At 74.0% G+C, this 55,011-nt stretch carries 54 protein-coding genes (2 of these 54 cut by a window edge); 25 read left to right on the top strand and 29 right to left on the bottom strand.

Going from position 1 to position 55,011, the window contains the following annotated elements; all coding sequences use genetic code 11:
* Positions 1 to 469, top strand: the final stretch of a protein-coding gene (locus tag ACSNOA_RS10215) for an ATP-binding protein (protein ID WP_436657708.1). 995 nt of this gene lie to the left of the window's left edge; 469 of the gene's 1,464 nt are visible here — the last part of the coding sequence; the start codon falls outside the window, past its left edge; its stop codon occupies positions 467 to 469.
* Entirely contained in the window at positions 466 to 957 is a 492-nt protein-coding gene (locus tag ACSNOA_RS10220; RefSeq protein WP_436657709.1) for a GerMN domain-containing protein, read from the top strand. The genes ACSNOA_RS10215 and ACSNOA_RS10220 overlap by 4 nt, the downstream gene beginning before the upstream one ends.
* Here ACSNOA_RS10220 and ACSNOA_RS10225 read toward each other — a convergent pair.
* Together ACSNOA_RS10225 and ACSNOA_RS10230 are read right to left on the bottom strand one after the other, a co-directional pair.
* The gene (locus ACSNOA_RS10225; protein WP_436657710.1) at positions 951 to 1,385 is read right to left on the bottom strand and encodes a nucleoside deaminase; all 435 of its coding nucleotides are present in this window, start codon (positions 1,383 to 1,385) and stop codon (positions 951 to 953) included. The genes ACSNOA_RS10220 and ACSNOA_RS10225 overlap by 7 nt on opposite strands.
* Positions 1,382 to 2,173, bottom strand: coding sequence for an LLM class flavin-dependent oxidoreductase (locus ACSNOA_RS10230; RefSeq protein ID WP_436657711.1), 792 nt, complete (start codon positions 2,171 to 2,173; stop codon positions 1,382 to 1,384). Before ACSNOA_RS10230 ends, ACSNOA_RS10225 begins: the two co-directional genes overlap by 4 nt.
* Before the next feature lie 93 nt (positions 2,174 to 2,266).
* Here ACSNOA_RS10230 and ACSNOA_RS10235 point away from each other — a divergent pair, with 93 nt between their 5' ends.
* On the top strand, positions 2,267 to 2,713 hold the full coding sequence (locus ACSNOA_RS10235) for an Lrp/AsnC family transcriptional regulator (RefSeq protein ID WP_436657712.1): 447 nt from the start codon (positions 2,267 to 2,269) through the stop codon (positions 2,711 to 2,713).
* A gap of 29 nt (positions 2,714 to 2,742) precedes the next feature.
* On the opposite strand, the gene ACSNOA_RS10240 is transcribed toward ACSNOA_RS10235, so the two are convergent.
* Genes ACSNOA_RS10240 through ACSNOA_RS10255 form a run of 4 tightly spaced genes read right to left on the bottom strand, consistent with a single transcriptional unit; the run spans position 2,743 to position 7,643 of the window.
* Positions 2,743 to 3,387 carry a M15 family metallopeptidase gene (locus ACSNOA_RS10240; RefSeq protein WP_436657713.1) on the bottom strand — a complete coding sequence of 215 codons (645 nt, stop codon included), beginning with the start codon at positions 3,385 to 3,387 and terminating at the stop codon, positions 2,743 to 2,745.
* Positions 3,384 to 4,421 (bottom strand): D-alanine--D-alanine ligase family protein, encoded by a 1,038-nt coding sequence (locus ACSNOA_RS10245; protein WP_436657714.1) that lies wholly within the window; start codon positions 4,419 to 4,421, stop codon positions 3,384 to 3,386. The genes ACSNOA_RS10240 and ACSNOA_RS10245 overlap by 4 nt, the downstream gene beginning before the upstream one ends.
* A complete protein-coding gene (alr, locus tag ACSNOA_RS10250) occupies positions 4,418 to 6,664 on the bottom strand; it encodes an alanine racemase (RefSeq protein WP_436657715.1) in 2,247 nt (748 codons plus the stop codon). The genes ACSNOA_RS10245 and alr overlap by 4 nt, the downstream gene beginning before the upstream one ends.
* A gap of 46 nt (positions 6,665 to 6,710) precedes the next feature.
* A complete protein-coding gene (locus ACSNOA_RS10255) occupies positions 6,711 to 7,643 on the bottom strand; it encodes a cupin domain-containing protein (RefSeq protein ID WP_436657716.1) in 933 nt (310 codons plus the stop codon).
* 98 nt (positions 7,644 to 7,741) lie between these two features.
* Here ACSNOA_RS10255 and ACSNOA_RS10260 point away from each other — a divergent pair, with 98 nt between their 5' ends.
* Positions 7,742 to 8,704, top strand: coding sequence for an SDR family NAD(P)-dependent oxidoreductase (locus tag ACSNOA_RS10260; RefSeq protein ID WP_436657717.1), 963 nt, complete (start codon positions 7,742 to 7,744; stop codon positions 8,702 to 8,704).
* Positions 8,705 to 8,749: 45 nt separating this feature from the next.
* Here ACSNOA_RS10260 and ACSNOA_RS10265 read toward each other — a convergent pair whose 3' ends face one another.
* From ACSNOA_RS10265 to ACSNOA_RS10280, 4 genes are all read right to left on the bottom strand, one after another.
* Entirely contained in the window at positions 8,750 to 9,604 is an 855-nt protein-coding gene (locus tag ACSNOA_RS10265; protein ID WP_436657718.1) for a nitroreductase, read from the bottom strand.
* Between the two features lie 120 nt (positions 9,605 to 9,724).
* Positions 9,725 to 10,636, bottom strand: a complete 912-nt coding sequence (locus tag ACSNOA_RS10270; RefSeq protein WP_436657719.1) for a universal stress protein — start codon at positions 10,634 to 10,636, stop codon at positions 9,725 to 9,727.
* The gene (locus ACSNOA_RS10275) at positions 10,588 to 12,990 is read right to left on the bottom strand and encodes a phosphoketolase family protein (RefSeq protein WP_436657720.1); all 2,403 of its coding nucleotides are present in this window, start codon (positions 12,988 to 12,990) and stop codon (positions 10,588 to 10,590) included. Before ACSNOA_RS10275 ends, ACSNOA_RS10270 begins: the two co-directional genes overlap by 49 nt.
* Before the next feature lie 85 nt (positions 12,991 to 13,075).
* Complete coding sequence (locus ACSNOA_RS10280) at positions 13,076 to 13,936, bottom strand: universal stress protein (RefSeq protein WP_436657721.1); 861 nt, start codon at positions 13,934 to 13,936, stop codon at positions 13,076 to 13,078.
* Between the two features lie 148 nt (positions 13,937 to 14,084).
* On the opposite strand from ACSNOA_RS10280, the gene ACSNOA_RS10285 reads away from it, so the two are divergent.
* The 8 genes from ACSNOA_RS10285 (at position 14,085) to ACSNOA_RS10320 (ending at position 20,551) form a co-directional block, all read left to right on the top strand.
* Positions 14,085 to 14,855: an ArsR/SmtB family transcription factor gene (locus ACSNOA_RS10285; RefSeq protein WP_436658372.1), complete on the top strand. Its 771-nt coding sequence runs from the start codon at positions 14,085 to 14,087 to the stop codon at positions 14,853 to 14,855.
* 14 nt (positions 14,856 to 14,869) lie between these two features.
* Positions 14,870 to 15,052: a hypothetical protein gene (locus tag ACSNOA_RS10290; protein WP_436657722.1), complete on the top strand. Its 183-nt coding sequence runs from the start codon at positions 14,870 to 14,872 to the stop codon at positions 15,050 to 15,052.
* A 79-nt stretch (positions 15,053 to 15,131) separates the two neighbouring features.
* Positions 15,132 to 15,368, top strand: a complete 237-nt coding sequence (locus ACSNOA_RS10295) for an HTH domain-containing protein (RefSeq protein ID WP_091590425.1) — start codon at positions 15,132 to 15,134, stop codon at positions 15,366 to 15,368.
* A complete protein-coding gene (locus ACSNOA_RS10300) occupies positions 15,368 to 15,946 on the top strand; it encodes a Clp protease N-terminal domain-containing protein (protein ID WP_436657723.1) in 579 nt (192 codons plus the stop codon). Before ACSNOA_RS10295 ends, ACSNOA_RS10300 begins: the two co-directional genes overlap by 1 nt.
* Before the next feature lie 150 nt (positions 15,947 to 16,096).
* A complete protein-coding gene (locus ACSNOA_RS10305) occupies positions 16,097 to 17,101 on the top strand; it encodes a diacylglycerol/lipid kinase family protein (RefSeq protein ID WP_436657724.1) in 1,005 nt (334 codons plus the stop codon).
* Entirely contained in the window at positions 17,094 to 18,095 is a 1,002-nt protein-coding gene (locus ACSNOA_RS10310; RefSeq protein ID WP_436657725.1) for a YihY/virulence factor BrkB family protein, read from the top strand. Before ACSNOA_RS10305 ends, ACSNOA_RS10310 begins: the two co-directional genes overlap by 8 nt.
* Positions 18,096 to 18,198: 103 nt before the next feature.
* Positions 18,199 to 19,746, top strand: coding sequence for a phosphatase PAP2 family protein (locus tag ACSNOA_RS10315; RefSeq protein WP_436657726.1), 1,548 nt, complete (start codon positions 18,199 to 18,201; stop codon positions 19,744 to 19,746).
* A gap of 7 nt (positions 19,747 to 19,753) precedes the next feature.
* On the top strand, positions 19,754 to 20,551 hold the full coding sequence (locus tag ACSNOA_RS10320; protein WP_436657727.1) for an endonuclease/exonuclease/phosphatase family protein: 798 nt from the start codon (positions 19,754 to 19,756) through the stop codon (positions 20,549 to 20,551).
* A 265-nt stretch (positions 20,552 to 20,816) separates the two neighbouring features.
* Here the strand turns inward: ACSNOA_RS10320 and ACSNOA_RS10325 are convergent, their stop codons facing one another.
* The 9 genes from ACSNOA_RS10325 to ACSNOA_RS10365 form a co-directional block, all read right to left on the bottom strand.
* The gene (locus tag ACSNOA_RS10325) at positions 20,817 to 21,695 is read right to left on the bottom strand and encodes an alpha/beta fold hydrolase (protein WP_436657728.1); all 879 of its coding nucleotides are present in this window, start codon (positions 21,693 to 21,695) and stop codon (positions 20,817 to 20,819) included.
* A complete protein-coding gene (locus ACSNOA_RS10330) occupies positions 21,692 to 22,654 on the bottom strand; it encodes a TIGR03557 family F420-dependent LLM class oxidoreductase (protein WP_436657729.1) in 963 nt (320 codons plus the stop codon). Before ACSNOA_RS10330 ends, ACSNOA_RS10325 begins: the two co-directional genes overlap by 4 nt.
* Before the next feature lie 103 nt (positions 22,655 to 22,757).
* On the bottom strand, positions 22,758 to 23,078 hold the full coding sequence (locus ACSNOA_RS10335; protein WP_436657730.1) for a DMT family transporter: 321 nt from the start codon (positions 23,076 to 23,078) through the stop codon (positions 22,758 to 22,760).
* Positions 23,079 to 23,089: 11 nt separating this feature from the next.
* Positions 23,090 to 24,361, bottom strand: a complete 1,272-nt coding sequence (locus tag ACSNOA_RS10340; RefSeq protein WP_436658373.1) for an RNA polymerase sigma factor — start codon at positions 24,359 to 24,361, stop codon at positions 23,090 to 23,092.
* Between the two features lie 3 nt (positions 24,362 to 24,364).
* Positions 24,365 to 24,757: a YciI family protein gene (locus ACSNOA_RS10345; protein WP_436658374.1), complete on the bottom strand. Its 393-nt coding sequence runs from the start codon at positions 24,755 to 24,757 to the stop codon at positions 24,365 to 24,367.
* Positions 24,758 to 24,872: 115 nt separating this feature from the next.
* Positions 24,873 to 27,011, bottom strand: a complete 2,139-nt coding sequence (locus ACSNOA_RS10350; protein WP_436657731.1) for an alpha-galactosidase — start codon at positions 27,009 to 27,011, stop codon at positions 24,873 to 24,875.
* Positions 27,008 to 27,919 (bottom strand): carbohydrate ABC transporter permease, encoded by a 912-nt coding sequence (locus ACSNOA_RS10355; RefSeq protein WP_436657732.1) that lies wholly within the window; start codon positions 27,917 to 27,919, stop codon positions 27,008 to 27,010. The genes ACSNOA_RS10350 and ACSNOA_RS10355 overlap by 4 nt, the downstream gene beginning before the upstream one ends.
* Complete coding sequence (locus tag ACSNOA_RS10360) at positions 27,916 to 28,872, bottom strand: carbohydrate ABC transporter permease (protein WP_436657733.1); 957 nt, start codon at positions 28,870 to 28,872, stop codon at positions 27,916 to 27,918. Before ACSNOA_RS10360 ends, ACSNOA_RS10355 begins: the two co-directional genes overlap by 4 nt.
* 21 nt (positions 28,873 to 28,893) lie before the next feature.
* On the bottom strand, positions 28,894 to 30,222 hold the full coding sequence (locus ACSNOA_RS10365; RefSeq protein WP_436657734.1) for an ABC transporter substrate-binding protein: 1,329 nt from the start codon (positions 30,220 to 30,222) through the stop codon (positions 28,894 to 28,896).
* 278 nt (positions 30,223 to 30,500) lie between these two features.
* Here ACSNOA_RS10365 and ACSNOA_RS10370 point away from each other — a divergent pair, with 278 nt between their 5' ends.
* From ACSNOA_RS10370 to ACSNOA_RS10380, 3 genes are all read left to right on the top strand, one after another.
* Positions 30,501 to 32,504 carry a beta-galactosidase gene (locus ACSNOA_RS10370; protein WP_436657735.1) on the top strand — a complete coding sequence of 668 codons (2,004 nt, stop codon included), beginning with the start codon at positions 30,501 to 30,503 and terminating at the stop codon, positions 32,502 to 32,504.
* 35 nt (positions 32,505 to 32,539) lie between these two features.
* Positions 32,540 to 33,316: a DeoR/GlpR family DNA-binding transcription regulator gene (locus tag ACSNOA_RS10375; RefSeq protein WP_436657736.1), complete on the top strand. Its 777-nt coding sequence runs from the start codon at positions 32,540 to 32,542 to the stop codon at positions 33,314 to 33,316.
* Between the two features lie 106 nt (positions 33,317 to 33,422).
* Entirely contained in the window at positions 33,423 to 34,379 is a 957-nt protein-coding gene (locus ACSNOA_RS10380) for a sporulation protein (protein WP_436657737.1), read from the top strand.
* Positions 34,380 to 34,451: 72 nt separating this feature from the next.
* Here the strand turns inward: ACSNOA_RS10380 and ACSNOA_RS10385 are convergent, their stop codons facing one another.
* Positions 34,452 to 34,829 (bottom strand): hypothetical protein, encoded by a 378-nt coding sequence (locus ACSNOA_RS10385; protein ID WP_436657738.1) that lies wholly within the window; start codon positions 34,827 to 34,829, stop codon positions 34,452 to 34,454.
* A 214-nt stretch (positions 34,830 to 35,043) separates the two neighbouring features.
* On the bottom strand, positions 35,044 to 37,086 hold the full coding sequence (locus tag ACSNOA_RS10390; protein ID WP_436657739.1) for a glycerophosphodiester phosphodiesterase family protein: 2,043 nt from the start codon (positions 37,084 to 37,086) through the stop codon (positions 35,044 to 35,046).
* A gap of 183 nt (positions 37,087 to 37,269) precedes the next feature.
* Between ACSNOA_RS10390 and ACSNOA_RS10395 the strand changes: the two genes are divergently transcribed.
* A complete protein-coding gene (locus tag ACSNOA_RS10395) occupies positions 37,270 to 37,677 on the top strand; it encodes a hypothetical protein (protein WP_436657740.1) in 408 nt (135 codons plus the stop codon).
* A gap of 128 nt (positions 37,678 to 37,805) precedes the next feature.
* On the opposite strand, the gene ACSNOA_RS10400 is transcribed toward ACSNOA_RS10395, so the two are convergent.
* A complete protein-coding gene (locus ACSNOA_RS10400) occupies positions 37,806 to 40,028 on the bottom strand; it encodes a HelD family protein (protein WP_436658375.1) in 2,223 nt (740 codons plus the stop codon).
* A 221-nt stretch (positions 40,029 to 40,249) separates the two neighbouring features.
* On the opposite strand from ACSNOA_RS10400, the gene ACSNOA_RS10405 reads away from it, so the two are divergent.
* The gene (locus ACSNOA_RS10405) at positions 40,250 to 40,951 is read left to right on the top strand and encodes an SGNH/GDSL hydrolase family protein (RefSeq protein ID WP_436657741.1); all 702 of its coding nucleotides are present in this window, start codon (positions 40,250 to 40,252) and stop codon (positions 40,949 to 40,951) included.
* Between the two features lie 3 nt (positions 40,952 to 40,954).
* Here ACSNOA_RS10405 and ACSNOA_RS10410 read toward each other — a convergent pair whose 3' ends face one another.
* Positions 40,955 to 41,836, bottom strand: a complete 882-nt coding sequence (locus tag ACSNOA_RS10410; RefSeq protein WP_436657742.1) for an EamA family transporter — start codon at positions 41,834 to 41,836, stop codon at positions 40,955 to 40,957.
* A gap of 83 nt (positions 41,837 to 41,919) precedes the next feature.
* Here ACSNOA_RS10410 and ACSNOA_RS10415 point away from each other — a divergent pair, with 83 nt between their 5' ends.
* The gene (locus ACSNOA_RS10415; protein ID WP_436657743.1) at positions 41,920 to 42,813 is read left to right on the top strand and encodes a LysR family transcriptional regulator; all 894 of its coding nucleotides are present in this window, start codon (positions 41,920 to 41,922) and stop codon (positions 42,811 to 42,813) included.
* A 74-nt stretch (positions 42,814 to 42,887) separates the two neighbouring features.
* Here ACSNOA_RS10415 and ACSNOA_RS10420 read toward each other — a convergent pair whose 3' ends face one another.
* Positions 42,888 to 43,994 carry a LolA family protein gene (locus ACSNOA_RS10420; RefSeq protein ID WP_436657744.1) on the bottom strand — a complete coding sequence of 369 codons (1,107 nt, stop codon included), beginning with the start codon at positions 43,992 to 43,994 and terminating at the stop codon, positions 42,888 to 42,890.
* 93 nt (positions 43,995 to 44,087) lie between these two features.
* Here ACSNOA_RS10420 and ACSNOA_RS10425 point away from each other — a divergent pair, with 93 nt between their 5' ends.
* Complete coding sequence (locus tag ACSNOA_RS10425) at positions 44,088 to 44,744, top strand: response regulator transcription factor (protein WP_436657745.1); 657 nt, start codon at positions 44,088 to 44,090, stop codon at positions 44,742 to 44,744.
* Entirely contained in the window at positions 44,741 to 46,324 is a 1,584-nt protein-coding gene (locus tag ACSNOA_RS10430; protein ID WP_436657746.1) for an ATP-binding protein, read from the top strand. Before ACSNOA_RS10425 ends, ACSNOA_RS10430 begins: the two co-directional genes overlap by 4 nt.
* Positions 46,325 to 46,330: 6 nt before the next feature.
* On the opposite strand, the gene ACSNOA_RS10435 is transcribed toward ACSNOA_RS10430, so the two are convergent.
* The 3 genes from ACSNOA_RS10435 to ACSNOA_RS10445 form a co-directional block, all read right to left on the bottom strand.
* Positions 46,331 to 46,489 (bottom strand): hypothetical protein, encoded by a 159-nt coding sequence (locus ACSNOA_RS10435; RefSeq protein WP_436657747.1) that lies wholly within the window; start codon positions 46,487 to 46,489, stop codon positions 46,331 to 46,333.
* A gap of 441 nt (positions 46,490 to 46,930) precedes the next feature.
* Positions 46,931 to 48,952, bottom strand: a complete 2,022-nt coding sequence (locus ACSNOA_RS10440) for a tetratricopeptide repeat protein (RefSeq protein WP_436657748.1) — start codon at positions 48,950 to 48,952, stop codon at positions 46,931 to 46,933.
* A gap of 57 nt (positions 48,953 to 49,009) precedes the next feature.
* Positions 49,010 to 49,471 (bottom strand): MarR family winged helix-turn-helix transcriptional regulator, encoded by a 462-nt coding sequence (locus ACSNOA_RS10445; RefSeq protein ID WP_436657749.1) that lies wholly within the window; start codon positions 49,469 to 49,471, stop codon positions 49,010 to 49,012.
* A 49-nt stretch (positions 49,472 to 49,520) separates the two neighbouring features.
* Here ACSNOA_RS10445 and ACSNOA_RS10450 point away from each other — a divergent pair, with 49 nt between their 5' ends.
* Positions 49,521 to 50,042: a VOC family protein gene (locus tag ACSNOA_RS10450; RefSeq protein ID WP_436657750.1), complete on the top strand. Its 522-nt coding sequence runs from the start codon at positions 49,521 to 49,523 to the stop codon at positions 50,040 to 50,042.
* Between the two features lie 24 nt (positions 50,043 to 50,066).
* Entirely contained in the window at positions 50,067 to 50,990 is a 924-nt protein-coding gene (locus ACSNOA_RS10455; RefSeq protein ID WP_436657751.1) for a hypothetical protein, read from the top strand.
* 69 nt (positions 50,991 to 51,059) lie between these two features.
* Here ACSNOA_RS10455 and ACSNOA_RS10460 read toward each other — a convergent pair whose 3' ends face one another.
* A complete protein-coding gene (locus tag ACSNOA_RS10460; RefSeq protein ID WP_120777867.1) occupies positions 51,060 to 51,239 on the bottom strand; it encodes a DUF4236 domain-containing protein in 180 nt (59 codons plus the stop codon).
* Between the two features lie 203 nt (positions 51,240 to 51,442).
* Here ACSNOA_RS10460 and ACSNOA_RS10465 point away from each other — a divergent pair, with 203 nt between their 5' ends.
* Positions 51,443 to 52,060 carry an RNA polymerase sigma factor gene (locus ACSNOA_RS10465; RefSeq protein WP_436657752.1) on the top strand — a complete coding sequence of 206 codons (618 nt, stop codon included), beginning with the start codon at positions 51,443 to 51,445 and terminating at the stop codon, positions 52,058 to 52,060.
* Positions 52,057 to 53,073 (top strand): CU044_5270 family protein, encoded by a 1,017-nt coding sequence (locus ACSNOA_RS10470; protein WP_436657753.1) that lies wholly within the window; start codon positions 52,057 to 52,059, stop codon positions 53,071 to 53,073. The genes ACSNOA_RS10465 and ACSNOA_RS10470 overlap by 4 nt, the downstream gene beginning before the upstream one ends.
* A gap of 88 nt (positions 53,074 to 53,161) precedes the next feature.
* Here ACSNOA_RS10470 and ACSNOA_RS10475 read toward each other — a convergent pair whose 3' ends face one another.
* Complete coding sequence (locus ACSNOA_RS10475; protein ID WP_436657754.1) at positions 53,162 to 54,094, bottom strand: helix-turn-helix transcriptional regulator; 933 nt, start codon at positions 54,092 to 54,094, stop codon at positions 53,162 to 53,164.
* A gap of 251 nt (positions 54,095 to 54,345) precedes the next feature.
* On the opposite strand from ACSNOA_RS10475, the gene ACSNOA_RS10480 reads away from it, so the two are divergent.
* On the top strand, positions 54,346 to 55,011 hold the 5' portion of the coding sequence (locus tag ACSNOA_RS10480; RefSeq protein ID WP_436657755.1) for a glucose 1-dehydrogenase. Its footprint extends 111 nt past the window's final position; only the first 666 of its 777 coding nucleotides appear in the window; it begins with the start codon at positions 54,346 to 54,348; the stop codon falls past the right edge of the window.

Here is a 55,011-nt window from a genome sequence, read left to right on the forward strand (position 1 = left end):
CGTCGACGTGGCCGCGGCGGTCACCGCGACGCTCCGGGTACGGGGCTGGGCCGACCGGGTGCGCGCGGACCTGCCGCCGGGGGTGATGGCGCGGGTCGATCCCCGCCGGCTGGACGTCATCGTCGCCAACCTGGTCGGCAACGCCTTCCGCCACGGCACGCCGCCGGTGTGGGTGCGCCTGCACACCGAACCGCACTGGTTCACCATCGAGGTCGGCGACCACGGCCCCGGCCTGGATCCGGAGGTGCTGCCGCACGTGTTCGACCGGTTCTACAAGGCGGACACCGCGCGCACCCGGTCCGAGGGCAGCGGCCTCGGTCTCGCCATCGCGTGGGAGAACGCCCGCCTGCACCGGTACGCCGGCCAGCCGGGTCGTCTCCTCGCCGGCAACGCGCCGGGCGGCGGCGCCGTGTTCACGCTCCGCCTGCCGTGCCTCGCCGACCCGGTGGGCACGGGAGGCGTACGGTGACCCGCCGCCCGGCCGTCCGGCCGCTGTTCGCCGGCGTGCTGGTGCTGCTGGCCCTGCTCGCGGCGGGCTGCGGGGTCCGGCCCAGCGACGTGATCGAGGGACGGCCGGCCCTGGGCGGACCGGCGGCCGGCATCAGCCTGTACCTGGTCCGGGACGGTGAGCTCGCGCTGGTCCTGCGCCCGAACCGGCAGAACCGCACGCCCACCGATGTGATCGGGCTGCTGGTCGCCGGTCCCGACGACAACGAGCGAAGCCAGGGGTTCACGACCGAGGTGCCGGCCAGCCTGGGCCGGACCGCGGCCCTGGGCCCGGTGACCGCGGGATCCGGGATCGGGGTGACGCTGTCGGGCCCGGTGGCCCCGTTGTCGGCGACCGCGGTCGACCAGATCGTCTGCACACTGCGCGACGCCGTCGGGAACGCGTCCGTCCGGATCACCGTCCGGGGATCCGACGGTGAGCGGCAAGCCGAGGTCTGCCCGCTCTACTGACGCCGGTAGTAGGCGTCGATGGGCACCCGCGCCTCGTCGAACAGGGCCGGGCCGTCCTGCGGCACGGTCGGCCAGGCGCCCGAGGGGTTGAGGTCGACGAACTGTTCCGTGGACAGCGCGTAGACGACCCGGCCGAGGCCGGACCGGACGATGCCGCCCGCACACATGCCGCACGGCTGGCAGCTCGTGTACATGGTGGTGCGCGCGGCGGTGTCCGGGTCGAGTTCGCGGGCCGCCCAGCGGGCGAGCTTCAGCTCCGGGTGGGCGCTGATGTCGTTGTCGCGCTGCACCGTGTTGTGCGCCTCGACGAGGATCGTGCCGTCCGGTCCGGCCAGCAGGGAGCCGTAGGGCGCGTCGCCCAGGGTGATGGCGTGCGCCGCGATGGCGATGGCCCGCCGCAGGAGTTCCTCGTCGGCGTGGGTGATCACGATGGTGTCCTCCGGTGGGTGGCCAGTGCGGTCAGCGCCTGCCAGGCCGTGTCCGGCCGGCGGGTCTCGTCCGGGTCTCCGTGGTAGGGGTCGAGCACGACGGCTTCGGCGCCGAGCTGACGAAGCTGGTCGAGGTCGTCGAGGACCTGCTCGACGGTGCCGACGCCCGCGAGCCGCGCGGGATCGTCGACCGGTGTGCTGGTCAGCCGCAGGGCGATGCGGGGCGTGAGTGCGGGCAGCGCGTGCTTCGCCACGGCGGCGCGCAGCCAGGGGAGGGTGACCCGCAGCGGGTGCCAGGCGTCGCCGAAGCGGACCGCGCGCCGGATCGCCACGTCGCTGTTGCCGCCGACCCAGATGGGCGCCGGGACGGCGTCGCGCAGTGCGGCCAGGTGATCGTCGGTCAGCTTGCCGCGCTCGGCGAACGGCACGCCCAGCGCCTCGAACTCCTGCCGTGCCCAGCCCACGCCGACCCCGAGCACGAACCGACCGTCGCTGAGCTGGGAGAGGTTCGTGGCCATGCGCGCCACCAGCAGGGGGTGTCGGTAGGGCAGCACGAGCACGGTCGTGCCCAGCCGCAGCCGGGTGGTGACTCCGGCCAGCCAGGACAGCGTGGTGAACGGCTCGTAGAACGGCTCCGGGTACTGCTGCGCCACGTCCGGGGTGACGGCCACGTGGTCCGACATCATGAGCAGGTCGAAGCCGAGCCCTTCCACGATCCGCGCCCACTCACGCAGCACCCCCGGATCGGTGCCGGGCCCGAAGTTCGGCACGTTGACGCCCAGTTGCATGACGTCAGGCTATCCGGGTGATCGACCACCGTGGAACAAGCTTCTCGCGGCAGAGCCGGCATTGCGCCGGGAAAGGCCCGGTAGATTGGCGCGATGACCGGGAATCTCGACGACGTCGATTGGGCCATCGTCGACCAGTTGCAGCAGGACGCGCGCATCTCCCTCAGCGAGTTGGGGCGGCGCGTGAGCCTCAGCCCGTCGGCCACCACCGAGCGGGTGCGGCACCTGGAGGCGCGGGGTGTCATCTCCGGCTACCGGGCGGTGGTCGACCTCGCCAAGGTCGGCTATCCGGTGCTCGCCGTCGTCCGGTTGAAGTACCCGGGCAACCGCCACCAGCCGTTGCACCGCCTGCTCGCCGAGCGCCGGGAGATCCTGGAGTGTCTCCGCACCACCGGCGACGACTGCTACACGCTGAAGGTGGCGGCGACGTCCATGGGCCACCTCGAGACGCTCGTGGACGAGCTGGCGGCCTTCGGCAGCACGACCACCAGCGTCGTCTACAACCAGACCCTGCCCTACCGCGGGCCCGCCCGGCCCTGACCGCGAGCCCCGTCGGGATCCGTGCCTCGTCACGCCAGGTCGACCGGGCCGTAGCGGGTCCGGTCGGCCCCCGTGGTGACTGCCCAGTAGCGGTCGCCGTACGACCAGTGCCACCACTCGGTCGGGTAGTTCACGAATCCGGCCGCCAGCAGGGCCGCGCCGAGGACGGTCCGGTTGCGCCGCGCCTCTGCCGGGACGAGGGGAGACCACGTGAAGCAGGCGTCGGCGCTCGCCACCGGGCTGGCGTTGACGGCCGTGCCCATGTCGAGTTCGCGCCCGTCCCCGGTGCACAGCGTGAGGTCGACGGTGCCGCCCGTGCTGTGCGGAGCGACCTCGGGCGGCGAGATGTACTTGCTGGCCTCGACGTGCAGACGCTCCGCGTTCCAGTCGGGGTGCCGCCGGCGCAGCTCCTCCCGGTACTCCTCGAAGTAGGCGGTCTGGAGCGCGAGCGGCCGGTACCCCTCCACGATCAGCAGGCGCAGCCCGTCGGGCAGGGACCGCTGGGCGGCCAGCAGGCGTTCGGCGGTCCCCTCCCGCAGGCGCGCGTACGCGCCGGCCGGGTCGGCCAGCCGGTCGTCGACGCGGAGTTCGGGGATCTCGCGCAGGTCGACCAGGGTCTCCCCGCTGTGGCCCAGCGGAACGGCGGCGATCCGCGGGTCGGAGAGCAGGATCACGACGCGGCTCCCACGGGGTCGGTGCCGGGCCGCGCCGGTCGGGCGGACACGCCGGGGCGGGCGCGGCCGTGGTCGGACAGTGCCCCGGCGACCAGGATGTCGAGCAGGTCGGGGAACTCGATGCCGGCCGCGCGCCAGATCTGGGGATACTGCGACGCGCTCGTGAAGCCGGGGAACGTGTTGACCTCGTTGACGATGGGCTCCGTGTCGCCCGTCGCCGGGAGGAACAGGTCGACCCGGAGCAGCCCGCGGCAGCCGAGGGCCGCGAAGGCGCGTACCGCCCGGTCCTGGAGCAGGGCGGTGGTGGCGGGATCGAGCGGGGCGGGGATCTGGAAGACGGCCCCGCCGTCGTACTTGGCGTCGTAGTCGAAGAAGCCGGCCCCCGTGACGCTGATCTCCAGGGGCGGGCCGGCCTCCACCCGGCCGTCGGGGTGCTGGAGGACGGCCACGTCGATCTCCCGCCCGTGTGCCGCCTCCTCGACGAGCACCTTCGGATCGAACTCCCGCGCCCGGTCCAGCGCGGCGGGCAACTCCGCCCAGTCGTCCACCCTCGCGACGCCCAGGCTGGAGCCGGCCCGCGCGGGCTTGACGAAGACGGGCAGGCCCCACCGCCGCCGCTCGGCCGCGGAGGGTTCCTCGCCGGGGCGCAGGGTCACGCCGCGGCTGACCCGCAGCCCCTCCGCGGCGAGGAGCTTCTTGGTGACCGCCTTGTCCATCCCGGCCGCGCTGGCGAGGACGCCGTTGCCCACGTACGGCACGCCGAGCCATTCCAGCATCGACGCGACCGTGCCGTCCTCGCCGTAGGGGCCGTGCAGGGCCGGGAACACCACGTCCTGCGCCGCGAGCACGCGCAGGGCCGAGGCCAGTGGCACGGCGCGGCCGTCCACGTGCCACCCGCCGTCCCGGCCGATGAGCACCTCGGTGACCCGGTACCGGTCGCGGTCCAGCGCTGCGAGGATGCTCTCCGCCGAGTGCCGCGACACGTCGTGTTCGCCGCTCTGCCCGCCGTACAGCACCGCCACTCGCCAACTCATCCGTTCTCCGCCTCTCCGTGCAGGTATGCGCGGACCACCCGTGGCCCGACGCCCGTCAAGATCTCATTCGGGATGGTGCCCGCCCACCGCGCCCACTCGGCGACCGTCGGGGGAGCGCCGTCGCCGCCGTCGGGGCCGAACACCACGGCCGGGTCGCCGACCGCCACGGGGAGGTCCCCGGCGTCGACCACGCACTGGTCCATGGCGATCCGTCCCACGATCGGGCAGCGCCGGTCGCCGAGCCACACGGCGGCCCGACCCCCGGCGGCCCGGGGCAGCCCGTCGGCGTACCCGAGGGGCAGCAGCGCCAGGGTCGTCGGCCGTTCCGTCACGTGGGCGGGCCCGTAGGAGACGCCCGTTCCGGCCGGCACGCGCTTCACGTTGACCACGGTCGTACGCAGGGTCATGGCGGCGCGTAGCCCGTACCTGCCGGGCCCGGCCGCGCCGAACGGGTCCACGCCGTACAGGGCCAGCCCGATGCGGCAGAGGTCGAAGCGGGTCGGTGGCGCGGACAGGGCGGCCGCCGAGTTGGCCAGGTGCACGAGGTCGGGGTCGAGGCCGGTGCTTCTGGCGACCCGCAGCGCCTCCTCGAAGGCCGCCACCTGCCGCGCCGCGCCGGGGCTCCCCGGTACGTCCGCGTCGGCCAGGTGGGACCACACCCCGCGCACCCGGAGGCAGCCCTCCAGCTCGTACTTCCGGGCCCAACCGACCAGCTCGGGCCAGTCGTCCCCGGCGGCGCCGTTGCGGGACAACCCGGTGTCCACCTTGAGCTGCACCGTGGCCGGCACGCCGAGCCGGCGGGCCGCGTCGACGACCGCGTGCAGGTGGGTCGGCGTCGACACACCGACGTCGACGTCCGCGGCGACCAGCGCGGCGAAGTCCTCGTCCGGGCGGTGCAACCAGCTCAGGGTGGGCGCCGTGACGCCCGCCGCGCGCAGGGCCAGGGCCTCTCCCGCGGAGGTCACGCCCAACCAGCTCGCACCAGCGCCGAGCGCGGCCCGCGCCACCATCGCGGCCCCGTGCCCGAACCCGTCCGCCTTCACGACGGCCATCACCTCGCGGTCGGCGACCGCCGCGACCGTCCGCACGTTGTGGGCGATGGCCGCGAGGTCGACCACCGCCTCGGCCAGCGCGGTCATCGCGCCGGCTCCACACGGCGGCCGGGGAGGTCGAACAGCCAGGTCGCGCCCACGGCCCGCAGGCCGCGGTGGATGGCGAGGCTCGCGGCGATCACCAGCGCGGTCACCAGGATCGGGTAGCCGAGCACGAGCAGGCCTCTGGCCGGCCCGGCCGAGCCCGGACAGCGGCGCGACGAGCAGCCGGTGCAGCACAGCGAGGACCGGCAGGTGGATGACGTAGACGGGCAGGGTGGTGCGGCCGAGCGTGGCGATCGGGGCGCTGAGCGCGGAACGCCGGCACAGGTGGGCCGCCGCCGTGATGCCGAACGCGACCGCCACGACCGAGACCAGCGGCCACACGCCGAGCCAGCGCTGGGCGCCGGCCGCGGCCATCGCGGCGAGGGCCAGCGCGTACGCGCCCGCGGTCAGCACGAGCCGACGCCGGGTGGCCGTGGCCGCCCACCGCCCGATGTGGGGCCGCAGGTGCAGGCCGGCGAGGAAGAAGATCAGGTTCTGGTAGAGGCCGCCGCGGTTGCCGGGGGTGTTGAGCAGTCCCGCGGCGGCCGCCGCGGACAGGGCCGCGGCCGGCACGAGGACCAGCGCGCGGGGCGCCCGGCGTACGGCCTTCGCGAACGCGAGATAGAGCGCGAGGGCGTACAGGTACCAGAGGTTGGAGGGTGTGACGGTGAGCTGCTCCAGCAGGCCGAGGGCGGACGTGGCGCGGTCGGTCGGGAAGCCCGGTACGGCCGCGAGGACAGCCGTGTGGACGAGCAGCCAGGCGGCGTACAGGTAGAGGAACCGGGCGATCCGGCTCCGCGCGACGACCCGCCAGGGCCGGTGGAGGGCGTTCGTGGCGAAGACACCGGAGATGGTGAAGAACAGCGGCATCCGCAGCGGCAGCAGCTGCTCGCCCAGCGTGCCCCACAGACCCGGCACGGGTGCGCCGACGTGCCAGTCGATCTGCAAATAGTCCTTGACGATGACGTGCCACGCGACCACGAGGACGATGCAGGCGCCCTTCGCGGTGTCGGCCCACTGCGCGCGGGGCGCCCGGGCCGGCCCGGGGCCAGACGCCGTGCTCGCGGGCGCTGCCGGCACGGCGGCGGGAGATAGCTGTCGGATCACCTGACCGAAGGTGGCAGCCCCATGTCCTCGGGCGATCCGCGAAATGTCACGAGCCGGTAATGGAGTCGACGGCGCCGGCCCGCGCCGACCTGCGGTATTCGCGCGGCGAGACACCGGTGGTGCGCTTGAACGCCACGCTGAGCGCGCTCTCCGAGCCGTACCCGACCGTTCGGGCGATGCTGGACAGGGTGTCGTCGCTGCGGCGGACGCGGTCGGCGGCGAGCTCGATCCGCCAGCCCGTCAGATACTCAAGTGGACCGCGGCCGACGACCTCCCGGAACCGGGCGGCCAGCGTCGACCGGGAGACCGCGGCGACCCGGGCCAGCTCGGCCACGGTCCAGGGCTGGGCCGGGCGTGCGTGCATGGCCCGCAGCGCGGGGGCGACCACGGGATCGACGAGACCGGCCAGCCAGCCGGCCCCGCCGGCCCGGGCGAGGTGCAGGCGCAGGATGCGGATGAGCATGACGAGGGCGAGGTGTTCGGCGACCAGCGTGCCGCCCAGCGACGCCGTCCGCAGCTCGCTGTCGATCTCCCGGATCGCCCAGCGTACGGTCGCGGCCTCCGGCGTCCCGGCGGGCACGTGGATGACCGGCGGCAGCGCGTCGAGGAGCAGTACGCGGGCGCGTCCCGTGAAGGAGAAGGCGCCGCCTATGAGGAAAACGTCCTCGCCGGTGCCGGCACGCGCGACACCCTCGATGGTGGCCGTGAAGATCGGTTCCGCTGGTTCGGGTGGGGTGTCCGGGTCGCTGGCCAGGGTGAACGCCACGGGTCGGGTCAACAGGAAGCAGTCGCCCTCGGTGAGGTCCAGCGGCTCCGGCACACCGTCGACCCGCAGCAGGCAGCTGCCGCGCCGGACGGAGTTGAACTTGACGCCGGCCGGCGGGTCGAAGCGGACCGCCCAGCGGCCGCCGCCCGCGAGTGAGGTGGACAGGTGACTGGTCGCGCCGACCAGCGCCAGCACGTCCTCCAACGGATCCACGTTCCGCCCCCCCAAGTTCCGCCCTCCTGGACGCCTGCTAAAGATTATCGGATTCTGGGCTACAGGCAGTCCAGCGGTCCGTACGTAGCGTGGTTGCCATGACCCAGACAAGACTCCGCACCCCGTTCACCGCCCGCGCCACCGCCGCCGAAATCATCGACGGCGTCGACCTCACCGGTCGCCGCGTCGTCGTCACCGGCGGCGCCTCCGGCATCGGCACCGAGACCGTGCGCGCCCTGGCCGGGGCCGGGGCGGACGTCACCGTCGCCACCCGCAACCCGGCGAGCGCCGACAGCCTCGTGGCCGAGTTCGCCGGAACCGGCCCCGGCGTCGTACGGGCGGCCGCCCTCGACCTTTCCGACCTCGCCTCGGTCGACGCGTTCGTGGCGGCCTGGGAGGGGCCCCTGGACGCGCTCGTCGCCAACGCCGGGATCATGGCGATCCCCACGCGGCAGCTCACCCCGCAGGGCTGGGAGCTCCAACTCGGCACCAACTACCTCGGCCACTTCGCACTCGTCCGTGGCCTGCACGACAACCTGCGCGCCGCCGGCTCCGCCCGGGTGGTGATCGTCAGTTCCGGGGCGCACCTGTGGGGCGGGTTCGACTTCGACGACCCGCAGTTCGAGCGGCGGCCGTACGACCCGTGGTCGGCGTACGCCCAGTCGAAGACCGCGGACGTCCTGCTCGCCGTCGGCATCGCCCGGCGTTGGGCCGCCGACGGCATCACCGCCAACGCGCTCAACCCCGGCTACATCAACACCAACCTCCAGCGCCACATCGACGACGAGGCGTTGCGCGGCTTCGGGGTGCTGGACGAGGCGGGCAACCGGATCGACCTGCCGCACTACAAGACACCCGCCCAGGGCGCCGCGACGTCGGTGCTGCTGGCGGCCTCGCCGCTGGTGGAGGGCGTCACCGGCCGGTACCTCGAGGACAACCAGGAGCCCGAGATCGTGACCCCCGGCCGCGACGCCACCGGCGGTGTAGCCGCGTACGCGTTGGACCAGGCCGCGGCCGACCGCCTCTGGGAGTACGCGGAGCGCGCGCTCGGGTCCCGCTGACACGGCGCCCGGTCGCCGGGCTGGCCGTGACCGGTCGGCCCGGCGTCAGCCGTGCTCGCCGCGGACCGCGGAGGTGTCCACCACCTGCTCACCGGCGGGCCGCGGCGCGGGCGGCGCGCCGGGGGCCGTCCGGTCGGCGATGCCCAGGCGCAGCACGAGGTACGGGAAGCCGAGCCCGCCGAGCAGGCCCCGCAGCGCCTGCCGGGCGCCCTCGACCTCCACGACCCCCCGCACCGGGGCCACCGCCACGCCCAGTCGGGTGGCGGTCAGCCAGGCGGCGGACAGCGCCTCGCCGCCGCGCAGCCAGCTGTCCGGCTCGTCCTCGTCGCCGTAGAGCAGGGCGTAGGCGGCCGCACCGCCGTCGGTGGCCTCGCCGGCGCCGGCGCGCGCGACGGCCCCGGCCAGCCCGGCCGCCTGGTCGCCGTCGAGGATCTGCAACCGGCCGCCCTCCGCGGCGACCGCGCGGGTGATCTCACCGATCGCGCTCGTCGGCACCGGTTCGTCGCTCACCGGCCGGTGGTCGGCGTGCCGGGCCGGCATGCACCGCACGAGCCGGGTCGCGTCCGGGTCGGGGTCGGTGCGGCGCAGGCCGCTCAGCCGGGCCAGCAGCTCGGGGTCACCCGGATCGGGCAGCCGCTCCACCACCGGCGTCCAGCCCTCGGCCGCGAGCGCCACCCGGGCGTGGTGCAGGGCGGCGCCGCAGCCGATCGCGAGCAGCCGCCCCTCCGGGTCGGTGGCCGCGAGCCGCCGGTCGGAAGCGGTCCGCAGCTCCAGGGCGTCGGGCAGCACCTGCCACCGCCACGGCCGGGCGTCGTGCACCGTGGGGGCGTGCTGCGCGGCCGCGGCGGCCTCCGCGAGCGCGGTGGCCGACGGTCGGTCGGTGGGGCTCTCCTGGCTCATCGTCACGACCTTTCGTCTGTGGCCGTCGCGCCCGGGGGGGCGGCGGTCCGCCGTTCCATCCTGCGCCACCCCGCCGGGTCCCGCACGGTACGCGGCCCCGGCGGGACGCCGTGGGCGCGGTCATCGTTCCCGGACGACCGCCACCGGGCAGCGCGCGTGCTGGATGAGCTGCTGGCTGACCGAGCCGAGCAGCATGCCGCGCAGCCCGCCGTGACCGCGCGTGCCCACGGCCACCAGCTGGGCGCCGCCGCTCGCGTCCACGAGCAGGGACGCGGGGTTGCCGGCCGTGACCTCCACCGTGGCGGCCAGGTGGGGGAAGGATCGGCGCCAGGGGGCGAGGGCCTCCTCCACGGCGGCGCGCTCGGCCGCCGCCGTCTCGTCCGCCTCGCGTTCACTGTCGCTGCGCGCCGTCCCCGGCGGCGACCAGGCCCGCAGCGCGCGCAGCGGCACCCGCCGCCGCGCCGCCCGTTCGGCGGCGAAGCCGAGCGCCACCAGCGACTGCGCGGAACCGTCGACGCCGACCACCACGGGCCCGTCCTCGGGGGCGGCGGGCGCGCGTACCACCACCACCGGGCAGTCCGCGTGGGCCGTGACCGCGACGGCCGTCGAGCCGACGAGGAGCCCGCCGAACCCGCCGTGGCCGCGGCTGCCCAGCACCAGGAGCGCGGCCTCCGCGGACCGTTCCTGGAGCACGAGCGGGGGAGGGCCGTCGTACACCTCGCCCGTGACGTCGAGGTCGGGGTGCGCGCGGGCGGCGTCCGCCACCGCCCGGCGGACCAGCTCCTCGACCTTGCGCCGGGCCGTCTCGTTCGGCCACACGCCCGGGGCCACCCCCGGGCCGAGCCAGTCGCCCACCGTCATCCACTCGAAGACGTACGCGAGCCGCACCGGCCGTCCGCTGCGGCCCCCCTCGTCCAGCGCCCACCGCAGGGCCAGCTGGGCGTCGGCCGAGCCGTCGTAGCCGACCAGGATGTCCCCGCCGCTCACGGCGCCGTCCGCAGACCCGGCTCGGTCTCGCGGATCCACCGCCACTCCGCCACGCGCGGGTCGTCCTCGCCGTGCTCGCGGGTGTAGTCCCGGCACGCCTGCCGGGTGTCGACCATGTGCTGCCGCAGGTGCGCGGCGCGGGCGGCCAGGCCGGGCGTCCGGTCGATGACGTCGATGACGAGGTGGAACCGGTCGAGGTCGTTGAGCATCACCATGTCGAACGGAGTGGTGGTTGTGCCCTCCTCCTTGTAGCCGCGGACGTGGAGGTTGCCGTGGTTGGTACGGCGGTAGGTGAGCCGGTGGATCAGCCAGGGGTAGCCGTGGTAGGCGAAGATCACCGGCCGGTCCGCGGTGAAGATCGTGTCGAACTCCTTGTCGGACAGGCCGTGCGGGTGCTCGCTGGGCGGCTGGAGCCGCATGAGGTCCACCACGTTGACGAGCCGTACCTTCAGGTCGGGCAGGTGCCGGCGGAGCAGGTCCGCGGCGGCCAGCGCCTCCAGCGTGGGCACGTCGCCGCAGCAGGCGAGCACGACGTCCGGCTCGCTGCCCGCGTCGGTGCTGGCCCACTCCCAGATGCCGAGGCCGCGCCGGGTGTGCTGGATCGCCTCGGGCATGCTCAGCCAGTTGGGGGCCGGCTGCTTGCCGGCCACCACCACGTTGATGTAGTGCCGGCTGCGCAGGCAGTGGTCCATCGTCGAGAGCAGGGTGTTGGCGTCTGGGGGCAGGTAGATGCGCACCACCTCGGCCTTCTTGTTGACCACGTGGTCGATGAAGCCGGGGTCCTGGTGCGAGAAGCCGTTGTGGTCCTGACGCCACACGTGGCTGGAGAGCAGGTAGTTCAGCGAGGCGAGCGGCTGCCGCCAGGGAATGCCCCGGGTCACCTTGAGCCACTTCGCGTGCTGGTTCACCATCGAGTCGACGATGTGGATGAACGCCTCGTAGCTGGTGAAGATGCCGTGCCGGCCGGTGAGCAGGTAACCCTCCAGCCAGCCCTGGCACAGGTGCTCCGACAGGACCTCCATCACCCGCCCGTCGGGGGAGAGGTGGTCGTCGCCGGGGAGCCGCTCCGCGACCCAGACCCGGTCGGTGACGTCGAAGGCGGCGCCGAGCCGGTTGGAGGCGACCTCGTCGGGGGCGAAGAGCCGGAACGTCTGCGGGTTGGCGGCGATCACGTCACGGATCCAGGGGCCGAGCGCGCCGGCCGCGCCGGCCATGGGACGGCCGGGCTCGGGCACGTCGACGGCGTACTCGCGGAAGTCGGGCAGGGTGAGGTCCCGCAGCACCAACCCGCCGTTGGTCACCGGGTTCGCGCTCATCCGCCGGTCGCCCTTGGGTGGCATGGCGACCAGCTCGGCGACCGGGGCACCGGTGGCGTCGAAGAGCTCCTCCGGCCGGTAGCTGCGCAGCCAGCGCTCGAGGGCTTCGAGATGCGCCGGGTTCGACCGCACCTCGGACAGCGGCACCTGGTGTGAGCGATAGGTGTTCTCGACGGGCTCCCCGTCCACCTCCCGCGGGCCGGTCCAGCCCTTCGGCGTCCGCAGGATGATCATCGGCCAGCGGGGGCGCTCGGTGTCCCCGCCGGAGCGGGCGCGGTGCTGGATGGTGCGGATCTCGTCGAGCGCCCGGTCCAGGGTGGCGGCGAGCGCCTGGTGCACCCGTGCCGGGTCGTCGCCGGCCACCACGTACGGCTGGTAGCCGGAGCCGTGCAGGATGTCGAGCAGGTCCTGCTCCGGGATCCGGGCGAACACCGTCGGGTTGGCGATCTTGTAGCCGTTGAGGTGCAGCACGGGCAGCACGGCCCCGTCGCGGGCCGGGTTGAGGAACACGTTGGACAGCCAGCTGCCGGCCAGCGGCCCGGTCTCCGCCTCACCGTCACCGATCACGCAGGCGACCAGGAGGTCGGGGTTGTCGAACGCGGCGCCGTACGCGTGGCTGAGGGCGTACCCCAGCTCGCCGCCCTCATGGATGGAACCCGGCACCTCCGCGGCGACGTGGCTGGGGATGCCGCCGGGGAAGGAGAACTGGCGGAACAGCCGGGCCATGCCGGCTTCGTCGCGGCCGACACCGTGGTAGCGCTCGCTCCAGGTGCCCTCCAGCCAGGTGTTCGCCACGATGGCCGGGCCGCCGTGGCCCGGCCCGGTGATGAACATGGCGTTCAGGTCGCGGGCGACGACGGCCCGGTTGAGGTGGGCGTAGAGCAGGTTCAGCCCGGGGCTGGTGCCCCAGTGCCCGAGGAGCCGGGGCTTGATGTGCTCGGGAGTCAGAGGTTCGCGCAGGAGCGGGTTGCCGAGCAGGTAGATCTGCCCGACGGTCAGGTAGTTCGCCGCCCGCCAGTAGGCGTCGAGCCGGCGCAGCTCGTCCCCGGTCAGGGGACCCTGCGTCTCCACAGCGGTGTCCATGGTCAACTGAGCCTCTCGCAGTTCGGGGACGCCCGCACCGCGCGGCGCGGGCATGTCCCGCCCGCTCCGGTCGGGCGGCGGTGGGTCAGGGTCGTCGGGCCCGGTGCGGCCGGGCGTCGTGCTCCTGCTCGGCGGTGCGGATCACGCCGCGCACCACGATCACCGGGGCGGGCGCGTGGTAGAGCAGGGACTGCGCCACGGCGCCGAGCATGCCCCGCCCGGGCTCGTCGCCGCGTGCCGCGACCAGTGCCAGCTGCGCCGAACGGGACTGTTCGACGAGGACGCTCCCCGGGTCCCCCCGGATCGTGTGGCACTCGGTGGCCACGTCGGGGTGGCGGCCGGCGTACCGCTCCACGACCTCGGTGAGCTGGCGGGCGATCTCGTCGGTGTCCTCGTCGGGTTCCACGACCCGGATGGCGAGCAGCCGCGCCTCCCGGCTGGCGGCGCAGTGGTACGCCCACTCCAGCGCGGTGTTCGAGCTCGGTGACCCGTCGACGCCGACCAGCACCGGACCCTGTGGCGGTGGCTCCCGGCGGACCACGAGCACCGGGCAGCCGGCCCGGGCGGCGAGCTGGACGGCGGGCGCGTCGGCCGGGACGCAGTCGTCGCACGTGGCCATGCCGCCGTCGCCCACGGCCAGCAGGAACGCCTGCTCGGACCGCCGGAGCAGGACGGGCACCCGCGCCCCCTCGACGATCTCACCGCTGACCACGAGTTCGGGTTCGACGTCCCGTGCCAGGTCGTTGGCGCGGGCGATCAGGTCCTCGGCCGCGTCGCGCGGCGCGGCCACGGTGTCCGCCTGGAAGGCCGCGCTCCAGTCGAAGGCGTGTACGAGGTGCAGGGGCCGACCGTGGGCGGCGGCCTCCTGCGCGGCGAGCCGTACCACCGGGAGGTTGCGCTCCGAACCGAGACCGACGAGCACGGCGGGGCCGGCGGCTGCGGTCATCGGACATCACCTCCCGGGCGTCGCGCCCGGCGAACGCGCCCTGCACCGAGGGTAGTCGTGCGAGCGCGGCGAGCGTGTGGGTTCCCGCCACCGGACGGGCCGGTTGAATTAGGCAGGTAAACACCTGCATAATGGGGCGGTGAGCGAGATGGAACTGGTCTTCAAGGCGCTTGCCGACCCGACGAGGCGGCTCCTGCTCGACCGTCTCCGCGAACGCAACGGGCAGACGCTGCGCGAGCTCTGCGAACACCTGGCCATGGCCCGTCAGTCGGCCACCCAGCATCTCGACATCCTCGTGCGCGCCAACCTCGTCGCCGTCGTGCGGCGGGGGCGGGAGCGGCTGCACTACCTGAACCCGGGGCCGATCCACGAGATCGAGGAGCGCTGGATCTCCGGCTTCGACAAGCCCCGCCTGGGGGCGCTGAGCGCGATCAGACACCAAGCAGAGGAGTACGCGATGACATCCGTCCGGACGTACGTGTACGTCACCTACATCCGTGCGAGCGCCGAGCAGGTGTGGCGGGCGCTCACCGACGCCGACCTGACGGCCCGGTACTGGGGCCACGCCAACGTCTCCGACTGGCAGCCCGGCTCGGCCTGGGAGCACCGGCGCGTCGACGGTTCGGGCGCGGTCGACGTGGTGGGCAAGGTGCTCGCCGCCGAGCCGCCGACGCGTCTGGTCGTCACCTTCGAGGACAGCGCGGGCGAGGAGCGGGACCCGTCGGTCGTGACGTTCCTCGTCGAACCGCACCAGGACATCGTGCGTCTCACGGTGACCCACGAGAACCTGCCCAACGTCGAGATGCTCAACGGCATCTCGAGCGGCTGGCCGGCCGTCCTGTCGAACCTGAAGTCCCTGCTGGAGACCGGCGACGCGCTTCCGCAGTCGCCCTGGGACATGGCCGGCTCGCACGCCTGAGAGGAACCCGATCCGTGGACACCACGCCCCTCCGGCATGCCTACGCCGCGGTGCTGAGCGAGGCCGAACTCGCCACGACCGTGCCGGTGCTGCTCCTGTCCAACGGCGCGTGCCTGGTGGACCAGCCGCTGTCGTTGGGGGACATCCTCGCCGGGCTCGCGGACGTGGAGCTGCCCGGGCACGCGAAGCAGCTATAGGGCCCGCCCCGAACCCGTTCCGGCCCCTCCCGCGTCAACACGGGTTGACAGAGTTGTGCTGTCAACGTATGTTGACAGCATGAGTCAGGCGACGGAACTCGCGGCAGCCGCCGGCAGCACCGACCCCCGGGTCGGGCTCCGCGCCGTCCGCGCGCTGCGCCGGCTGCTCGAGCGGCTCGAGGTGGTCCAGGTGGACAACGCCCGTCGACAGGGCTGGTCCTGGCAGGAGATCGCCGACGCGCTCGAGGTCAGCCGGCAGGCGGTCCACAAGAAGCACGCCGGGCGACCGGCGGTCCCCACCTCCTGGGAGGCGTGATGTTCGAACGGTTCACCAACCGGGCCCGCCAGGTCGTCCAGCGGGCGGTGGAGGAGGCCAGCGGCGACGGCCAGCGGCCGGTTGGCACCGAGCACCTCCTGCTCGCCGTCCTCGCCGACGAGGCGAGCCTCGCGAGCCGGGTGCTGACCGAGGCCGGCGTCACGGCCGACGACCTGCGGGCCAGGATCCGGCGGCACACCGAGGCCGGCGGTGTGGGGCTCGGCGACGCCGACGCGGCGGCGCTGCGCGAGATCGGCATCGACCTGGCCGCCATCGTGGCCCGCATCGAGGAGTCGTTCGGGCCGGACGCGCTGCGCGAGGCGGTGCCCGAGCCGCGCCGTCGCTGGGGCCGGCGCCGCCACACCGGCGGCCCGTTCGCACCCCGTTCGAAGAAGGTGCTGGAGCTGTCGCTGCGCGAGGCGATCCGGCTGAAGCACCGCCACATCGGCACCGAGCACATCCTGCTCGGTCTGCTCCGTGAGGGCTCCGGCCTCGCCGCGCTCGTGCTCACCGAGGCCGGTGCCGACCTCGACGACCTGCGCCGCCGGGTGGAGGTGGCCCTGCGCGCGGCCGCCTGAGGAGGCTGCCCGTCGCCGTGGCCGGCGGCTCGAGGGCCGGCGCCACGGCGGCGGGGCGGGGCACGCGCGTTTTCAAACCCGTCTGTGGCACTTCCGACGGAGTCCGGGCCGGGGCTCGCTGAACGGTGCCGCTTGCTGCACACTGACGCCGTGACTGCTGGACGGCCCGCGCGGCCCGGAGGAGGCGACGGTGGACTCCGCTCCGCCGTCGTGGTCAACCCGGTGAAGGTGACCGATCTCGCCGAGCTGCGGCGTACGGTCGACGACACGCTGACCGCCGCCGGCTGGCCCGAGCCGCTCTGGTTCGAGACCACGGTCGACGACCCGGGCCGGGGCCAGACCGAGCGTGCGGTGAAGGCCGGCGTCGACCTCGTCTTCGCCTGCGGCGGCGACGGCACCGTCATGTCCTGCGTGAGCGCGCTGGTCGGCACCGACGTGGCCCTGGCCGTGCTGCCGCAGGGCACCGGCAACCTGCTCGCCGCCAACCTCGGGCTCTCCACCGACCTGGCCGCCGGGTTGCAGGTCGCCGTCGAGCGGGGGCGTCGGCTGCTCGACGTCGGCGAGGTCGACGGCCGCTACTTCACGGTGATGGCCGGCATGGGCTTCGACGCCCAGATGCTCGCTGCCACCTCCGAGACCACCAAGGCAAAGATCGGATGGCCGGCGTACGTGATGGGCGCCGCGCGGCATCTGCGCGACCGCCCGATGCGGGTGTCGATCCGGGTCGACGACCGGCCGCCGGTGCGCCGCCGGGCCCGCTCGGTGCTGGTCGCCAACGTCGGGCGGCTCCAGGGCGGCATCCGGCTGCTCAGCGAGGCCGAGCCGGACGACGGCTGGCTGGACGTCGCCGTGCTCACCCCGCGTACGCTGCGGCACTGGCTCGAGCTCGGCTGGGGCGTCATCCGCCGGCGCGGGCGGGTGCCCCGGATGGAGGTGCTCCGCGGCCGGCGCGTGGTCATCACCGCCACCCGCACCCAGCCCCGCGAACTCGACGGCGACCTCATCGAGCCCGGCCGCCGCCTGCGCGCGGTGATCCGGCCCAAGGCGCTGTGGCTGTGCGTACCGCAGCCCGAGCGGGCGCCGGACCTCGCCGTGGACGCCGAGGCCGCGGGCGAGCGGGGTGAACAGCTCGTCGAGGAGGCGCGCCGTGAGTAGCACCCGGATGGTGCCGGAAACCCGGCTCATGCCCGACGAGGAGCTGTCCGCCGACGACGCCTGGCACACCCTGCGCCGGCAGGGCGGCTGGCACCTGCTGCGGGACGCGTTCATCCGGTTCCGCTACGGCGACGGGTTCAGCCACTCCCGCGCCTTCGCGCTGCAACTCTGCCTCGCCGTGGTGCCCTTCCTCATCGCCCTCACCGGCCTCATCAGCGAGTTGGGCGTCGAGGAGGGCGGCCAGGTCGTCGCCGACACCGTGCTGGCGCTCACCCCGGGCGCCAGCGAGCCCGTGGTCGCGCAGCTGCTCGGCGAGGGGGAGACCACCGAGCGCGCCGGGGAACTGGCGCTCACCCTGGGCCTCATCACCGGCCTCATCGCGCTCACCACGACCATGGCGCAGATCGAGCGCGGCGCCAACCGGATCTACGGCGTGGAGCGGGACCGGCCCGCGCTCTGGAAGTACGTACGCGCCGCCGTCCTCGCGGTGACCGCCGGCGTGCCCGCGCTGACCGGGTTCCTCATCCTGGTGGGCGGTGGCCCGATGGGTGAGTCGGTGCAGCAGCACTACGAGTGGGGCAGCGTCTTCGAGGGTGTGTGGGACGTCGTCCGCTGGCCGCTGAGCCTCGCGCTGACCGTGCTGGCCGTGGCCGTGCTGTTCCGGCACGCGCCCCGCCGCCGCCAGCCCGGGCTGTCCTGGCTGTTCTTCGGCGCCGGCATCGCCACCGTGCTCTGGTGGCTCGCCAGCCTGCTGCTGGCCGCGTACGTGTACTACAGCGACGCGTTCGGCCAGACGTACGGCGCGCTCACCGGGATGATGGCGCTGCTGCTGTGGGCCAACCTCACCGGCGTGGCGCTCTTCGGGGGGCTGTCGTTCGCCGCGCAGCTCGAGGCGCTGCGCATCGGGGTGCAGGAGCCGGCGCAGCCGGACCTGTGGGAGCCGGAGGCCGAACGCGCGGAGGTCTTCGACACCGGCGAGATGACCGCGCTCTGACGCACCCGCCCGTCCGGCCCCCGGCGTCCGCCCGCCGCCCGCGTGTACGGGCAACGCGGATCGGGTAAAGCGCCTCGCCAGGGACGACAAGGGAGGTGCGGGGGTGACCGGCGTCAAAGAGGTGCTCCGGCGACCGATCGGGCATTTCACCGAGCGGACCGTCGCCGGGCTCGCGGCCGTCATCGGTGCCGGCGCGGCCTTCGGCGTGCTGCTCATGCTCGTCCGCTTCCACTGGGGTCCGCTCCAGCACGCGGACCGCGCGGTGGCCGCCTGGTTCAACGACCTCGTGGCGCCGCACCACCCCGTGGTGACCGTGCTGCAGGCGGTCACCGACCTCGGAGGACGGCCGATCCTGATCTGGCTCGTCACCATCGCCGTGGTCGGGCTGCTGATCCGCCGGCAGCCCCGGCTGGCCGTCTACCTGATCATCGCGGGCGTGGGCGGTCTGATCCTCGACCCGTCGCTCAAGACGCTGGTCGGGCGGCTCCGCCCGGTCGTGGACGTGCCCGTGGCGAGCGCGCCGGGCAACAGCTTCCCCAGCGGCCACGCCCTGGGCTCGTTCGTCGCGTACGGCGCCCTGCTGCTGGTCTTCCTGCCGGCGCTCGCGCCCCGGTGGCGCCGGCCGGTCATCGCCCTCGTCGGCGCGCTGGTGGTCCTCATCGGGCTGACCCGCATCGCGCTGGGCGTCCACTACGTCTCCGACGTGCTGGCCGGCTGGCTGCTCGGCGCGGCCTGGCTCGGCGTCACGGCGTACGCCTTCCGGCTGTGGCGGCGCGAGCGCGGCCGGCCCGTGCCGCCGCTCGCCGAGGGGCTGGAGCCGGAGGCCGGGCACGACATCACCCCCGCCCCGGCCGAGGAGCACGTCCTGGAGCATCCGCGCTCCGCCGTGGCCGAGCTGCTGGTCGGCTGGGTGCTGGTCTTCGGCGCGCTGTACGCCTTCGGCATGTACGCCAGCTACCACGCCAAGGGAACCTTCCTGGCCACGCTCGACACGGAGGTGCCGCGCTGGTTCGCGCGGCGGCACACCGACACGCTCACGGAGCTGAGCTGGTGGTGGAGCAAGTTCGGCGACACCCACGCGATCCTGCTCGTCTCGCTGGTGTTCTGCCCGCTGGTGCTCGCCGTGTGGCGGCGCTGGCGCCCGGTGCTCTTCGTGGCGCTGGCCATGTTCGGCGAGCTGAGCCTCTTCCTGGCCTCGGCCCACGCGGTGGACCGGCCCCGCCCGCCGGTGGAGAACCTGGACGGGCCGATGCCCACCTCGTCGTTCCCCTCGGGGCACATCGCGGCGACGATCTGCCTCTACACGGCGATCGCGGTGGTCGTCATGCCGCGCAGCGACCGCTGGTGGCGGTGGCTGACGGTGGTGCTCGCCGTGGTCATGCCCGTCGGCGTGGCCACCTCCCGGATGTACCGCGGCATGCACCACCCGACCGACTTCATGGGCGCGATCCTGCTCGCCGCGCTCTGGATCGGGCTGCTCTACTGGGTGATCCGCCCCAACGCCGACGTGTACGGGGGCAACCGGCCGAGCATCGAGTCCGAGGACGTGTCCCGGCTCGACGACGAGCTGGCCCGGGCCGCCCGGCCGGCCCCCGCGGCCCCGGCGGTGCAGGCGGCCCCCGCGGCCCCGGCCGCCGCCCGGACGGACTGAGCGCGCCGTGCTGCGGGTGATGACGTGGAACATCCGCACCGGCGGGCGGGACGGCGACGGCACCGACCGGCGGGACGCGGTCGTCGAGGTGATCGACGGTCAGCGGCCGGACGTGCTGCTGCTCCAGGAGCTGCGTGGCTTCGACGACCGGGTGCTGGCCCGCTTCGCCGACCGGCTGGGTCTGCGTCCGCACCGGGCCGGCAGCTGCCTGGGCCAGCCGGTCGCGGTGCTCGTGCGCCCGCCGCTGCGCAGCCTCGCGTCCGGACCGCTGCGCCGGCCGTTCCACCACGCGGCCGCCCGGGTGGTGCTGGCCACCGACGCCGGCCCGCTCACCGTGCTCGGCACCCATCTCCACCCGCTGTCCGGCGGCTGGCGCCGGGTCGAGGTGGACTGGCTGGCCCGGGCCGTACGCCGGGCGCCGGGCGAGCTGACCCTCGTCGGTGGCGACCTGAACACGCTCGACCCGTCGACCGACCACACCGAGCGGCTCGGCCGGCTGCCGCCCGCGTACCGCCGCCGTCACCTGCGCCGCGACGGCCGCACGGTGGACACCCGCGCGGTGGCCGTGCTGCTCGCCGCCGGGCTGGTCGACGTGTACCGGGCGGCCGGCGGGCCGGACGAGGGTCTCACCGTGCCGACCCGCCACGGCGGGGCGGAGTTCAGCGGCATGCGGCTGGACTACCTGCTGGCCACGCCGGCGCTGGCGGGCCGGGTGCGGGAGTGCCGGGTGGTGCGGGGTGGCGCCGCCGACTCCGCGTCCGACCACTACCCCGTGGTGGCGGACGTGGCGCTCGCTCCGGCCTGAACGCGCTCGTCGCCGCGGCGCGACGGAGAGGCGGCCCGCCGGGGTGCAGCAGGCGGAGCGGGTGTGCCGCGGTGAGCCTGATGCCTCAGAGGCATAAATATGCCTCTGAGGCATCACGCTTCTGCTGCGACCTCTGGGAGGACGAGCCGGTCCGGTGCTTCAGAGCACCAGGTTGACCAGGACGGTGAGCACCACCGAGGCGAGCACCGAGAAGAGGATCATCAGCAGGCAGCCGAGGCCGCCGCCGAGCGGGCGGATCTCCGTGTTACCGATGCGCATGGCACTCCTTGTCGGACGGTGCGTCAGGCAGGGTGGACGGCGCGCGGTGGAGCAGCCGGCGGATCGCCTCGGCGACCTCGGCCGGCGCGGTGGTGGCCACGTTGTGCGCCGCGCCGGGCACGACGAGCGCACGCGCGTCCGGCACCAGGTGCGCCACCTGCTCCCGCCAGGCCGCCGGCACCACCGTGTCGCGCCCACCGGTCACCACGAGCGTCGGCGCGGCGACCCGCACCAGGTCCATCTCGATGGCGTTGTGCACCGAGTGCGAGAGCGTCGCGAGGACCCGCCACGGGCGGGCGTCCCAGACGTCCCGCAGCAGGATGGGCGACTGCGCCTTGGCCTCGCGCAGGGTGTCCACGAGCCAGCGGCCGACCTGGCCCCGCCGGGTCCGGGCGGCCGGGTCGCTGGTCGGCCCGGCCAGCACCAGCGCGCGGACCGCCTCCGGGTGCCGGGCCGCGAGCGCCGCCACCACCTCCGCGCCGAACGAGTGCCCGACCAGGCAGGCCGGGGGCAGCCGGTACGCGTCCAGCCAGGCGGCCAGGTGCGCGGCGTGCCGCGACACGTCGTACGCCTCGCCGGGGCGCTCGCTGAGCCCGAAGCCGGGCAGGTCCGGCACGTAGACCGGATGCGTGGTGGCCAGCGCGACGGCCAGCGGGGTGAGATAGCGGTGCGAGACGGCGAGGCCGTGCACGAGCACCACCGGTGGCGCGCCGGTGCCCGGGTCGGCGCCGCGCCGCGTGTGCGTGCGCACACCGTCGACCACCCGCCACTCGCTCGTGAGGCCGGCGGCCGCGCGCGGCGCGGCCAGCGCCAGGCGCAGCTCCGCGAGGGTGAAGCGCCCGGCCGGGCTGGGCGTCCGCGTCACAGCTCGCGGAGCCGCGGCAGCAACTGCTCCCGCGCCCAGTCGAGGAACATGGGCTGGCTGTCGCCGCCGACCTGGAGGAGCGCCACGTGGGTGAAGCCGGCGTCGACGAACTTCTTGAACGCCTCGACGTGCCGCTCGACGTCCGGGCCGCAGGGAATCCCCTCGGCGACGTCCTCCTCCCGCACGAACTGCGTGGCGCCCGCGAACGACTCCGGGCCCGGCAGCTCCGCGTTGACCTTCCAGCCCAGCCCGAACCACCGGAACTGGTCGTGCACGATCTTGCGGCACTCCGCCTCGTCGGGGCCGTAGCAGACGGGCACCTGCCCGTAGCGCGGCCGGCCCGCGCCGCCCGCGTCGTCGTAGAGCTGGATGACCCGCCGGTCCGGCTCGCTGGCGATGATCCCGTCGCCGTACTCGGCGGCCAGGGTGGCCGACTGCGGGCCGGAGGCGGCGACCGCCATCGGCACGGGAGTCTCCGGCCGGTCCCAGACGTACGCGTCGGGCACGTCGAAGTGGTTGCCGGAGAACGTCAGGGTCTCCCCGTTGAGCAGTGGGCGGATGACCTGCAACGCCTCCTCGAACATCTCGTGCCGCTGCTGCACGTGTGGCCAGCCCCCGATCACGTGCTCGTTGAGGTTCTCCCCGGCGCCCAGGCCGAGGGTGAACCGGCCGTCCGAGAGCAGCCCGATGGTGCTGGCCTTCTGGGCCACGACGGCCGGGTGGTAACGGCGGATCGGGCAGGTCACGAAGGACATCAGCTCCGCCCGGGAGGTGGCGTGCGCCACGGCGCCCAGCACCGACCAGGCGTACGGGGAGTGTCCCTGCGAGTCCAGCCACGGGTAGTAGTGGTCGGAGATGACGAGCTGGTCGAAGCCGGCCGCCTCCGCCCGGACGGCATGGTCGACCAGCTGTTTCGGGCCGGCCTGTTCGCACATGAGGGTGTAGCCGACGCTGACCATGACGTCTCCTTCCGACCCGGCGGATCCTCCCCGGATACCCCGTCGGGCCGTGGTCAACCCTCGCGTCCGGTTCGTCCGGACCGGCCGACGCGCGGGGGAGCCCTCAGTGGACGCCGTTCAGGTTCACGATCACGACACCGGCGATGATCAGCGCGATGCCGACGAGCTTCACGGCGCCGACCGGCTCGCCGAGGAAGACCGCGCCGATCGCCACGATGGTCGCGGTCCCCAGACCCGACCACAGGGCGTACGCGACGCCCACCGGGATCTGCTTCACCGCCTGCGACAGCATGACGAAGGCCAGCCCGTAGCCGGCGAGGCAGGCCACGGTGGGCCAGAGCCGCGTGAAGCCGGCCGTGGACTTGATCAGGCTGGTGGCCGCCACCTCGGCCGCGATCGCGATGCCCAGCAGGACGTACGCCATGTCGTACCTCGTCAGTCGTCGCTCGGCGGAGCGTCTCCCACGGCCAGGCGGGCGGCGCGCATGGTCAGGTACCGCTGCTCCGGCACACTGCTGGTGCGCGCGGCCGCGGCCCGGTAGTCGTCGACCGCCCGGGCGCGGTCGCCGGCCATCTCGTGCAGGTGCGCGCGGGCCGCGTACAGGCGGTGGTGCCCGGCCATGCGCGGGTCGTCGCCCAACTCGGCGAGGGCGGCCAGGCCGGCGGCCGGCCCGTGCACCATGGCGGTGGCCACCGCGCGGTTCAGCGCCACCACGGGGCCGCCCGACTGCGCCTCCAGCACCTGGTAGAGGGCGAGGATCTGCGGCCAGTCGGTCTGCTCGGCCGACGGCGCCTCGTCGTGCACCGCGGCGATGGCCGCCTGGAGCTGGTACGGGCCGACCGGTCCGCGCGGCAACGCCCGGGTGACCAGGTCGACGCCCTCGGCGATCGCGGCGGCGTCCCACCGGGAGCGGTCCTGGTCGGCCAGGGAGATCAGCTCCCCGGACGGGCCGGTCCGGGCCGGGCGGCGCGCCTCGGTGAGCAGCATGAGCGCCAGCAGCCCGGCCGTCTCGCTGTCGTCGGGCAGCCGGGTGTGCAGCGCGCGGGTGAGCCGGATCGCCTCCGCCGACAGGTCCACGCGGTGCAGGTCGGGCCCGGCGCTGCTCGTGTGGCCCTCCGTGAAGATCAGGTAGAGCACGTGCCGGACGGCGGCCAGCCGCGCCGCGAGATCGGCCCGCTCGGGCATCCGGAACGGCGCCTCGGAGGCGCGGATCCGCTGCTTGGCGCGGCTGATCCGCTGGGCCATGGTGGCCTCGGGCACGAGGAACGCGTGCGCGATCTCGGCGGTGGTGAGGCCGCCGACGGCCCGCAGGGTGAGTGCGATGGCCGAGGCGGGGGAGAGCGCCGGGTGGCAGCAGAGGAAGAGCAGGACCAGCGTGTCGTCCCGGTCGGCGGTCAGTTGCTCGTCCGCGCCGGGGGCGGCCTGCCGGTCGTCCGGCTCGCGTCGCGTGGCCAGGTCCTCCCGCCGCCGCCGGGCGGTCTCGCCGCGGACCATCTCGATCATCCGGCGGTACGCGACCTGGACCAGCCAACCGCGCGGGTTGGCCGGCATCCCCTCGGCGGGCCACTGGGTGACGGCCGCCAGCAGCGCCTCCTGCACGGCGTCCTCGGCAGTGGCGAAGTCACCGAAGCGCCGGGCGAGCACGCCGAGAACCTGCGGCGCCAGGTCGCGCAGCAGGTCCTCGGTGCGTCGGTCGGTGGTCGTCAGGCGTCACAGCTCCTGCGGTGGCGCGGACAGCACCGGGTGCACCTCGATCGGCATGTTCAGCGGTCGGCCGCCCGGCCCGGGAGCGGTGGAGATGTGCGCGGCGATCTCCACGGCCCGCTCCGGGCTCTCGACGTCGACCAGCCAGAAGCCGGCGAGGAACTCCTTCGTCTCGGCGAACGGTCCCTCGGTCACCACCGGCGCGCCGCCGTCGCCGGCCCGGACGATCCGGGCCTGCTGCGGCCCGCCGAGGCCCTGCCCGTCGACCCACTCCCCGTCGGCGGTGAGCTTGGCGTTGACCTCGCCCATGAACGCGATGTGCGCCCGGATCTCCTCCGGCGTCCAGGTGTCGATCGACGGGAAGTCGGTCCCGGCGGGGCTGAACTGCATCAGCAACATGTACTTCACGGTGGGCTCCTCACGCCTGCGCACCCCATTCTCGGTGCTCTCACCCTGAGGTAGAAGCAGGCGCCGTGCTTCTCGACATGCCCGGCCGATTTTTCTTCGAGCTTTCTCAGTCGCGCGCGGTGACCTCCAGCAGCAGGGCCTGTTCCGGGTGCAGGGCGGGGATCTGGAGGCCCACGCGCGCCAGCGCCGCTCCGGTGAGGGTCGCCCCGGAGGCCAGCCACGCCGGTTCGGCGCGCTGGACGGTGGCCGGCGCCGGGACGCCCTCGGCCGGGCGGACCGCGTAGCGCCGCGCCGGGTCGAGGCCGGGCAGCCGGAGGGCGCCGGGCACCTCGGCCACCGAGGTGGCGAGCCGGCTCACGGCGTACACCGCCCGGGAGCCGTCGTGGGCGACCACGCCGTGCGCCCAGACGGCCGAGTCCGGGTGGTCGACGCGGACCGCGCGGCCGCTGTGCAGCAGTGGCCGCAGCCGCTTGTGCAGGGACACCCAGGCGGCCAGCTGCGCCCGCTCGGCGGGGCTGATCGCGCTGATGTCCCACTCGATGCCGTAGTGGCCGAACAGCGCGGTGGTGGCCCGGAAGCCGAGGTCGTGCACCCGGTGGGTGGTGTGCGAACGCTCCGGGCCGATGTGGCTGCCCACCAGCTCCGGCGGGAGCAGCAGCCCGGTCCAGCGCTGGATGGCGAGCCGCTCCAGCGCGTCGTTGCAGTCGCTGGCCCAGACCCGGTCGGTGCGCGCCAGGATCTCCAGGTCGACGCGCGCGCCGCCGGAGGCGCAACTCTCGATCTCGACGTCCGGGTGCCGGCGGCGCAGCTCGTCGAGGAGGCGGTAGACCGCCTCCGTCTGCCCGTGCACGCCGGGGCGGCCCCGGTGGCCGGCCTCGGTGAGGTCCCGATTGTGGTCCCACTTCAGGTAGCCGATGCCGGGGTGCTCGGTGAGCAGCGCGTCCAGCCGGTCGAGCAGGTACGCGTACGCCTCCGGATGAGCGAGGTCGAGCACCTGCTGGTTGCGCCACGTCGGCGGCATCCGCCCGGGAGCGGCGAGCACCCAGTCGGGGTGGGCGCGGAACAGGTCCGAGTCGGGGTTGACCATCTCGGGCTCGACCCACAGGCCGAACTCGAGCCCGAGCTTCGTGACGTGCGTGACGAGCGGGTGCAGCCCGTCGGGCCACACCTGCTCGTCGACGTACCAGTCGCCGAGGCCCGCCGTGTCCGCCCGCCGGCCCCGGAACCAGCCGTCGTCGAGGACGAAGCGTTCGACGCCCACCTCGGCCGCCTGGTCGGCGAGCGCCCGCAGCCGGTGCAGGTCGTGGTCGAAGTACACGGCCTCCCAGACGTTGAGGGTGACCGGGCGGGGCGAACCCGGGTGCCCCGGGCGGGCCCGCAGGTGGGTGTGCAGGGCGTCGCTGAGCCCGTCCAGCCCGGTGTCCGACCAGACCGCGTAGAGCAGGGGGGAGGCGTACGACGCTCCGGGGCCGAGCACCACCTCGCCCGGCGTGAGCAGCTCGCCGCCGCCGAGGGTGGCCTGGCCGGTGGGTCGCCGTTCGGCGAAGGTGACGTGGTCGCCGCTCCACGCGGTGTGCACGGCCCAGACCTCGCCGTGCCCGAAGCCGAACCCGGCCGTGCCGGCGACCAGCAACAGCGTGGCGTCGTGGCCGGTGCGGCCGTGCCGCCCCTCGCGCACCCAGGTGCCCATCGGCCACGGGTGCCGCTGCGGGGACCGTTCCCGGCACCAGCGGCCGGTCAGGTCGAGCAGCTCGGTGGCGACCTGCGGCACCGGCAGCACCGGGGTCAGCTCGCGCAGCTCGTACGGGGTGTCGCCGTCGTTGCGCAGCCGGTGGCGGAGCAGGAGCAGGCCGGTCGGGTCGACTGTGAGTTCCACGGTCAGCGACAGCCCGGCGGCGGCGTCGGTGGCCCGGACGACGACCCGCGCGCGAGACCCGTCGGCGGAGTCGTCCACGTCGAGCCCGTCGAGCCGGAACGCGGTGGACCAGTCGGCGCCGCCCCGGTGCCCGGCCAGCGCCGGCCGGCCGCTCCAGCCGGCGCTCGCCTCGGGCAGCAGCGAGAGCACGGTGGGCGCGTCGAAGCTGCTCGGCACCACCGGCGGCACGGTGGCGTCGGCGAGCTGGCGCAGCCCGTCCTCGTCGAGGTCGCCGACGTCGCCGCCCCAGTGCACGACCCGGGGCAGGCCCGTGCCGCGCGCGTCGAGCACGAGACTGGTACGCGCGCGGCGCAGGTGCAGCAGACTCATCCTTTGCTGGCTCCCAAGGTGAGGCCCCGGACGAAGTGTCGCTGGAGCAGGAAGAAGATGACCAGGGTGGGGATCGCGACCAGCACGCTGCCGGCCGAGACCAGGTTGTTGTCGGTGAAGAACTCGCCGCGCAGGTTGTTCAGCGAGCTGGTGACGGGGAACTTGTCGCCCGTGCGCATGAGCACGGTGGCCCAGAAGAACTCGTTGTAGATCCAGGTCACCTCGAGGGTGGCGAGCGCGGCCAGGGCCGGTCGGCACAGCGGCATGGTGACCTGCCAGTACTGCCGCCAGATGCTCGCCCCGTCGACCATGGCCGCCTCGTACAGGTCGCGTGGCAGGGCCTTCATGTAGTTGCTGAGCACGAAGACGCAGAAGCCGCACTGGAACGCGACGTTGATGAGGATGAGGCCCCAGTAGCTGTCGTACAGCAGCTCGGAGTCGCTCATGAAGGCCGGCAGCGGCACCTCGGTGAAGAGCCGGAACAGCGGGATGAGCAGGGCCTGCTGGGGCAGCAGGTTGGCCGCCGTGAACAGGCCGAGCAGCACCACGTTGAGCTTCCAGCTGAACCGGGCGATGACGAAGGCCACGCAGGACGCCAGGAAGAGCGTCAGCAGCACCGCCGGGACGGTGATGTAGACGGAGTTGAGGAAGTGCTTGCCGAACTCGGCCGTCTGCCACGCGGTGACGTAGTTGTCGATGGTCCATCCGCCGAACGAGACGTACCCGTGGGTGGCCGTGTAGTCGTACGAGCGCAGCGACGTCAGCACCGCCCACAGGACCGGGAAGAGCCACCCGACGGCCACGGCGATGAGGAAGACGTGCAGCACCACCCGCTGCGGGGTGAGCCGTCGGCGCGGCGGCGCGCCGTCCTCGGCGACCGGTGGCCGGGAAAGGCTGACGCTCGTCATCGGTCCTCCCGCATCACGGTGGCCAGGTAGATGGTGATGAAGACAAGCGAGACGACCAGCATGATCGTCGCGAGGGCGGAGCCGAAGCCGATCCGGCTCGCCTCGCCCACGACGTTCTGGGTGACGAGCGCGGAGAGCAGTTCGAGCCCGTTGCGTCCCTTGTTGACGACCCAGACGAGGTCGAACGCGCGCAGTGACTCGATCACCGTGACCACCAGCACGATGATGTTGATCGGTCGCAGCACCGGGAAGACGACCCGGAAGAACGCCTTCACCTCGGAGGCGCCGTCGACCGCCGCGGCCTCGCGCAGTGACGGGTCGACACCCTTCAGCCCGGCCAGGTAGAGCAGCATGATGTAGCCGACGTGCCGCCAGGCGGAGGCGGCCATGACCGCCCAGATGTTGACGCCCGGGTCGCCGTACCAGTCGACGTGGGAGCCGAGGACGGCGTTGAGCAGGCCCTGGTCGCGGGAGTAGATGAGCTGCCAGACGAAGCCGATGAGCGCCAGCGAGAGCACCACCGGCAGGTAGAGCGCCGTCTGGTAGAAGCGGCTGCCGCGCAGCTCCTTGTCCAGCAGCACGGCCAGGAACATGCCGAACGGCGTGGCCACCAGGAACAGCGCCGCGAGCCACAGCAGGTTGTGCTGCACCGCGGGCACGAACGGCGGGTAGATGTTCACGACGTCGCTGTAGTTGCGGCCGCCGACGAAGTCGATGTCGCCCAGCGGCCCGATGCCGTCCCAGTTCGTGCCGGAGAGCACCACGGTGGCCAGCGCCGGCAGCCACACCAGGGCGGTGACGAGCAGCAGCGGGACGAGCACCATCAGCGTGACGACCACGCGGTCGGTGCGGGACAGGAGCCGTAGCCGGCGCCGGCCGCGACCACCCGTGGTGGTGGTCGCGGCCGGCGGTGGCACGGCGCGATCCGCTTGGATCAGGGGCAGGTCGGACACGGTGTCCTCCCCCTCTCGCCGTCAGCTTGTGAAGATCGACTTCTTCTGGTTCTCGATGCTGGTCAGCAGCCCGCTGACGTCCTTCGGGTCCTTGATGAACTGCTGGAGGGCCGGGATGATCACCGTGGAGGCGAAGTCCGGCCGGGTGTCCCGGTCGAGGAACTGGGCGATCTCGGTGGCCGAGCCGACCAGTTCGGCGGCCTTCTTCTGCAGGGCGCTGTAGCCGCTGGTGTCCGCGCCGGTGTTGGCGACCAGGGTGCCGGGGTCGGTCTTCACCGAGATGTTCCCCGCGTCGACGCCGCCGATGTACTCGAGCAGCTTCTTGGCGTTGGCCTCGGACTTCGGCTTGCGGGCCATCATGTAGCCGTCGATCGGCGCGTCCAGGGCCTTGGCCCCGATGGTCGAGTCGATCTCGGGGAACGTGAAGAAGTCGATGTCGTTCTGCTCGTCGGCGCTGAACTGCTGGGCCACGAAGAGGCCGAGCAGGTACATGCCGCTCTTCTTCTGCTGGAGCGACTGGGCGGCCTCCTGCCAGGTGCGGCCCAGTGCGTCCGGCTGGTGCAGCGGCAGCAGCCCGGCCCAGGTGTCGAAGACCTTCTTCACCTTGTCCGAGGTCCAGGCCTCCTTGCCGGCCATCAGGTCGACGTGGAACTGGTAGCCGTTGATCCGCAGGTTGAGGATGTCGAACGTGCCCATCGCCGGCCAGCCGTCCTTGTCGGCGAAGGCGATGGGGGCGAGGCCGTCCCGCTTCATCTGGTTGGCGAGGGCGGTGAACTGGTCGAGCGTGGTGGGCACCTGGTAGCCGTGCTGCTGCCAGACCGACTTGCGGTAGAAGACGGCCCACGGGTAGTAGGAGAACGGCACGAAGTACTGCTTGCCGTCGTCGCCGGTCGAGGCCTTCTTGAAGGCGTCGGAGAAGCCGGAGAGCTTGCCCCAGACGTCCGACAGGTCACCGGCCAGGCCGCGGGCCGCGAAGAAGCGCATCCGGTAGCCGGCGAACCAGGTGAACACGTCGTCCGGCTTGCCCTGCAGGTAGTTGTTGATGTTCTCCTGGAACGTGTTGTGGTCGACGGTGTTGATCGCGACCTCGACGCCCGAGGAGGTCTTGAAGGCGCCCGCGACCTTGGCGAGGACGTCCTTCGGCGTCGGGTCCGAGGCGTTCGAGCCGAGCGACACCGTCTTGCCTCCGGACCCGCCGGAGTCGGAGCCGCCGCAGCCGGCGAGGAGTCCCGTGCCGGCCAGGGCGCCCGCGCCGGCCGCGCCGGCGAGCAGCGAGCGGCGGTTGAGGCCGGCGACGGAGGGCGGTACGAGTCTGGCCAGGTACTCGGCCTGGGTACGGGGACGGGACATGGTTCCTCCTGCGGATGAAGAGGTGCGCTGCGCCCAAGGGCCGTCAGGGGTGGCGGGTCCGGCGCTCGTGATCGCACATCGGGATCCACCGTGAATCCACATTGGCAAACACGAACTGCCAGTGGCGCCTCAAGCTACCCGCCCCCACGGTCCTGTCAAGAGGGTGCTCAGGCACCGATAACCCAGTCGTGACAGGGCTGTTATCAGGTAAACGTTGGAAACCCTCGGATGTTGGAACCTGTTGACTTAATCGATCGATAGGGGCACGCTCTGCTGCCATGCGGCGATGGCAGGGCGACCAGATCTTCTTCGGCGGCGACTACAACCCGGAGCAGTGGCCCGAGGAGACCTGGGCCGAGGACGTCGACCTGATGCGCCGCGCCGGCGTCAACCTCGTCTCGGTCGGCATCTTCTCCTGGGCCCTCCTCGAACCGGCGCCCGGCCGGTACGAGTTCGGCTGGCTGGACCGCGTGCTCGACCTGCTGCACGCCGGGGGCATCGGCGTCGACCTGGCCACCGCCACCGCGAGCCCGCCCCCGTGGCTCGCCCGGGCGCACCCGGAGACGCTGCCGCGCCGGGCCGACGGCACCGTCCTCTGGCCGGGCGGCCGGCAGGCGTACTGCCCCAGCTCCCCGGTCTTCCGGGACCGCTCGCTCGCCCTCGTCGAGGCAATCGCCGGCCGGTACGCCGAACACCCCGCCGTGGTGATGTGGCACGTGTCCAACGAGCTGGGCTGCCACAACGTGCACTGCTACTGCGACGTCAGCGCCGAGGCCTTCCGCACCTGGCTGCGCGACCGCTACGGCGACCTGGACCGGCTCAACGCCGCCTGGGGCACCGCCTTCTGGACCCAGCGGTACGGCGACTGGGCCGAGATCAACCCGCCGCGCACCGCCCCGACCTTCGCCAACCCCACCCAGCAGCTGGACTTCCTGCGGTTCTCCTCCGACGAGCAGCGCGCCCAGCTGCGCGCCGAGCGCGAGGTGCTGCGCCGCCTCGTCCGCCAGCCCGTGACCACGAACTTCATGATCGGCACGGGCATCAAGTACCTCGACTACCACTCCTGGGCCGGCGACGTGGACCTGGTCGCCAACGACCACTACCTCACCGCCGCCGATCCGCGTGCCCACGTCAACCTGGCGCTCTCGGCCGACCACACCCGCGGCGTCGCCGGCGGCGAACCCTGGCTGCTCATGGAGCACTCGACAAGCGCCGTGAACTGGCAGCCGCGCAACGTGGCGAAGACGCCGGGGCAGCTGCGCCGCAACAGCCTCGCGCACGTGGCCCGCGGCGCCGACGGCGTGCTCTTCTTCCAGTGGCGCGCCTCCCGCGCCGGCGCCGAGAAGTTCCACTCCGCGCTGGTGCCGCACGCCGGGCCCGACACCAAGGTGTTCCGCGAGGTGTGCCAGCTCGGCGCCGACCTCGGCGCGCTCGCCGAGGTCCGGGGCAGCCGGGTGGACGCCGACGTGGCCATCCTCTTCGACTACGAGGCGTGGTGGGGCGTCGAGCTGGACTCGCACCCCAGCGTCGACGTCACCTACTCCGACCGGCTCGCGGCGCTCCACGACGCGCTGTGGCGGGCCGGCATCACCGCCGACGTCGTGCACCCCTCGACCGACCTCGGCCGCTACCGGCTGGTGCTCGCGCCCACGCTGTACCTCGTACGCGACGCCGACGCCGACGCGCTGCGCCGGTTCGTCGAGGGCGGCGGGACGGCCCTCGTCACGTACTTCAGCGGCGTGGTCGACGAGAACGACCACATCCGGCTCGGCGGCTACCCGGGGGCGTTCCGCGAGCTGCTCGGCGTACGGACGGAGGAGTTCTTCCCGCTGCGCGCCGGCGAACGGGTCCGGCTCGACGACGGCGCCACGGCCGACGTGTGGACGGAGTGGCTGCACCCGGAGGGCGCCGAGGTGCTCGCCTCGTACGCCGACGGTCCGCTGCCCGGCGTGGCCGCCGTGACCCGGCACGCCGTCGGCGAGGGCGCGGCCTGGTACCTCGGCACGCGGCTCGACGAGGCCGCCACCGACGCGCTGGTGGCCCGGCTCGTGGCCGAGTCCGGCGTGCGGCCCGCGGTCCCGGCCGCCCCCGGGGTGGAGGTGGTGCGCCGTCGCGACGACGAGCGGAGCTGGCTGTTCGTCATCAACCACACCGGCGACCCGGCGCGGCTGTCCGTCTCCGGCGTCGATCTGCTGACCGGCGCCCGGTGCGACGGTGAGCTGACGGTGCCGGCCGGCGAGGTGGCGGTCATCCGGGAGGATCCCGCCGCGGCAGCGGCCTGAGCCCCGAAAACCGGGGATCGAAGGAGGTTGACCGGATGCTCGCCCAGCAGCGGCAGAGCGCCATCCTCGATCTGATCCGGCAGCACGGCGGCGTTCGGGTGAGCCACCTCGTGCGGCGGTTCGGCGTGTCGGACATGACGATCCGCCGGGACCTCGAGGTGCTGGCCGAGCGCGGGCTCGTGGACAAGGTGCACGGCGGCGCGACGCTGGCCGGCCCCGGCTCGGCCGACGAGCCGGGGTTCGCGGCGAAGTCGATCCGCCAACAGGGGGAGAAGCGCGCCATCGCCGAACGGGCGGCCGCGCTCGTGGAGCCGGGCATGGCCATCGCGCTGTCCGCCGGTACGACCACGGCGGCGCTCGCCACCCTCCTGTCGGACGTACGCGGCCTCACCGTGGTCACCAACTCGATCCCGGTGGCCGACGCGCTCTACCAGGACCCGCGGGCCGACCGCACGGTGGTGCTGACCGGCGGCATCCGTACGCCCTCGGACGCGCTGACCGGGCCGGTCGCCGAGGCGGCCATCGGGTCGCTCAACGTCGACCTGCTCTTCCTCGGCGTGCACGGGATGAGCCCGCGCACCGGGTTCACGACGCCCAACCTGCTCGAAGCGGGTGTGAACCGGTGCCTCATCGGCTCCGCCCGCCGGCTCGTGGTCCTCGCCGACCACACGAAGTGGGAGACCATCGGCATCGCGACCATCGCGCCGCTGGAGGCCGCCGACATCCTGATCACCGACGCCGGCCTGCCGTCCGAGGCCCGTACGGCCATCGGCGAGCAGGTGGGCGAGCTGATCGTGGTGGGCGCGGTCTAGACCCGCCACGGCGCTTCACAGCCACCTCACAGGGCTGCCGGTTAGGGTGCCACCGAGCAACGTCCGGCTCCACGGTGGAGCCCTCGGCGGTCGCACGGGAGTTCCGATGGTCTTCAAGAAGATGATGAGCGCGTTCGGTGTGGGCGGCCCCAGCGTGGACACGGTGCTGACCAACCCGAACACGCGCCCCGGCCTGACCCTCGACGGGCAGGTCAACCTGGTCGGCGGCGACGCCCCGGCGGCCATCGAGCAGGTGGTGCTCAGCCTGGTCACGCGGGTCGAGATCGAGGGGCACGACACCGAGTACGCCGGCATCATGGAGTTCCACCGCATGGCGGTGAGCGGCCCCCTGCAGCTCGCCCCGAAGCAGCAGCTCGCCATCCCGTTCCAGCTGCCCGTGCCGTGGGAGACCCCGATCACCGACGTCTACGGGCAGCGGCTGCACGGCATGACGATGGGTCTGCGCACCGAGCTCGCGGTGGCGCGGGCGGTCGACAAGAGCGACCTCGACCAGGTGGCGGTGCACCCGCTGCCCGTGCACGAGCGGATCCTGGAGGCGTTCCAGCGCCTCGGCTTCCGGTTCAAGCACGCCGATCTCGAGCGTGGCCGGATCCACGGCGTGCAGCAGACGCTGCCGTTCTACCAGGAGATCGAGTTCTTCGCGGCGCCGCAGTACGCGCAGACCGTCCGGGAGGTCGAGCTGACGTTCGTGACGAGCCAGCGCGGTGTCGACGTGGTGCTGGAGTGCGACAAGCGCGGCGGCTTCCTCAGCTCCGGGCACGACGCGTTCGGCCGCTACCACGTGCCGCACACGGACGCCGACCGTGTCGACTGGACGCAGGTCGTCGACGGCTGGCTGCGGGAGACGACGTCGCACTACGGCAGCATGCGCGCCGCCGGCTTCGGCCACGGCGGCCACCACGGCCACGGCCGGGGCGCCGGCATGGGCGGCATGGTCGCCGGTGCGGCGCTCGGTGTGGCCGGCGGGATGATCGCCGGCGAGATGATCGAGGACGCCTTCGAGGGCGACTTCGGCGAGGACTTCGGCGGGTTCGACGAGTAGCGCCGGATCGGACACGACGACGCCTCCGGGACCTCGTCCCGGAGGCGTCGCCTCGCTGCGCGCCGCGCCGCGTCAGTGCCGCGCCGCGCGTTCCTGGCTACTGCGGTAGTTGCTGCCCGCCTTGGCGAGGCCGCGGCTACCCAGGTAGCCGATCGTCAGCAGGGTGATGAAGAACCAGGCCTGGTTGGCGCGGAAGATGTCCACACCGACCGTGTTCCGACCGACCAGGAAGGACGCGAGCAGTACCGCGCCGACCGAGGCGAGGTAGATCCAGAACTCGGTGGTCAGCAGGGACGGCTTGGTCTCCGTACCGGGAGCCTGAATGGCCTCCCGCCGGCCGTCGGACACCATGGGCATCGGACGGGTCGGCGTGTCCTGCATCGCCTGGCGGTTCTGAATGTCCGCGTTCGGCCTGTTCATCGGCCTGGTGGATGCAGCCTGCGTGCTCATCTGGTCCTCCTCAGGATGCGATGAGTCGTGCGCTTCCTCGCCCCGCTACCGCGTTCCGGCCACGGCACGGTTTCGTGTTTCGTGGCGGGGACGCCCACCGACTACCCGAGGCCCGGGGCGAGGTAACACCCGCTCCCGGCCCGAAATCGCCCGCCGCCGTTGGGTTCGCGGACGACGCCGGTGACGCCCGGGCGGGCGCCACCGGCGTGGTACGTCAGCGCAGGCCGTTGCGGATGGCCACGCCGACCAGCAGGTCGGGGTCGTCGGTGATGATGCCGTCCACACCGAGGTCGATCACCCGCTGCATGACGGAGGCGTCGTCGATGGTGTACGGGATCACCTTGAGCCCGTACCGGCTCTGGAGGGTGCGCACGTCCGGTCCGTGGAAGTACGCCGGGTCCTGCCGCAGGTACCAGTCGGCCGAGGCCACCGTGCCCTGCTTCGGGTCGTGCACCTGCCAGTTCGCCGACACCGTGCCGGCGCCCGCGGCCCGGGTCAGCTTGCCCAGGTCCCGGTACGTCCACCAGTCCAGCCCACCGGTCCACGGGCTCTTCACCGACGGGTCGCCGTACACGGCCTGGAGCGAGCACTCGTCGGCGAGGCTGGTGCACTCCGCCGGCCCGTACTGCCAGACCAGCGCCACCGTCTCGATCCGCTTGTCGAGCTGCCGGGCGTAGGTGATGGTCCGCCAGTCGAACGACTGGATGGTGGCGCGGCCGGTGAACCCGGCCCGCTGGATCGCCGTGACGAGCTTGCGGGTGAAGCTGCGGTACGGCTCCGTGTCGTCCACGACCGGACTGATCTTGGTCTCGATGTTCATCCGGACGTCGTCCCGGCCGCTGCGCTTGACCAGCGCGAAGACCTCGTCCAGGGTGGGGATCCGGGCGCCCGGGGCGGGCACCTGCGCCGGCAGCTCCGGCAGCGTCTTCGTGCCGCAGTCGATCGTCTTGATCTGCGCGAGGGTCAGGTCGTGCACCGGCTTGCCCACGTACGGGAACTCCGGGTCACCCTTGGTGGCCGGCGCGGTGTCGACGCAGTGGGAGCCGTTGATGGCCCGGTCGTGCAGCACGACGAGAGCGCCGTCCCGGGTCACGCCGGTGTCCAGCTCCAGGGTGGAGATCGCCCTGTTGGCGAGCGCCTTCGTGAACGCGGGCAGCGTGTTCTCCGGACGCGTCGCCCTTCCACCGCGGTGTGCCTGGATGTCGAACGGCGAGGCGTACGCCTTGGGGAGCCGGTAGCCACGCTGCGCGAGCAGGCCGCGCAGCCGGTCCGGGTAGTCGGTGATGATCCCGTCCACGCCGTCGTCGACCAGCTTCGCCATGGTCGGCAGGTCGTCCACCGTCCACGGGATCACCTTGATGCCGTAGCGGTGCGCCCGCGCCACCATCTCCCGCGTCACGTACGGCTGGTAGCCGGGGTCGGTGACCGTGCCGTTCTGCGGGGAGCCGTGCACCGGCGAGAAGGCGCTCGCGCCGAAGCTGCGGATGGCCTTGATCGGGTCGCCGCCGAAGTCGTCGATGTCGAGCCCGCCCAGCCACGGCGAGGCGCCCGGCTGCCCGGTCTGCAGGAAGTCGTAGTTCGTGAGGGCCACCAGCGGCAGCCGCGGCTCCACCTGGCGCATCCGCATGAGCGCGCCCCAGTCGAAGCTCTGGATCGTCACCTGCTTCAGCAGCCCCGCACGCCGGATCTCGGCGGCGGTGACCTGCACGAACTGCTCCCGCGGGGCCGTCTCGGCCGGCGCGCCGGCCTCCACCTTGGTCTCCACGTTGAGCGTCACGTCGTCGGCGTGGTAGCGCTTGACGAGGTCGAAGACCTCGCGCAGCAGCGGCATCCGGGCGCCGGGGACGGCGAGCTGGCCGGGCTTGTCGGCGAGCGTCTTCGATCCGCAGTCGAGGGTACGCACCTGGGCCAGGGTGAGCGTGTTGACGTACTTCCCGACGTACGGGAACTCCGGGTCGGCGGGGGTCACGGGCGCCGTGTCGGTGCACTTCGTGCCGGTGACCTTCCGGTCGTGGGTCACGACGGCCTGGCCGTCCTCGGTGATCTGCACGTCCAGTTCGAGGGTGCTGACACCGAGTTGGAGGGCGTTGCCGAACGAGGCGAGGGTGTTCTCCACCCGCAGCCCGAGACCACCGCGGTGGGCCTGCACGTCGAATGTCCGGTCGGGTCGCGGCTTCGCCCCGGCGGGCGCCGCGAGCCCGGTCGTCACGGTCGCCGCCGCGAGGGCCGCGATCGTGATACGGCGTACTGTGCGCACGCTGTCACTCCTCCTCCGGCGGGTCTCTCCCGCCAATCCGCCGGTCAGCATGGGCAGCGGGGGCGGCGCTCAGGCGGCCGGCGGGAGACACGCGGGTGAACGTCTGTGCGGCCGGCCCCGCGTGTTTGACCCGGCCGACGGCGGGCACGCAGAGAGACCGATGTTTCTGCGAGGTGGTGCGACGTGCGTGAGGACGACATGCGACAGGACGCGGCCCGACGGGCCGAGGACCGGATCGCCGGCGGCATCTACGGGGAGGGCGCGCTCGACGAGGTGACGGTGCCCCGCACCGATGTGCAGCGGGCGATCCAGGACGTCGACCCGGACGACCCGGCGCACTCGCGGGTCGACCCGACGGTGCTCCGCGACGGCGGCCCGGTCGCCGGGCAGGGAGCCGTCACCACCACCGGCGGCACCGCCGGGCCGGCGAGCGTGCGGCGGGTGGCCCGGCAGCCGGAGCAGCACCGGGGCAAGGTGGCCCCGACCACGACGGGCGACGCCACGACGGGTGGCATGAGCACCCCGGAGGGCACCTCCACGAGCGACCAGTCCACGATGAGCAGCGGCCCGGCAAAGTCCGTCAACGACTGACCCGCCGGCCTCCGCCGGGCCGGCCCTTCGGCCCCGGTGATCATGAAGTTGTTGCCGCGACACGCCGTGTTCGTCGGCAACAACTTCATGATCGACAGCGGGGGCCGGGGCGGGCCGGGGTGGGTCGGTCAGGCCCGCTGGGGGCGGAGGACGCCCAGGCGCTGGGTCGCCCGGGTGAGGGCAACGTAGAGGTCGCTGCGCCCGCGTGGCGACTCCGCGACGATCCGGTCCGGGTCGACCACCAGCACCGAGTCGAACTCGAGCCCCTTGGCCTGGGCCACGGTGAGCACCACGACGCGGCTCTCCAACTCGGGATGCTCGCCCACGGTGGCCTCGGGCAGCGCCGCGGTGAGCGCCATCCCGAGGTCGTCGACCAGGCCGGCCGGCACGATCACGCCGAGCCGGCCCTCGTCGAGCCCGGCCGCCTCCCGGGCCGCCGCGTCGACCAGTTCCGCGCCGAGCCGGCCCGCGGGCACCGACCGGTCCCACGGCGGCACGCCGCTCTCGCGTACGGAGCGCGGTGGGCTCAGGGTCGGGTCGATCTCGGTGAGCAGGTCGGCGGCGACCGCCATGATCTCGGCCGGGGTGCGGTAGCTCACCGTCAGCTCGGTGAGCCGCCACCGGTCCGCCACGTACGGCTTCAGCGCGTCCTGCCAGGACGGCGTTCCGGTGAGCGCGCCGGTCTGCGCGACGTCGCCCACGATCGTCATCGACCGGCTGGGACAGCGGCGCATGAGCAGGCGCCAGGCCATGGGGGACAGCTCCTGCGCCTCGTCGACGATGACGTGCCCGAAGGCCCACGACCGGTCGGCCGCCGCACGCTGGGCGGTGGTCAGGTGGTCCGCCTCCTCCTGCCGTTCGAGCAGCCGGTCGGCGTCGATGAGGTCGGCGACGCCGAGGATCTCGCCACCGTCGGCCTCGTCCTCCACGTCGATCGACCGGGAGCCCCGGGCGATCTCGAGCACGCCCTCGGCGTACTCGCGCTGGAGCGACCGGATGCGCTCCCGGCGGGCCGCGGCGGCGCGCTCGTCCTCGCCGAGCAGCTCGGCCGCCTCGTCGAGCAGCGGCACGTCGGCGGGCGTCCAGCCGCCGGGCTCGCGGTGCAGCAGGGCCCGCTCGCCCGGGGTGAGCATGGGCGCGGCGGCGGCGATCCGGTCGGGGTCGGCGTACAGGTCGGCGAGGAGGCGCTGCGGGGTGAGCACCGGCCACAGCTCGTCGAGCGCGGCGCCCACCCCGGACTCCTCGCGCAACTCGCGGCGGATCTCGGCCCGGTCGGCCTCGTCGAGCAGGTTCTCCCCGCCGAGCGGGTCGGCGCCGATGCGCTCGGCCACCTGGTCGGCGAGGGCGTGCACCACCTCGATGTCGAACGCCGCCCGGGCCAGGTTGTGCGGGCGGTTGGTGCGCCGGGCCCGGTCCCGGGCCGTGCGGACGATCGCGGGGTCGAGGGTGAGGATCTCCCGCTCCACCTCGATCGCCACCGGCTCGTCGGGCACGCGCTGCCGGTCCCGTACGGCGGCGGCCAGCACGTCGACCATCACCTGCCGGCCCTTGAGGGCGGCGGCCTCGGCGGACTCGACCCGGCGGCCCTGCACGCCGGGGAACAGGTCGGCCTGGGTACGCAGCAGCACGCCCGTCTCGGCCAGCGCCGGGAGCACGTGGGAGATGTAGCGCAGGAACGTGGCGTTCGGGCCGACGAGCAGCACACCGCGCGTGGACAGCTCGCGCCGGTGGGTGTAGAGGAGGTACGCGGCGCGGTGCAGCGCGACCGCCGTCTTGCCGGTGCCGGGGCCGCCCTGGACGACGAGCACCCCGGGCAGGTCGGCGCGAATGATCCGGTCCTGTTCGACCTGGATGGTCTCGACGATGTCCCGCATCCGCCCGGTGCGTCCGGCGTTCAGCGCGGCCAGCAGCGACGCCTCGCCCGTCAGCTCCTCGTGGGCGGTGGGGGAGGCGGCCGCGATGTCCAGCACCTCGTCGTTGAGACCGGTCACCTTCCGCTGCCGCGTACGCAGGTGCCGGCGCCGCCGTACGCCCTGCGGGTTGGCGGCGGTGGCGAGGTAGAACGGCCGCGCCGCGGGAGCGCGCCAGTCCATGAGCAGCGGGTCGTAGTCGCTGCTGGTGTCGAAGATGCCGATCCGGCCGATGTACCGGCGGGAGTCGTCCGCACCGTCGAGCCGTCCGAAGCAGAGCCCGTTCTCCACGGCGGAGAACTGCTCTACCTGCTCGGCGTACATCCGTACCGAGTCGTCGCGCTGGGAACGGGCCTGGCGGGTGCCGCCGGTCGCGCGCAGCTCGTCGGTGAGCCGGCGGGCGGCCTGCTCACGCAGCTCGTCGAGGCGGTGGTAGAGCATGGAGACGTACTCCTGCTCGCGACCGATCTCGTCGTCGAGCGGCAATTCGTCGGTGCCGCCGGAGTGCCTTGACAAGCCGTCTCCCCAAGAATTAGAATTCGCTGCAAGAACGGCTTTTCGAGCCGTTCTTTTTTGTGCCTGAACTTCGAAAGATAGCGCGTCGCCGCGGGCTTTCCCAAGCCGTCCGGCGATTCCCGCGCGAGACGGAGAGGTGCGTCGCGATGATCCTGCGAGCCGGCCAGCGGGTCGTGTTTATCGGCGACAGCATCACCGACTGCGGCCGCCGGGACGCCAACGCGCCGTACGGCAACGGCTACGTGAGCCTCGTCCGCGCGTTCGTGACGGCGCGGCATCCCGGTCTCGGCCTGCGCTGGGTCAACCGGGGCGTGAGCGGCGACACGGTCCGTCACCTGGCCGCGCGCTGGGAGCGGGACGCGCTGGGGGAGCGACCCGACTGGCTCTCCGTCATGATCGGCATCAACGACATCTGGCGCCGCTACCGCGGCCCGGTCGCCGAGGCGGTCCCCATCGACGAGTACGAGCGCACCCTGCGCGCGTTGCTGCGCCGGGCTGTCGACGCGACCGGCTGCCGGCTGATCCTCGGCGACCCGTACCTCATCGAGCCCGACCGGGCCGAGCCGCAGCGCGCCGACACCGACCGGTACGCGGCGGTCGTCGCGGCGCTCGCCACCGAGTTCGGCGCGGTGCACGTGCCGACGCAGGCGGCCGTCGACCGGGCACTCGCCGCGAGCACGCCGGGCGACTGGGCCGACGACCGGGTGCACCCCAACCTGGCCGGGCACGCCCTGCTGGCCGACGCGTTCCTCGCGGCCCTCGACGCCGTTCCGCCCGCCGCCCCCCGGCCCGCCGCCGCCCCCTGGCCCCGGCCCGCCGCCGATCAGCCCAGCGACACGACCGGCTGACGCTCACCGGGTCCCGGCCGGCACCGGCTCCACCGACGCCGGGCCGGCCTCCTCCACCCGCCCGCCGGTGCGCTCCGCGCCGATGCCGGCGACCACCACGAACGCGACGCCCAGCAGCGGCGCGACGCCCGGCAGTTGGTCCAGCGCCACGAGGCCCACGAGCATCGCGATCGCCGGTTCCAGGCTCATGAGGGTGCCGAAGGCCGCCGTGGTGAGCCGGCGCAGGGCGAGCAGTTCGAGGACGAACGGGACCACCGGCAGGAGCACCGCGAGGCCGAGGCCCGCGAACACCACCGGCCAGGTGAGGTCGGCGACGACCGACGGCCCCACGACCACCGTCGCCACCAGGCCCGCCACCGGCATCGAGACGGCCAGGCCCCGCACGCCGGAGACCTCGTCGCCGACCCGCTGGGTGAGCAGGATGTACGCGGCCCAGCAGACGCCGGCGGCCAGCGCGTACGCGACACCGACCACGTCGGCGCCGCCCCGCCACGGCTCGGTGAGCAGCAGCACCCCGACGCCGGCGAGCACGGGCCACAGCTTCGCGCCGCCCCGGCCCCGTGCCACGGCCACCCCGAGCGGGCCGAGGAACTCCAGCGCGCTGGCCGTGCCCAGCGGCAGCCGGGCCACGGCCGCCATGAACAGGATCGTGATCCCGGCCGTGACCACGCCCAACGCCAGGCAGGCGCGCAGCGCCGAGCGGGTGAACGTGGACGGTCGCGGGCGGACGAACACCGCGAGCAGGACCCCCGCCCAGGCGAGCCGGAGCCAGGCCGCGCCCTCCGGACCGACCTCGTCGAAGAGGGAGACCGAGGCGGCCAGGCCGAGCTGCACGAGCATCATCGAGGCGAGAGCCATCGCCGAACCGGCACGGGTGGGAGTCATGCGCCCAGTAGACCGGTTCCCAACCGTTCACGTCCACGTGTCATTCCTGGACGGACCGTTCGGAAATCGCGAACAATGCGGGGGTGGACCTGCGCCGGCTACGACTGCTGCACGAGCTCGCCCGGCTCGGCTCGATGCGCGAGGTCGCCGACGAGCTGGGCGTCACCACCTCGACGGTCTCCCAGCAGCTCGCCGTGCTGGCCCGGGAGGTGGGCGCCGACCTCGTCGAACCGGCCGGCCGGCGCGTCCGGCTCACCCCCGCCGGCCGGCGCCTCGCCGGGCACACGGTGACGATCCTCGCCGCCGTCGAGGCGGCCCGGCTGGACCTCGACCCGCACGCCGAGCCGGTCGGCACGGTCCGGGTCGCCGGCTTCGCCACCGCCGTACGCCGGTCGCTGCTGCCGGTCGCCGCCGACCTCGCGGCGCACCACCCGGCGGTCCGGCTGCGCATCCACGAGCACGAGCCGGCCGAGGCGTACGCCCTGCTCGCGGCGGACGACGTGGACCTGGCGCTGACGTACGACTACCACCTCGCACCGGCGCCCGCCGACCACACCGTCGAGGTCGTCCCGCTCTGGTCGGCGGGGTGGAGCCTCGGCGTGCCCGCCGACGCCCCGCCGGTCACCGGCACGTCTCCCGAGGTCTTCGCCCGGTTCGCGGCGCACCACTGGATCGTCAACTCCCGCAACACCGCCGACGAGGTGGTCGTACGGGCCATCGCCGCCATGGCCGACTTCGAACCCCGCGTCGAGCACCGCGCCGACAGCCTGGACCTCGTCCAGGACCTGGTGGTCGCCGGTTTCGGCGTCGGGCTGCTCCCGGCGGACCAGCCGACCCGGCCGGGCGTCCGCCTGATCCCGCTCACCGCCCCGGAGGCGCGCCTGCGCTCGTACGCCGTCGTGCGGCGGGGCCGCGCCGGCTGGCCGCCGCTGGCCCTCATCCTCGACCTGCTCCGGGCCCGCGCGGGCACGGCGTAGGAGCACGGGCGACCAAACGCGAGCGGCGCCGCCGGCCTCAGCCGGCGGCGCCGCGGGATCAACGCGTGGGCGGGTCAGCCGCGGGCGACCTCGTAGAGCCGCTCCGGGGTGACGGCACCGGCCAGTACCCGGCCGTCGTCGGTCAGCAGCACGGTGACGAGCTTCGAGCTGAACAACCGGCCGCTGCCCCAGTCGCCGCTGACGGCCGGCAGCGACCCGAGCACACCGGCGAGGTCACCGCCCGCCGGGCTCTTCGCCCCGGCGGGCGCCTTCGCGTCGGCGCCGACCCGGGCCTCGACGACGGTGGTCCAGCCGACACCGACCGTACGCACCTGCGGGTGCTCCGGCTTCGCGGGGCGACGGGTCGACGCGTCCGGCCGGTCGGCGGTCTCCTCCTTCACCGTCGCGCTCGGCGGCGGGTTGAAGGTGAACTGGTCGGCGTCCGGACGGCGGAAGTCGACCTGGGTGAACGCCACCTCGAACGCCGGCGCGTCGCTGCCGGTGGCGAAGACCTCGAACCGCAGCGGCACGTGCTCGCGGGCGTCGATGGCGATCCGGAGCTGGTGGACGAGCGACGCCTTGTCGCGCGGCTCCAGCACCAGCTCGTACGCGTCCCGCCCGGCGACCGTGGCGGCCCGGCCGACGCTGACCGCGGTGGTCGGGTCGATGGCGGCGAGCGCGAGGTCGGCGGCCTGCTGGGGCGTGGAGGGCAGCTCCGGCGCCCCGCCGGCGCCCGGTCCGGGCTTGCCGGCGGCGTCCCCGTCGAGCCTGTGATGCGTGGCCGCGTTGGCCCGGCTGTCCCAGGTCCACACGTCGCGGCCGTTGTGGATGATGTCCCGCTCGCCGAGCGTGTCGAGCAGGGCGACCCGCTGCCGCTCCGGTCCCGAGTACCAGACCCGCAGCGTGTGCGTGCCGGTGGCCAGCGCCGCGAGGTCGTTGGCGCCGGCGGCGAGACCCACGATCGGCGGCAGGCCCAGGTCGGCCCGCTGCACGACGGTGCCGGACAACCCCTCCAGCTGCGACGTCTGCAGGTCGACCAGGAGTTGGGCGGCCGTGCGCGGCGGCAGGCTCGGCTCCGCCTCGGCGGCGAACGTGCCGATGGCGGCACCTCCACCGATCACGGTGGCGGCGGCGGCCACGGGGACCACCCACCGTAGGACGGGACGGCTAACGACGGACATGACGGCACCTCCTCGCCACATCTTGCCCGGTGCCGGCTGTGAGGGCGCTGAGGACGCCGGTATGCCGCTGAAACGGGGTGGCACCCTTGACCCGTGCGGCTGCTGGTGGTGGAGGACGAGGCGCGGCTCGCCGGCGCGCTGCAACGGGGCCTCCAGGCCGAGGGGTTCGCCGTGGACGTGGCGTCGACCGGGCCGGCCGGGCTGGACGCGGCGCGGGGCGGCGGCTACGACGCGATGATCCTCGACGTCATGCTGCCCGGGTTCTCCGGTTACGAGCTGGTCCGCCGGCTGCGTGCCGAGGAGCACTGGCTCCCGGTGCTCATGCTCTCGGCCAAGGACGGCGAGTACGACCAGGCCGACGGGCTCGACTGCGGCGCCGACGACTACCTCACCAAGCCCTTCTCGTACGTGGTGCTGCTGGCCCGGCTGCGCGCCCTCCTGCGCCGGGGCGCGCCCGAGCGGCCCACCGTGCTGACGGTGGGCGACCTGCGGCTCGACCCGGCCCGACGGCGGGTGACCCGGGCCGACGTCGAGATCGCGCTCACCGCCCGCGAGTTCGCGCTGCTCGACTACCTGATGCGCCGTCCCGGCGAGGTGGTCTCGAAGACCGAGCTGCTGGACCACGTCTGGGACGCCAGCCTGGAGACCGCGCCGAACGCCGTCGAGGTGTACGTCGGCTACCTGCGCCGCAAGATCGGCCGGGAGCGCCTGGAGACGGTACGCGGCGCCGGCTACCGTCTCGCCACATGACCACCGTGCGACGGGCCGCCGCCCGGCTCCGCTCGGCGGTCCGGCTGCCGGACGTGGCCCTCGGGCTGCGCGGCCGGCTCATGGCCATCGGTGTGCTGGGGCTCTCCGTCGGGTTGGCGCTCGGCGGCGTGGTGCTGCTCGCCGTCCTGGAGTACGCGCTGCAACGCAGCATCGACAACGACGTGTCGCGCACGGCGGAGGCCGTGGCCCGGCTCGCCGCCGAGGAGGCCCTGCCCGACCCGCTGCCGGTGGCCGGCGGCCAGGTCCGGGTGCAGGTGGTCGACGCGCAGGGTCGGATCCGCGCCGCCTCCATCGACGCCGACCGGCTGGTGCCCATGGTGCGCCCCGACCAGCTCCACGCGGACCGCCGGCAGCGCCTCGTCGTGTCGGGCGAGCGGGTCGGGCTCGCCGGCCCCGTGCGGGTGGTGACCATGCCGGCCGGGCATCCCGCGGACCCGCTCACCGTCCTCGTCGCGAAGTCGATGGCGGACGTCCGGCACAGCACCCACGTGGTCCGCACCATCCTGCTGATCAGCTTCCCGCTGCTGGTCGGCGTGCTCGCGGCGGTCGCCTGGCGGGTGGTGGGCGCGACCCTGCGGCCCGTCGAGGCGCTGCGCCGCGGCGCCGAGGAGATCACCGGTCGCGCCGGACCCGGCCGCCTGCCGGTGCCCGCCTCGCGGGACGAGGTGCACCGGCTCGCGGTCACCCTCAACGGAATGCTGGACCGGCTGGAGTCGGCACGGCGGCGGCAGCGGGCCTTCGTGGCCGACGCGGCGCACGAGCTGCGCAGCCCGGTCACCAACATCCGTACGGAGCTGGAGGTGGCCCGGCGCCTCGGTGACCGCACCGACTGGGCGTCGGTGACCGGCAACCTGCTCGCCGACACCGAGCGGCTCGGCCGGCTGGTGGACGACCTGCTCCTGCTGGCCCGGCTCGACGAGTCCGGCGAGGCGGGCGCGGGTCCGTCCGGTCCGGGTGCTGGTCCGTCCGGTCCGGGCGCTGGTGGGGGCGGCGGTGCCGTTGCGGGCGGCGGTGTCGGTGCGGGTGCGGGCGTCGGCGTCGGCGTCGGCGGCGGCGGCGGTGTTGGCGTCGGCGTCGGTGGGGCGGGGGCGGGCCGCGGGCGGGCCGTCGGCCCGGTCGAGCTGGGCGAACTGCTCACCGGCGTGGCCGCCCGCTATCCGTCCCCGCCGGTGCGGGTGGCGCCGCCCGACGAGCCGCTGTGGACCGTCGGCCACCCCGACGAACTGCACCGGATCCTCACGAACCTGCTCGACAACGCGGTGCGGCACGCCCGTACCCGGGTCGTGCTCGCGGCCGCGCCGGCCGGCGCGTACCACCTCGTGACGGTGACCGACGACGGGCCGGGCATCCCCGTCGCCGACCGGGACCGGGTGTTCGACCGGTTCACCCGGCTCGACGACGCCCGGGCGCGCGACGCGGGCGGCGCCGGGCTGGGCCTCGCGATCGTGCGGGAACTGGTACGCCGGGCCGGTGGCTCGGTCTCCCTCGGCGACGCCGACGGGCCGGGGCTGCGGGTGTCGCTGCGCCTGCCGGCGCTGCCCACCACCGACGGCGTCTGAGGATCCTCAGGCGAGGGCCACGATCCCGACCACGACGAGCGGCAGCCCGACGAAGAGGAAGACGCCGAGGCCGGTGAGCACCCGGCCGCCCCCTCCGGTCTCGCGCTCGGGCGCCAGCCCGAACACCGATCGCGCGCCCACCATGCCGATCCGGCGCCAGGTCACCGGTGACCCCCCGAGCAGTACCCCGGAGACGAGCGACGCGACGCCGACCCGGGACGCGGCCGTCCTGGCGGCGATCCACCGCGCAACTTCAGGAAAGTTGTTGCCTCCCTCGTGCTGGAGGCCACTACTTCCCTGAAGTTGTGACGATCATGGCGCGGGCGCGGGCGCGGGCGCGGGCGCGGGCGTGGGCGTGGGCGCGGCGTGGGCGCGGCGTGGGCGTGGGGAAGCGGGCAGCCCGCAGGGGTGGGCGCGCCCTGTCGACCTGCCCCAGATCTGGGGCAGGTCGACAGGGCGGCTGGGCTATGTCACCGCCGCCCCATCGAGCTAGGTGTGTCCGAGGCCGCCCCACCTGAGGTTGCCTCTGCCGAATCCCCCCACGAAAAGAGGTTCGTCGAAGCCGCCCCACCGAAGGCGGGTCTGCCGAAGCCGCGAGCCCGCGCGTCAGCGACGGCGGGTGCAGACCTCGTCGGCGGAGGCCACGGTGTCGGTGGACCAGACGACCGCCACCGTGAAGCAGTAGTCGAGGCTGCGGTTCAGCCCGTAGATGATGAAGCTGTCGGTGCCCGCGGGCAGGTCGGTGAGGGCGCTCTTGGCCTGGCCGGCACGCCCGCCCGAGATGACCACCGGCCCTTCGCCACCGGCCGGGTACGTCCACTTGAGCGCGACGTTGTCCCGGTTGTCCCGGAGGCTGACCCCGGTGGGTGGCGTGCCCGGCGACGCCGCGGTGACGGTGGGCGCGGAAGCTGTGGGGCTCGGGGCCGCTCCCGTCGGGCTCGTCCCGCCCGTGGTGGCGGCGACCGAGCCGGCCGGCGTGCTGGGCGCGGCCCGGGGTGGGTCGTCGCCGTCCACCCGGGCCACGCCGGCGATGACGGCCGCCGCGCCGAGCAGCACCACCACGACACCGCCCACCACGAGCGGGACCAGTCGCCGGCCGCCGCTCGAAGAGGCCGGATGGCGCACCGGCACCGGCAGCAGCGGCGACGGGCGGTACGGGTCGGCCGGGTCGACGCCTCGCCGGACCCGGTAGACGCCGTCGGTCTCCTCGTCGCCACCGGCCATGCCGACGACCGCGGGCGGCACCGGACCAGCGCCCTGCTCGCCCGGCGACCACGCGCCCTGCTCGCCCGGCGGCCATCCGCTCCACTCGCCCGGCGACCGCGCGCCCTGCTCGCCCGGCGACCGCGCGCCCTGCTCGCCCGGCGACCGCGCGCCCTGCTCGCCCGGCGGCCACGCGCCCTGCTCGCCCGGCTGCCACCCGGTCTGCCCGGCGGCGGTGACCGGCTCGTCGATCGGCCAGCCACGCGGTTCGTCCGGTCGCCGCGCCGCGGGTCCGGCGGCGGGCTCGTCGATCGGCCAGCTCCCCGGATTGTCCGACTGCAACCCCGCGTGCCGGACCGTCGCCGGCTGATCCGACGACCACCCGTCCCGTCCGTCCGGCGGCCACCCCGTCGGCTCGGCCGTCCCCGCGTCGTCCATCGACGGGACCGGCGGCTCGTCCGGCGGCCACTCCACCTGCTCGCCGGCAGGCGCCGCAGCCGGTCCAACGCCGGCCGCCCCGGCACCGGCCGACCTAGCACCCGCTGACTCAGCACCCGCCGGCCCGACGCCGGCCGGCCCGGCGTCCGGCGGCCACCACGCCTCGTCCGCGCCGGCCGGGTCGTCCGCCGGTTGGCGCGGCGTGGGCACGGCTGGCGGGTCGTACGCCGGCTCGTCCCCCTGCGCCGGGGCGCGGGCCGACGGCACGACGGGAGCGTCGGGCGTTTCGTCGGCGCACACGTGGTCGGGGTTGGCGGCGGCCCGGGCCAGTGCGGCCACCTGGAGGGCGAGGGGGTCGTCGACGGGCAGGTGCTGTCGGCAGAGTTCCCGGGCCAGTGACAGGTTGTCGTGGGCCTCGGCGAACTCCCCGCAGTCGCGCTGCATGGCGCCGAGCCGGGCCAGCATCTTGATGCCGCTGGGGTGCCCTTCGCCGTACACCTCGCGGTGCAGCTCCCACGCGTCCTGCAGGCGGTCCCGGGCGGTCCGGCACTGTCCGCGCGCGTACTCCACGGTGGCCAGGTCGGCGTGGGCGGCGAGCACGCGCAACGACTCCGGGCCGTCCTGTGCGGTCAGTTCGACGATGACGTCCTGGTAGAGCCGGGCGGCGCGGGACTGGCTGCCCACCCGGTGCAGCACCGCGGCCAGCGTCGCGGCGGCGGCCACCGTACGCGGGTCGGAGCGGCCGTGCAGCCGGGTCTGCGCCGCGTACGCGTAGGCGGCCCACCCCCGGGCGGAGTGCGGCTCGTTGAGGGCGACGAGCACGCGGGCGTGCAGGCTCGCCGCCTCGGCCATCTCGGCGGTGGCGTTGGCCGGGCGCGGGTCGGCCTCGCCCAGCGCGTCGGACAGCAGCCGCTGCGCGCCGGCCAGGTCGCCGGTGGACACCAGGTGGTGCGCCTGATCAGTCAGTTCGCCGAAGCCGGAGGACACGCCCCATCGTGCTCATCCGGCGACGGTAAGTACAAGACCCGCGCCGGTGCGGATCGGTCAGGATCCGGTCAGGCGCTCGGTCAGGGCCTCGCTGATCCGGCGGAGCTGGTCGACCTGGGCGGGCGTCAACGCGTCGAACAGGTGCCGGCGTACGCCCTCGACGTGGCCGGGCGCCGCGGCCGCGAGCGCCGCGAAGCCGGCGTCGGTGAGGTGCGCGATCTGGCCGCGGCGGTCGGTGGGGCAGTCCTCCCGCTCGATCCAACCGGCGGCCTCCAGCCGGGCGACGGCGTGTGAGAGCCGGCTGCGCGACGAGCCGGTGGCGTCGGCCAGCCCGCTCATGCGCAGCCGCCGCCGTGGCGCCTCGGAGAGGCGGACGAGGATCTCGTAGTACGCGTGCGGCATGCCCGCGTCGCGTTGCAGCTCCCGGTCGAGGGCGTCCATGAGACCGCGCGAGGCGGTCAGGAACGCCCGCCACGTGCGTTGCTCGTCCGGGCTCAGCCACCTCGTCATGACGGCCATCATACTCGCGGTAGTTGAGCGTTCAACAAATGCGGGCTACCGTGGGGGCATGGGAATCCACCGGCTCAACCACGCGGTCCTCTACGTCAGTGACCTCGCCCGCAGCGTCGCCTTCTACCGCGACGTGCTCGGCTTCCGCCCGGTCGCCATGACGCCGGACGGCTTCCGTGGCGCCACCTTTCTTCAGGCGCCCGACTCCACCAACGACCACGACCTCGGCCTGTTCGAGATCGGCGCGGGCGCCGGCCCCTCGACCGCGGGGCGCGCCACCGTCGGCCTCTACCACCTCGCGTGGGAGGTCGACACGCTCGACGAGCTGGAGGCGACCGCCGGGCGACTGGCGGCCGCCGGGGCGCTCGTCGGCACCTCCGACCACGGCACCACGAAGAGCCTCTACGGCCGGGACCCGGACGGCCTGGAGTTCGAGATCGTGTGGCTCGTCCCGGCCGCCCTGCTCGACGACACCGCCCTCGAGGCGCGCAAGCGGATCGGTCGGCTCGACCTGGACCGCGAGCGGCAGCGTTACGGTGGCCAGACCCGCGGTGGGGTGGGCATCTCCGTACCGGCCTGAGGCCCGGTGCGGTAGAACGGCAGGATGCCGAGCGACCCGACCGTCCCCGTCCGCCGCGAGCTGCTCGTCCGCCAGCTGGAGACCTGGCTGCCGGGAGCCCTGCACCGCTCGCGGCGGGCCACCGTCGCCCTGGCGTACGCCGGGAACGACGGCGGCTCGGCCGACGCCGCGCTGGGGGTCGTCGCCGAGTACGCGGACCGGCTGCGCGGGGGCCGCCTCACCGTGCTGGTGCTCGCCGGCGAGCCGGGCGACCTGCCGGCGCGGCTCGGCCCCCTCCAGGCGGAGCTGCCGGCCGACGTGGCCGTGCACGTCGTGCCGGGCGAGCCGGCCCGGCTGTCGGTGGCCCTCAAGGCGGGAGGCGCCGCCGGCGCGCCGCTGTTCTCCTACGTGGACCTGGCCGGCGGCCCGACGCCGCCCGCCGGCGCCGATCCCGCCGTGCTGCGTGCCGCGGCCGGCGGGCGGCCGGCGGAGCTGCTGCTCTGCGGCGGCCACCCCGCCCGGGCCGGTCTGGACGCCGTGGGCTTCCCGCTGGTGACCGAGGTCGACCTGGTGCCCGTCGACGGTGGTACCGCGATCCCGGTCACCTTCGGCACCGGCTCCGACCGGAGCCTGGAGGCGTTCAAGGAGGCGCTCTGGGCCGTCGACGAGTTCGCGGGTGTCCGGTACCGCGACCCGGCCGACCCGGCGGCGCGGTCGCTGGACATCGCGCTCGACCCGGAGCCCGGCCCGCTGCGCCGGGAGCTGCTCGCCGAGCTGGCCCGCTCCGGTCCCCGTACGGTCACCGAGCTGCGCCGCTACGCCCTCACGTCGACCGTCTACCGCTCGTCGGACGCCCTCCGGGCGCTCACCGGGCTGCTGGCCGCCGGCGCGGTCACCCGCGCGCCGGCCGACGGCCGGCTCGGCGGCGACGTCGTCATCACCGTGGTGGCCGGGGCGCCGCCGTCCTGAAGCAGCGCCGCCCCGGACGCCGAGCGGGGTGCCGGTGGTCTCACCGGCACCCCGCCCGACGCGTGGAGACTAGCTCCGGGACTTGTCCTGCTTCCAGGACAGCGGGCCGGGGAGGTCCACCCGGTGCGCCCGCGTACGGGAGTTCCAGGACCACCGGCCGATCTTGAAGCTCCACGAGGAGAAGCCGTTCTCGGTGAAATTGAGGATCAGCGGCCCGATCTTCTGCCGCTTCCGGAAAACCACACCCATGGCCGGGCTCCCTTCCTCCCATTCCCTGCCGTGTCGCGCTCGAACATGCCCGGAACGCCGAATCGCGAAACTCCGCGTTACTCCAGGGTGGAGTGAGCAGCTCCGCGCCACGTCGGGGGCTCCCGCGAACACTTCCGCCGCCATCGGCGAAGTAGGGATGAGCCCTCGGCCGCGTACGGGGGAGGCGGACAGAGGGAGGACTCATGGGTGTGGTGGCACGGGTCGTGCACACCGCCACCGGGCAGACGGACGCCGAGATCATCGCCCGGATGCACGGGGATCCGGAGATGTTCGCCGTGGTCTTCGACCGCTACTACCCGGACGTGCACGGCTACGTGAGCCGGCGGTTGGGCCGCGACGTGGCCGACGACGTGGCGGCCGAGACGTTCCTGGTCGCCTTCGACGGGTGGCGGCGGTACGACGTCAGGCAGCCCAGCGCCCGACCGTGGCTGTTCGGCATCGCGTCGAACCTGATAGCCGGGCATCAGCGGGCCGAGGCGCGGCGGTACCGGGCACTGGCCCGGATGGACCAGACCACGACCGACCCGGACAGCGCCGACGGCCCCGCCGACCGGGTCGCCGGACGACTGGACGCGCAGGCCGTGCGCGCGCGGCTCGCGGCGGCGTTGGCGGGGATCGCGCCCTCCGACCGGGAGGTGCTGCTGCTCGTCGCCTGGGCGGACCTGAGCTGCGAGGAGGTCGCTCGCGCTCTGGAGATTCCCGCCGGGACCGTCCGGTCCCGACTGCACCGGGCGCGTACGAGGTTACGGGCGGCGCTGGGCGACACCGACCCCCTGGCAACCGGAGAGGACATTCCATGATCGACGACATCACGATGCTGCGGGAGGGTTGGGGCGACCGGGAGCCGCCGTCGCCGCAGGCCCGGGATCGGGCCCGCACGGCTCTGCTGGCCCGGATCGCGCAGGCCGACGGCGGCGGCGCGTCCCAGCAGGCTCCGCGGGTGGTGACGCCCCGTCGGCGCCTGCCGGGTTGGGCGTGGCGGTCCGGGCTCGCCACCCTCGGCGTCGCCGCCGTGGTGGCCGGGGCGGTCGTGACCGGTGGTCTCGGCCAGGACGCGCCCGCCCCCGGCGGGGGGTCGGCGTCGCGGCCACTACCGGAGCCGGGCGGTTCGATCGCGCGGACCTTCGAGCTGGCGGCCGTGCACGCCGAGGCCGAGCCGTTCACGCCGCCACGACCCGACCAGTGGACGTACGTGGAGCTGACGATCGTGCGCGGCAAGATCGCCCGGGACAAGGGGCAGGCCACACGGGAGACGACCCGGTCGTGGCGGCGCGCCGACGGCCGGCAGAGCGCGATGCTGGTCGACGGCAGGCTGGAGATCGGCGCGGAGTCCCCGGACATCCCGCAGACCGTGCCGCCGCAGGACTACCCGACGTTGGCCGGGTTGCCCACCGATCCGCGGGCTTTGCTCGACCGGGTGCGGTCCCAGTTTCCGGAGGGCAAGGGCGACCCGGCCCGCGACGACGTCGTGGCGTACTCCGTGATCGGCGCGATGCTCCGGGACAACGTGCTTCCGCCCGGCGTGAAGGCGACCCTGTTGCGGGCGATGGCCCTGATCCCGGGCGTCACCCGGTCCGCCGACCCGGTCGACTTCGACGGACGCCCGGCGATCGCGATCGGCCTGGTCGCCGACGGCTGGCGGCGTGAGGACGTCATGATCGACCCGACCACGCACGAGTTCCTCGGCAGCCGGACCCTCGTGGTCGAGGACCACACGACACCGCAGGGCGTCCGGCTGAAGAAGGGCGACGTCGAGGTCGAGCTGGTCCGGGTCAGCGGCCGGATCGTGGACGCGCCGGGACACACCAGCTGACGTACGCGGTTCGCGTCCGTCGGATCGCGGCTCCCCTCGCCGACCGGCCCTCGTGCCGCGGCGGGGGGCGCCGTGGCTTTTCCGCCGCTCAGGCCCGGTGCCGGGTTGGTGTGGCGTGGGCGACCGGCGGGTGCGGCAGGCCGGAGGGCTCGATGGGCGGGCGGGGCCGGACGACCCGGCCGGCCAGGGACTGCTCCCGGGCGGCCCGGAACGCGCCCGGGCTCATCCCAACCTCCCGGGTGAAGAACCGGCCGAAGTTGGTCGGCTCGGTGAACCCGAGCCCCCGGCCGATCCGGGCGATGGGCTCGTCGGTGGCGGCCAGCAGGCGGCTCGCCTGCAAGGCGACGCGCTCGTCGATGACCTGCTTGGCGCTGCGGCCGGTGACGGCCAGGCAGGCCCGGGTGAGCGTACGCACCGAGCAGCCCAGCCGTTCCGCGTAGTCCTCGACGCGGCGGCTGTGCCGGTAGCCGCGCTCGACCTCCCGGCAGAACCGGTCGAACGTGGCCTCCTCCGGCCGGGACGCCGGCCCCGCCGCGCCGGCGAGCGTCAGCCGCAGCAGCAGCACGGCGAGCTGGTGGCGCAGCAGCGCGCGGGCCGCGGGCACGCCGCGGTGCCGGGCGCAGTCCACCGTCAACTGGGTCACCTCGCTGATGACGGCGTCCTCGTCCTCGCCGGCGAGCTGCCGCCACGTGGGTACGGCGTCCGGGTCGACGTCGAGGCCGCGCAGCGCGGCGGCGTCCCAGCGCACCACCGTGGCGTCGAGCTGCGGGCACGGGCAGCGCAGCACCTGCCCGGCGCGGACCCGCAGCAGCGTGCCCGGGCGGCAGGGCAGGAGTTGGAAGTCCAGCTCGGCGTCGCCGTGCCCACCCGTGGTGAGCACGAGCAGGTCCCTCTCGACGAGCACCGGCCGGCGCCAGCCCGGATCACCGGCCAGGTCGGCGAGCGCGAGGGTGTCTATCTCGACGGGGAAGGGGAGCGCAGCGTCGACCGGGACCGGGGGGAACTGACCGGAGGAGTGCATCGCTGCCGACGGTAGCCCGCGTCGCAGGTCATCGCATCCCGACCCACCCCGCCGACCGGCGGCGAGCCGGTTTCGCCGGGCGTTCCGGAGGCCCGCGCACGCCAGTCGTCGGCGCGGGCTTGTCGCGGTCCGGGCGGCCGGGCTACGTTACCCGGCGGTAGCGCCGCCGGTCGCGGCTCGGCCGGCGGCCACTGCCGGGCGGGTACGACCGGAGCGGCCAGGCGACCCCGGCGACTCGCGATGGGATGGGCATGACGGATCTGTTCTCGGTCGAAGGCAAGACGGTCCTGGTCACCGGGGGATCCCGGGGGATCGGGCTGATGATCGCCCAGGGCTTCGTCCGGGCCGGCGCGCACGTGATCATCTCGTCGCGGAAGGCGGACGTCTGCGCGGCGGTGGCCGAGAAGCTCTCGGTCGAGGGACGTTGCGAGGCGATCCCCGCCGACCTGTCCGACGACGCCGGCGCCGAGGGGCTCGCGGCCGCCGTCCGGGAGCGGGTCGAACGGCTCGACGTGCTGGTCAACAACGCGGGGGCCACGTGGGGCGCGCCGCTGGAGGCGTACCCGGAGAACGCGTTCGACAAGCTGTGGGCGGTGAACGTCAAGGCCGTCTTCCGGCTCACCACCGCGCTGCTGCCGGCGCTGCGCGCCGCGGCCGGCGACGACGACCCCGCACGGGTGATCAACATCGGGTCGATCGACGGCATCCGCGTGCCGTGGATGGAGGTGTACGCGTACTCGGCCACCAAGGCGGCCGTGCACATGCTCACCCGCAGCCTCGCGCACCAACTGGCCGGCGAGCGGATCACCGTGAACGCGATCGCGCCCGGGCCGTTCGAGAGCAAGATGATGGCGTTCGCGCTGGACGACCCGGCGTCCCGGGCGGCCATCGAGCAGCAGGTGCCGCTCGGCCGGATC

The organism is Micromonospora sp. URMC 103 (assembly GCF_051386435.1).
Lineage (GTDB): Bacteria > Actinomycetota > Actinomycetes > Mycobacteriales > Micromonosporaceae > Micromonospora.

Bases quoted from the DNA above. Each gene is read 5' to 3' on its own strand.
- ACSNOA_RS10230 (WP_436657711.1), bottom strand. From the start codon at position 2,173: ATGCAACTGGGCGTCAACGTGCCGAACTTCGGGCCCGGCACCGATCCG.
- ACSNOA_RS10235 (WP_436657712.1), top strand. From the start codon at position 2,267: ATGACCGGGAATCTCGACGACGTCGATTGGGCCATCGTCGACCAGTTG.
- ACSNOA_RS10245 (WP_436657714.1), bottom strand. From the start codon at position 4,421: ATGAGTTGGCGAGTGGCGGTGCTGTACGGCGGGCAGAGCGGCGAACAC.
- ACSNOA_RS10260 (WP_436657717.1), top strand. From the start codon at position 7,742: ATGACCCAGACAAGACTCCGCACCCCGTTCACCGCCCGCGCCACCGCC.
- ACSNOA_RS10265 (WP_436657718.1), bottom strand. From the start codon at position 9,604: ATGAGCCAGGAGAGCCCCACCGACCGACCGTCGGCCACCGCGCTCGCG.
- ACSNOA_RS10275 (WP_436657720.1), bottom strand. From the start codon at position 12,990: ATGGACACCGCTGTGGAGACGCAGGGTCCCCTGACCGGGGACGAGCTG.
- ACSNOA_RS10280 (WP_436657721.1), bottom strand. From the start codon at position 13,936: ATGACCGCAGCCGCCGGCCCCGCCGTGCTCGTCGGTCTCGGTTCGGAG.
- ACSNOA_RS10285 (WP_436658372.1), top strand. From the start codon at position 14,085: ATGGAACTGGTCTTCAAGGCGCTTGCCGACCCGACGAGGCGGCTCCTG.
- ACSNOA_RS10295 (WP_091590425.1), top strand. From the start codon at position 15,132: ATGAGTCAGGCGACGGAACTCGCGGCAGCCGCCGGCAGCACCGACCCC.
- ACSNOA_RS10300 (WP_436657723.1), top strand. From the start codon at position 15,368: ATGTTCGAACGGTTCACCAACCGGGCCCGCCAGGTCGTCCAGCGGGCG.
- ACSNOA_RS10330 (WP_436657729.1), bottom strand. From the start codon at position 22,654: ATGGTCAGCGTCGGCTACACCCTCATGTGCGAACAGGCCGGCCCGAAA.
- ACSNOA_RS10335 (WP_436657730.1), bottom strand. From the start codon at position 23,078: ATGGCGTACGTCCTGCTGGGCATCGCGATCGCGGCCGAGGTGGCGGCC.
- ACSNOA_RS10345 (WP_436658374.1), bottom strand. From the start codon at position 24,757: ATGTTGCTGATGCAGTTCAGCCCCGCCGGGACCGACTTCCCGTCGATC.
- ACSNOA_RS10350 (WP_436657731.1), bottom strand. From the start codon at position 27,011: ATGAGTCTGCTGCACCTGCGCCGCGCGCGTACCAGTCTCGTGCTCGAC.
- ACSNOA_RS10355 (WP_436657732.1), bottom strand. From the start codon at position 27,919: ATGACGAGCGTCAGCCTTTCCCGGCCACCGGTCGCCGAGGACGGCGCG.
- ACSNOA_RS10365 (WP_436657734.1), bottom strand. From the start codon at position 30,222: ATGTCCCGTCCCCGTACCCAGGCCGAGTACCTGGCCAGACTCGTACCG.
- ACSNOA_RS10370 (WP_436657735.1), top strand. From the start codon at position 30,501: ATGCGGCGATGGCAGGGCGACCAGATCTTCTTCGGCGGCGACTACAAC.
- ACSNOA_RS10375 (WP_436657736.1), top strand. From the start codon at position 32,540: ATGCTCGCCCAGCAGCGGCAGAGCGCCATCCTCGATCTGATCCGGCAG.
- ACSNOA_RS10380 (WP_436657737.1), top strand. From the start codon at position 33,423: ATGGTCTTCAAGAAGATGATGAGCGCGTTCGGTGTGGGCGGCCCCAGC.
- ACSNOA_RS10385 (WP_436657738.1), bottom strand. From the start codon at position 34,829: ATGAGCACGCAGGCTGCATCCACCAGGCCGATGAACAGGCCGAACGCG.
- ACSNOA_RS10400 (WP_436658375.1), bottom strand. From the start codon at position 40,028: ATGCTCTACCACCGCCTCGACGAGCTGCGTGAGCAGGCCGCCCGCCGG.
- ACSNOA_RS10405 (WP_436657741.1), top strand. From the start codon at position 40,250: ATGATCCTGCGAGCCGGCCAGCGGGTCGTGTTTATCGGCGACAGCATC.
- ACSNOA_RS10410 (WP_436657742.1), bottom strand. From the start codon at position 41,836: ATGACTCCCACCCGTGCCGGTTCGGCGATGGCTCTCGCCTCGATGATG.
- ACSNOA_RS10420 (WP_436657744.1), bottom strand. From the start codon at position 43,994: ATGTCCGTCGTTAGCCGTCCCGTCCTACGGTGGGTGGTCCCCGTGGCC.
- ACSNOA_RS10430 (WP_436657746.1), top strand. From the start codon at position 44,741: ATGACCACCGTGCGACGGGCCGCCGCCCGGCTCCGCTCGGCGGTCCGG.
- ACSNOA_RS10445 (WP_436657749.1), bottom strand. From the start codon at position 49,471: ATGGCCGTCATGACGAGGTGGCTGAGCCCGGACGAGCAACGCACGTGG.
- ACSNOA_RS10450 (WP_436657750.1), top strand. From the start codon at position 49,521: ATGGGAATCCACCGGCTCAACCACGCGGTCCTCTACGTCAGTGACCTC.
- ACSNOA_RS10455 (WP_436657751.1), top strand. From the start codon at position 50,067: ATGCCGAGCGACCCGACCGTCCCCGTCCGCCGCGAGCTGCTCGTCCGC.
- ACSNOA_RS10460 (WP_120777867.1), bottom strand. From the start codon at position 51,239: ATGGGTGTGGTTTTCCGGAAGCGGCAGAAGATCGGGCCGCTGATCCTC.
- ACSNOA_RS10465 (WP_436657752.1), top strand. From the start codon at position 51,443: ATGGGTGTGGTGGCACGGGTCGTGCACACCGCCACCGGGCAGACGGAC.
- ACSNOA_RS10470 (WP_436657753.1), top strand. From the start codon at position 52,057: ATGATCGACGACATCACGATGCTGCGGGAGGGTTGGGGCGACCGGGAG.
- ACSNOA_RS10475 (WP_436657754.1), bottom strand. From the start codon at position 54,094: ATGCACTCCTCCGGTCAGTTCCCCCCGGTCCCGGTCGACGCTGCGCTC.